General features: G+C 36.5%; 40 protein-coding genes and 1 other RNA gene (2 of these 41 running past the window's edge). 27 read left to right on the top strand and 14 right to left on the bottom strand.

Annotated features, from left to right (window positions below):
• Both ACN5J7_RS11290 and ACN5J7_RS11285 read left to right on the top strand, forming a co-directional pair.
• Positions 1–9523 carry the 3' portion of a T9SS type B sorting domain-containing protein gene (locus ACN5J7_RS11290; protein WP_418603973.1) on the top strand. 173 nt of this gene lie to the left of the window's left edge, so only the last 9523 of its 9696 coding nucleotides appear in the window; its start codon lies beyond the left edge, outside the window; it ends in the stop codon at positions 9521–9523.
• Between the two features lie 20 nt (positions 9524–9543).
• Positions 9544–10542 (top strand): type IX secretion system membrane protein PorP/SprF, encoded by a 999-nt coding sequence (locus ACN5J7_RS11285; protein WP_418603972.1) that lies wholly within the window; start codon positions 9544–9546, stop codon positions 10540–10542.
• Here ACN5J7_RS11285 and ACN5J7_RS11280 read toward each other — a convergent pair.
• Genes ACN5J7_RS11280 through ACN5J7_RS11260 form a run of 5 tightly spaced genes read right to left on the bottom strand, consistent with a single transcriptional unit; the run spans position 10539 to position 17573 of the window.
• Positions 10539–11267, bottom strand: a complete 729-nt coding sequence (locus tag ACN5J7_RS11280; RefSeq protein WP_418603971.1) for a 4'-phosphopantetheinyl transferase family protein — start codon at positions 11265–11267, stop codon at positions 10539–10541. The genes ACN5J7_RS11285 and ACN5J7_RS11280 overlap by 4 nt on opposite strands.
• A gap of 17 nt (positions 11268–11284) precedes the next feature.
• On the bottom strand, positions 11285–12634 hold the full coding sequence (locus ACN5J7_RS11275) for a phosphopantetheine-binding protein (RefSeq protein ID WP_418603970.1): 1350 nt from the start codon (positions 12632–12634) through the stop codon (positions 11285–11287).
• On the bottom strand, positions 12631–13422 hold the full coding sequence (locus tag ACN5J7_RS11270) for a hypothetical protein (protein ID WP_418603969.1): 792 nt from the start codon (positions 13420–13422) through the stop codon (positions 12631–12633). Before ACN5J7_RS11270 ends, ACN5J7_RS11275 begins: the two co-directional genes overlap by 4 nt.
• Before the next feature lie 6 nt (positions 13423–13428).
• Positions 13429–16350, bottom strand: a complete 2922-nt coding sequence (locus ACN5J7_RS11265) for a non-ribosomal peptide synthetase (protein ID WP_418603968.1) — start codon at positions 16348–16350, stop codon at positions 13429–13431.
• Positions 16351–16373: 23 nt separating this feature from the next.
• Entirely contained in the window at positions 16374–17573 is a 1200-nt protein-coding gene (locus tag ACN5J7_RS11260) for a HupE/UreJ family protein (RefSeq protein WP_418603967.1), read from the bottom strand.
• Positions 17574–17851: 278 nt separating this feature from the next.
• Here ACN5J7_RS11260 and ACN5J7_RS11255 point away from each other — a divergent pair, with 278 nt between their 5' ends.
• From ACN5J7_RS11255 to ACN5J7_RS11225, 7 genes are all read left to right on the top strand, one after another.
• The gene (locus ACN5J7_RS11255) at positions 17852–18916 is read left to right on the top strand and encodes an ornithine cyclodeaminase family protein (protein ID WP_418603966.1); all 1065 of its coding nucleotides are present in this window, start codon (positions 17852–17854) and stop codon (positions 18914–18916) included.
• 208 nt (positions 18917–19124) lie between these two features.
• Entirely contained in the window at positions 19125–20276 is a 1152-nt protein-coding gene (locus ACN5J7_RS11250; RefSeq protein ID WP_418603965.1) for an acyl-CoA dehydrogenase family protein, read from the top strand.
• Positions 20277–20283: 7 nt separating this feature from the next.
• Positions 20284–21852, top strand: coding sequence for an amino acid adenylation domain-containing protein (locus tag ACN5J7_RS11245; protein ID WP_418603964.1), 1569 nt, complete (start codon positions 20284–20286; stop codon positions 21850–21852).
• A gap of 1 nt (position 21853) precedes the next feature.
• Entirely contained in the window at positions 21854–22087 is a 234-nt protein-coding gene (locus ACN5J7_RS11240; RefSeq protein WP_311938069.1) for an acyl carrier protein, read from the top strand.
• A 35-nt stretch (positions 22088–22122) separates the two neighbouring features.
• Entirely contained in the window at positions 22123–26238 is a 4116-nt protein-coding gene (locus ACN5J7_RS11235) for an amino acid adenylation domain-containing protein (RefSeq protein WP_418603963.1), read from the top strand.
• Positions 26239–26307: 69 nt separating this feature from the next.
• Complete coding sequence (locus ACN5J7_RS11230; RefSeq protein WP_418603962.1) at positions 26308–26742, top strand: hypothetical protein; 435 nt, start codon at positions 26308–26310, stop codon at positions 26740–26742.
• Positions 26743–26889: 147 nt separating this feature from the next.
• A complete protein-coding gene (locus ACN5J7_RS11225; RefSeq protein WP_418603961.1) occupies positions 26890–29124 on the top strand; it encodes a TonB-dependent receptor in 2235 nt (744 codons plus the stop codon).
• A 191-nt stretch (positions 29125–29315) separates the two neighbouring features.
• On the opposite strand, the gene ACN5J7_RS11220 is transcribed toward ACN5J7_RS11225, so the two are convergent.
• Entirely contained in the window at positions 29316–29948 is a 633-nt protein-coding gene (locus tag ACN5J7_RS11220) for an acetyltransferase (RefSeq protein WP_418603960.1), read from the bottom strand.
• 154 nt (positions 29949–30102) lie between these two features.
• Positions 30103–31137, bottom strand: a complete 1035-nt coding sequence (locus ACN5J7_RS11215; RefSeq protein ID WP_418603959.1) for a glutaminyl-peptide cyclotransferase — start codon at positions 31135–31137, stop codon at positions 30103–30105.
• 88 nt (positions 31138–31225) lie between these two features.
• Between ACN5J7_RS11215 and ffs the strand changes: the two genes are divergently transcribed.
• Together ffs and ACN5J7_RS11205 are read left to right on the top strand one after the other, a co-directional pair.
• Positions 31226–31324, top strand: an RNA gene (ffs, locus tag ACN5J7_RS11210) — signal recognition particle sRNA small type.
• Between the two features lie 150 nt (positions 31325–31474).
• The gene (locus ACN5J7_RS11205) at positions 31475–32278 is read left to right on the top strand and encodes an SDR family oxidoreductase (protein ID WP_418603958.1); all 804 of its coding nucleotides are present in this window, start codon (positions 31475–31477) and stop codon (positions 32276–32278) included.
• Positions 32279–32963: 685 nt separating this feature from the next.
• Here ACN5J7_RS11205 and ACN5J7_RS11200 read toward each other — a convergent pair.
• Entirely contained in the window at positions 32964–35432 is a 2469-nt protein-coding gene (locus ACN5J7_RS11200; RefSeq protein WP_311938082.1) for an outer membrane beta-barrel family protein, read from the bottom strand.
• A 103-nt stretch (positions 35433–35535) separates the two neighbouring features.
• Here ACN5J7_RS11200 and ACN5J7_RS11195 point away from each other — a divergent pair, with 103 nt between their 5' ends.
• Entirely contained in the window at positions 35536–35898 is a 363-nt protein-coding gene (locus ACN5J7_RS11195; RefSeq protein WP_418603957.1) for a CoA-binding protein, read from the top strand.
• Here ACN5J7_RS11195 and ACN5J7_RS11190 read toward each other — a convergent pair.
• The gene (locus tag ACN5J7_RS11190; protein ID WP_311938086.1) at positions 35869–37329 is read right to left on the bottom strand and encodes a sodium:solute symporter; all 1461 of its coding nucleotides are present in this window, start codon (positions 37327–37329) and stop codon (positions 35869–35871) included. The two genes, ACN5J7_RS11195 and ACN5J7_RS11190, sit on opposite strands and share 30 nt — an antisense overlap.
• Positions 37330–37413: 84 nt before the next feature.
• Here ACN5J7_RS11190 and recR point away from each other — a divergent pair, with 84 nt between their 5' ends.
• From recR to ACN5J7_RS11125, 13 genes are all read left to right on the top strand, one after another.
• Entirely contained in the window at positions 37414–38031 is a 618-nt protein-coding gene (recR, locus tag ACN5J7_RS11185; protein WP_311938088.1) for a recombination mediator RecR, read from the top strand.
• A gap of 6 nt (positions 38032–38037) precedes the next feature.
• Positions 38038–39138, top strand: coding sequence for a glycosyltransferase family 2 protein (locus ACN5J7_RS11180; protein WP_311938090.1), 1101 nt, complete (start codon positions 38038–38040; stop codon positions 39136–39138).
• An 85-nt stretch (positions 39139–39223) separates the two neighbouring features.
• On the top strand, positions 39224–40540 hold the full coding sequence (locus tag ACN5J7_RS11175; protein ID WP_418603956.1) for a dihydrolipoamide acetyltransferase family protein: 1317 nt from the start codon (positions 39224–39226) through the stop codon (positions 40538–40540).
• 126 nt (positions 40541–40666) lie between these two features.
• Positions 40667–41443, top strand: coding sequence for an exonuclease domain-containing protein (locus ACN5J7_RS11170; RefSeq protein WP_418603955.1), 777 nt, complete (start codon positions 40667–40669; stop codon positions 41441–41443).
• Positions 41444–41673: 230 nt separating this feature from the next.
• The gene (locus ACN5J7_RS11165) at positions 41674–42285 is read left to right on the top strand and encodes a fumarylacetoacetate hydrolase family protein (protein ID WP_418603954.1); all 612 of its coding nucleotides are present in this window, start codon (positions 41674–41676) and stop codon (positions 42283–42285) included.
• A gap of 1 nt (position 42286) precedes the next feature.
• Positions 42287–42628, top strand: a complete 342-nt coding sequence (locus ACN5J7_RS11160; RefSeq protein ID WP_311938100.1) for an Hpt domain-containing protein — start codon at positions 42287–42289, stop codon at positions 42626–42628.
• Complete coding sequence (locus ACN5J7_RS11155; RefSeq protein WP_418603953.1) at positions 42628–43881, top strand: competence/damage-inducible protein A; 1254 nt, start codon at positions 42628–42630, stop codon at positions 43879–43881. The genes ACN5J7_RS11160 and ACN5J7_RS11155 overlap by 1 nt, the downstream gene beginning before the upstream one ends.
• 79 nt (positions 43882–43960) lie before the next feature.
• The gene (rpmB, locus tag ACN5J7_RS11150) at positions 43961–44197 is read left to right on the top strand and encodes a 50S ribosomal protein L28 (RefSeq protein ID WP_311938104.1); all 237 of its coding nucleotides are present in this window, start codon (positions 43961–43963) and stop codon (positions 44195–44197) included.
• 26 nt (positions 44198–44223) lie between these two features.
• Positions 44224–44406: a 50S ribosomal protein L33 gene (gene rpmG, locus ACN5J7_RS11145; RefSeq protein WP_099574372.1), complete on the top strand. Its 183-nt coding sequence runs from the start codon at positions 44224–44226 to the stop codon at positions 44404–44406.
• Positions 44407–44518: 112 nt separating this feature from the next.
• Positions 44519–44671, top strand: a complete 153-nt coding sequence (locus tag ACN5J7_RS11140; RefSeq protein ID WP_311938106.1) for a DUF4295 domain-containing protein — start codon at positions 44519–44521, stop codon at positions 44669–44671.
• A gap of 274 nt (positions 44672–44945) precedes the next feature.
• On the top strand, positions 44946–45899 hold the full coding sequence (gene ftsY / locus ACN5J7_RS11135) for a signal recognition particle-docking protein FtsY (protein ID WP_418603952.1): 954 nt from the start codon (positions 44946–44948) through the stop codon (positions 45897–45899).
• Between the two features lie 66 nt (positions 45900–45965).
• Positions 45966–46394 carry an SRPBCC family protein gene (locus ACN5J7_RS11130; protein ID WP_418603951.1) on the top strand — a complete coding sequence of 143 codons (429 nt, stop codon included), beginning with the start codon at positions 45966–45968 and terminating at the stop codon, positions 46392–46394.
• Positions 46395–46486: 92 nt separating this feature from the next.
• A complete protein-coding gene (locus ACN5J7_RS11125; protein ID WP_418603950.1) occupies positions 46487–48133 on the top strand; it encodes an amidase family protein in 1647 nt (548 codons plus the stop codon).
• Here the strand turns inward: ACN5J7_RS11125 and ACN5J7_RS11120 are convergent.
• Complete coding sequence (locus ACN5J7_RS11120) at positions 48130–49215, bottom strand: serine hydrolase domain-containing protein (RefSeq protein ID WP_418603949.1); 1086 nt, start codon at positions 49213–49215, stop codon at positions 48130–48132. The genes ACN5J7_RS11125 and ACN5J7_RS11120 overlap by 4 nt on opposite strands.
• Positions 49216–49355: 140 nt before the next feature.
• Between ACN5J7_RS11120 and rimO the strand changes: the two genes are divergently transcribed.
• Complete coding sequence (gene rimO / locus ACN5J7_RS11115; protein ID WP_418603948.1) at positions 49356–50657, top strand: 30S ribosomal protein S12 methylthiotransferase RimO; 1302 nt, start codon at positions 49356–49358, stop codon at positions 50655–50657.
• A gap of 163 nt (positions 50658–50820) precedes the next feature.
• Here rimO and ACN5J7_RS11110 read toward each other — a convergent pair whose 3' ends face one another.
• The 4 genes from ACN5J7_RS11110 to thrA form a co-directional block, all read right to left on the bottom strand.
• Positions 50821–51111, bottom strand: a complete 291-nt coding sequence (locus ACN5J7_RS11110; RefSeq protein WP_418603947.1) for a hypothetical protein — start codon at positions 51109–51111, stop codon at positions 50821–50823.
• Between the two features lie 62 nt (positions 51112–51173).
• Positions 51174–52466 carry a threonine synthase gene (gene thrC, locus ACN5J7_RS11105; RefSeq protein ID WP_311938116.1) on the bottom strand — a complete coding sequence of 431 codons (1293 nt, stop codon included), beginning with the start codon at positions 52464–52466 and terminating at the stop codon, positions 51174–51176.
• A gap of 182 nt (positions 52467–52648) precedes the next feature.
• Positions 52649–53572 carry a homoserine kinase gene (locus ACN5J7_RS11100; RefSeq protein ID WP_418603946.1) on the bottom strand — a complete coding sequence of 308 codons (924 nt, stop codon included), beginning with the start codon at positions 53570–53572 and terminating at the stop codon, positions 52649–52651.
• Positions 53573–53642: 70 nt separating this feature from the next.
• Positions 53643–56087, bottom strand: coding sequence for a bifunctional aspartate kinase/homoserine dehydrogenase I (thrA, locus tag ACN5J7_RS11095; protein WP_418603945.1), 2445 nt, complete (start codon positions 56085–56087; stop codon positions 53643–53645).
• A 424-nt stretch (positions 56088–56511) separates the two neighbouring features.
• Between thrA and ACN5J7_RS11090 the strand changes: the two genes are divergently transcribed.
• Positions 56512–57671: the 5' portion of an NAD(P)H-hydrate dehydratase gene (locus tag ACN5J7_RS11090; RefSeq protein WP_418603944.1), read on the top strand. 406 nt of this gene lie beyond the right edge of the window; the window shows 1160 of its 1566 coding nt (coding positions 1–1160); it begins with the start codon at positions 56512–56514; its stop codon lies beyond the right edge, outside the window.

The following is a 57671-nucleotide window of genomic DNA, read 5'->3' as shown; positions in this document are numbered from 1 at the left end:
CGACAACTCTACATACAACCATAGGGTTAATATGCAATATATTGATATTGATGGCGATGCCTCAACATTTAGTTCCTCTAGTGCAGATTTAGAAATCCCAGATCCTAGTTGTTATAACATTATTCATGCTGGGCTATATTGGAGTGCTGTTAACAGTGGTTCAGAACCGATTACGGATATAAAATTTAAAGGACCATCGGGTAGCTATAACGACGTTGTTGGAACTGTTATCTTTAATGCCAACGGGACTTCTGTTGACGGTGGTAATAGTTTTCCATATGCTTGTTATGCAGATGTTACTGGTATTGTTACTGGTTTGGCTACAAATATAGGTACGTATACCGTTGCCAATGTGTCGAGTGCCGAAGGGCGTACGGCTTCTGACAGACCTTATAATGGTACAGGACATTCAGCAGGATGGTCATTATTTATTGTTTATGAAAACCCTACATTACCCGGCAAATCAATTACCAGTTTTGATGGTTTTAGTGCTATAAGTGTTGCCGGGGGAAATCCAACTTTGGATGTTCCTGTTTCTGGATTTAGAACCGTTCCTGCTCCAACACCGGTTAGAGCGAATTTTGCATTTGCAGCTTTAGAAGGCGATAGCCCAATCCTGGGTGATCAGTTGTTGCTTAACGGTGTAAACCTTTCAACTGCAGATAGGCCTGCTACCAATTTTTTTAATAGCTCGGTTACACAATTAAGTGCATTGCCCGTAAATAATAGAAACCCCAATAGTACAAATACTTTAGGTTTTGATACGGGTGTCATGGTTGTTCCTAACCCAGGAAACACAGTAATAGCTAATAATGCCACTTCGGCAACGGTTCGTTTAGAAACTAGTGGCGATACTTATTTTCCTTATTTCTATGCTTTAGCAGTCGATATAATTGAACCAAACATAGTTCTCACTAAAATAGTTGAGGACGCTTTAGGGAATGATATTGGTGGCCAGTTAGTTAGTCTTGGCGATGAACTAAATTACGTCATTGGTTTTCAGAATACAGGAAATGATAATGCTACAAGCCTTATAATTAGAGATATACTTCCTATAAATGTTGTTTTTAATTATCCTGCAGATTTAGGGATGTTGCCCCCAGGAGTGAGTGTGCAAAATTATGATTCTACTACCAGAGAAATAATTTTTGAAGTTGATAACTCAGTTGTCGAAGTAAATGACCCTGTACAGGAAATTCGTTTTAAAGTAACCGTTGTTCAAACCTGTAGCTTATTAAATGATGCTTGCGATAATATTATTAGTAATCAAGCATTTGCAACATACAACGGAACGTTAAACCCATCTTTCACCATATCAGATGACCCCAGTTTTAACACCAACGCAGGTTGTTTGTTAAACACTTCGGCTACTAATTTTTTAGCTGATATTGACTGTGCGTTTACTGAAGAAGTTATACTTTGTGGAGCAAGTACCGTACTAACGGCCGGTGATGGTTACGATTCGTATTCGTGGTCTACAAGCCCAACGGGAACACCGGTAATTGGGAATACCCAATCAATAACCGTTACCACCACAGGAACTTACTATGTTCAAAATACGGCAGCGGCACCGTGCCAATCCATCGATCAAGAATTTGAAGTGATTACTTTTGGAGCAGGGGTAACCAACCCATTGATTCCGTTTGCAGATCAAGTGGTAGTTTGTCCGAATGATGGTAAAGAATTGCCCAATTTCTTTTTATGTGGGGCAGGTGATACGCGAGATATTCAAACCAATATTACCGATACCTCTTCAATTATTTGGGAGCGATTGGACGAAACAAGTTGTGCGGCTGTTGCCAATCAAGATTGCGCCAACGAAGACCCAGGCTGTACTTGGAATCAAGTTGCAACGGGACCAAATTATCTCATAGATACGGCTGGTCAATACCGATTAACCTTAAATTATACTGGTGGTTGTTTCAATCAGTTTTATTTTAATGTATATACCAATTTACTGGTTCCAACGGTATCGTCGCGAGATATTTTTTGTACCACGCCAGGTGAGATTGTTGTAGGCGGTGTACCTAGTGGTTACGAGTATAGTATTGATGGCACTAATTACCAAGCCAGTAATACTTTTTCTGTAACAACTCCAAATATCTATTCGGTTTATATAAGACAGATTGGTGTATCTCCAAATCCGTGTATTTTTACGGTACCAGATGTTCAAATCCGCGAACGCAATTTTACGGTTTCAACCATAATTGAGCAACCTTATTGTAATGGCGAATTGGGCAGCGTGGTATTGGCGGCCAATGATGTTCGTCCACAATATTTCTATTCAATTTATGATGGTGCTACTTTGGTGAATAGTGTGGGCCCAATCAATGATGATAACTATACATTTTCAAACCTAAACCCAGGGATTTATACCGTAAATGTTTCTACTGAAGATGGCTGTACTTTTACTGATGATATTGAAATTATAAATCCACCCTTATTGGAAGCAACGGCGGCATTAACGCAACCATTAACCTGTACTGACGGTGAGATAACGGTTTATCCAGTAGGAGGAACACCACCATATTTTTATTTTGTAAATAGCACGACGGTCTTTCAAACAACTCCGATAATTCCGGTAACAAGCGCAGGCGTTTATAACATTACGGTTGTAGATTCCAACAACTGTTCAGCAGATACTTCAATAACTGTTGACGCCACTCCGGCACCAGATTTTAACGTGACTAAAACGGATATTTTATGTGCGGATGAATTGAATTCTGGTTCAATTGATATCAACGTAACCAATCCTAACGGAAATAGTTTACGATACAGTATAGATAATGGCACAACGTTTTTTAACTCGCCAATTTTCACAGGACTTACCGCTGGAAATTACGATGTTGTTGTAGAATATACTTTCGGAACAGACGTATGTTTATCAGCTCCACAACCTATTGCCATTATATCTGCAACAGCTATTTCAGGAACGGCAACCTTAACTACACCCTATACTTGTACAACCAATGGTGTGATTACCGTTTCTGGAGTTTCTGGAGGAAACCCACCGTACACCTATAGTCTTGATGGTTTTACCTTTCAAGCAGGAACCACTTTTTCTGGACTGACCGATGGGACTTACACAGTAACTATTCAAGATGCCAATAACTGTACATTTGTTACAGCTCCAATTACTATCGACCCGTTAAATCCGCCAACCGATTTAACATTTAGCAATACACCATTAAGTTGCCCTGCAATTACAACAGATGTGACCATTACTGGAACCACGGGTGGAACTTTACCATTAGAATATCAAATAATAGCACCAGCAGTTTCGGCTACAGCATATCAATCTTCTAATGTGTTTTCTGGATTAGTACCAGGCACATATACATTTCAAGTAAGGGATGCTAATGATTGTGTTTATTCCGAAAACTATACAATCAACGATTTACCACCCTTAAGTATCGTTGCCCAAACCACTAGTGATGTTAGTTGTTTTGGAGGAGCCGATGGCGCTATACAATATAACGTATCCGGCACAACAAATTTTAATTATACCATTAACGGTGGTGCGTCGCAGGCAGGAACGTCTCCAATTAACCTAACAGGCCTTAGTTCGGGTACTTACAACATCGTTATTACCGATAATGATACTAATTGTACGGCTACAGCATCGGCAACCGTGGGAAGCCCAACTGCTGCATTAACATTATCGACAGCAACATCTCCCATTACATGTAATGAGGATGGTAGTGTGCGATTAACCTCTACAGGAGGTTGGGGCGGAAATACCTTTACAGTGACCCAACCCGACGCCACTTCTGCACCAACATCTGGAGGAGGAGTGTTCTCTGGTTTAACGCAAACGGGAACTTATACCGCTACCGTAACCGATGCAAATGGTTGTGTAGCTACAACAACATTTGTTTTAAATCCTTATATAGCGCCAACCGCAAGTATTGCCACATCCTCGAATCTTTGCTACAACAGCACTTCTGGTGCCAGTCTTGAGGTTACTGCTTCGGGAGGACAAACACCTTACCAATACAGTATTAACGGTGGTGCTTTTGTAAGCACGAATATCTTTACTGATTTAACACCTGATTCCTATGTGATTACGGTTAGGGATGCTTATGGTTGTGATGTTGTTTTACCGGCACAAATCATAGCTCCTCAGTTAAACTTAAATACGGTTTTAAACAAGGGCTTGGACTGTACGGCCACACCAGATGCTCAGATTACGGGTACTTTCTCTGGGGGTTATGCACCCTATACTTATGCCGTCTCATTTAATGGTGGTGCTTATGCGTCTTTAGGTGCAACAGGTTCGCCATTTAATTATAATACAAATACAGATGGAACCTATCAATTCAGAGTGACCGATGCTCAAGGCTGTACCGCATTTTCGGCGGTAGAAACCGTGAACGCTATTTCGTTACCTGAAATTACTTCGTTAACTCCGACAGAGCCTTTATGTTATGGCGATTCCAGCGGATCTATTAATGTGGTAATTAATAATTCTGTGGGCACCCCACCTTTTACCATTAATGTGTTCAATAATACCACAGGAACAGATTACGGTACACAAACAAGCAGTTTGCCTTCGGGCGATTACACGGTTACCTTAACCGATGCCAATTCTTGTACGGACATTGAAACTGTTACAATTTCAGAGCCAAATCCAATTGCTTTCGATTTAACTAAAGTGGATATTACATGTAACAACCCAGGTGGGTCAAGTTTGGGGTCTATTACGGTTGAAAACGTTACGGGCGGAACGGCACCTTTTACCTATTTTATAACAAATAATTTTGGTGATGTTATTCCGGGTAACCCGTATTCAGCGGTTTCCAATGAGAACCACACCTTTAATATCATCAATTTTGGTACATATACCATAAACGTTGTTGATGCCAATGGCTGTAGTTTATCGCAGCAAATCGTTATTGCATCTCCACCTTCGGATTTATTAATTGATGTGGCCACCGTTGTACCAGATTGTACTTCTGGCGGTACTGCTGTTGTGCAGGCTATTTCTGTAGTAGGGAGTGGTAGTTACGAATTTGCCATTTTGGAATTTAATACGTCGCCATACGCCTTACCTGCTTCTTATTTACCACCAGATGTACCTGGAGGTGATACAAGAACTTTTACCAACTTAACACCGGGTGTTGTTTACACCTTTGTGGTGCACGATCTTGTAACGGATTGTTACTATGTGAAATCTGCCGATGCGGCCATTGACCCAGCCTCACCTTTAACATCATCCGTTATTCCAAATAATGTGGTTTGTTTAGGGGAAGATAATGGAAGCGTAACTTTTACAATTGATAATTTTGACAGCACAACCACTTCAGTTGATTATGCAATTTATAGGGCTTTTACCAATGTGCTTATTGATGGGCCAACCAATGTACCGGTTACTTTCGGCGTTCCGGAAACCGTTACAACACCAGCTTCCGGAACATTATCTATAGGGCAATATTATATTGTTTTTACCGAAAACGGTACGGGTGCATTTAACGGCTGTGAAACTGCTTCAGCCATATTTGAAATTAATGAATCTTCTGTCGATTTAGATATTACAGCATCTGTAGATACCAATGCAAACTGTAATCCAAGTTCAGGCGTAATTAGTGCAATAGCTACTCATGGTACGGCACCGTATCTCTATCAAATTACAACATCGGTAGTACCGCCATTGGCAACGGATCCTTCGTGGGCATCGGCTAGTACTTTTAATGTAAATGCCGGTACCTATTACGTACATGTTATAGATGCTTATGGCTGTATCAGATCGACTAGTGCTTTAGTTATGCCTACGGATCCTGAACCTGTAATTACTGCAGTAAACAGCAACGCTTGTACGGCAACTGAGGGTAATTTTGAAATTGATGTTGCATTAACAACATCGGGCGTAGCTCCGTATAGCTTTAGTATTGATGGCGGTGCATTTCAAGTACGTACTGCACCATTTACCCTATCTGGATTATCGTCTGGTTCGCATACTGTTGAAGTTAGAGATGCCAATGGTTGTGGTAATCTGGTAACTTTAGATATTGAAGCACCCCTTGGTATATCAACAGCTATAACGGCCTTACCTACCTGTGCTATCGACGATGGCGAGATTACTGTAACTGGTGCCGGTGGTAGTGGCAGTTACACCAACAGTATTAGCCCAAGCCCTGCTACCATTGTGCTTGTTGGCAATACGTTTACTGGGGTGCCAGCGGGAACCTATACCATTACCATTACAGATACCGTTACAGGTTGTACCAATACAACAACTGTAAGCTTAGATGCTGCAACACCTGTAACATTCGATGCTCCTACTATAACCGATGTTACCTGTAATGGCGGAAGTGATGGTCTTTTTCAGGTGAATTTATCACCTTCGAACGACAATCCTGTTTACACTTATCAAATAATTGCTGGCCCAACGACAACGGCGGTACAAAATTCTAATGTTTTTACAGGCTTGACAGCGGGAACTTACACGGTTGAAGTCAACTCAGGTAGAGGTTGTACAAATACACAGGATATTACAATAGCAGAACCTCCAGTATTGACTGCCTCGGGAAGCGCAATAGCTTTTGCTTGTGCAGCAGATAATTCGGTTAATCCATCCACCCTTACCATTACAGCAACGGGTGGTACCGCACCATATACCTACAGTATTGATGGAACCAATTACTTAAGTTCTAACACCTTTGAGATAATAGATACAAATGCCGTACAAAACATTACATTTTATGTAAAAGACAATAACGGTTGCGATACTACGGGATCGGTAGTTATAAACCCGCTAATACCCATAACCAGTACATTTACAGGCACACCAGTGGATTGTAATGCAACTGGTACGGTTACCATTAACGCCACGGGAGGCTCAGGTAATTTTGAATACCGATTATTGCCTAGTGGAGTTGCTCAAGTATCCAATGTATTCTCTATTACATCTCCGGGTGATTATTATTTTGAGATTACCGATACAACCACCGGATGCTATATTACAACAGCAGCTTACAGCGTGGCACCTTACGATACGGCGACAATAGCCTTAACGCCAACAGCTCCGGTAACCTGTTTTGGTGATAACTCAGGCGCCTTTGAATTGCTTGTAAATGGATACTCAGGGAACTATACATATACTGTATTGGATAGCTTTGGTACTCCAGTTCCTGCTTTTACTAACATACCTGCCAATACCTCAACAAACCCGATAAGTGTTACCGGTATGGCAGCAGGAAGTTATTCAGTGGAAATTACAGAAACCGATAGTCCATTCTGTACTGCTTCAGGAAGTGTAATAATAAACTCTCCAGCGGCAGCTTTAAGCTTATCTGCTTCGGAAACATCCAACGTAACCTGTGGTGATAATAGTGGCACAATCACAGCAACTGCAAGCGGTGGTTGGGGCACATACGAATATGAATTAACAGGCGCTGCAACGGTGGCATATTCTTCAAACGGAACGTTTAACAATTTATCAGCCGGTAATTATACGGTCAATGTAAGAGATGCCGGAGGCTGTATAGTTTCCAACAGTGTATCATTAGTTGTTCCACCTCCAATCACGGCAACGGCAACAGCAAATACACCGTTATTATCTTGTTTCGGAGATTCAAACGGAACGATAACCGTAAGCGCTGTGAGTGGCGGACAAGGAGGTAATTATTCATATACATTGAATATGATTGCGCCAACGGTAAGTACTTCTGGACCGCAATCGTCAAACGTATTCAACGGATTGGTTGCCGGTACTTATAATGTTGAAGTTACCGATGCTTATAATTGTACATTCACGTCCGCTGATATTGTTATCACCGAACCCACATTAGTACAATCCAGTTTAGTGGCAGCAACCACCACCACATGTACAACCGATGCCTCATTGACCTTAAGCGCAACGGGAGGCACAGGAACCTATGAGTATAGTAACGATGCTACTTTTGCAACGGTTTTAGGCACCTTTGCCTCATCGATAACCATTAATGGTGTAACGCCGGGAACCTATCAATATTACGTAAGAGATGCTAATGGCTGTGTGTCTAGTGTATCGAACGAAATAACCATCGATCCATTACCAGCATTATTGGTGAATTTAGATACTACCAATGCCACTATCAATTGTGCTGCCGACAGTACCGGCGTTATTATTGCAACTGCCGAAGGTGGTTTGGGCAGTTATGTATATACCTTGCAAGATGGTACGGGAACGGATATTACTCCAGCGCCCGTGCAAACCAGCCCTGGTGTATTTACCGATTTACCGGTTGGAACCTATCAGGTACAGGTTGATAGTGGCGATTGCTTAACTGTAAGCGCGCAAACTACCATTACTGAGCCAATAGCACCCTTAGTTGCTAACTTTACGGTAACCGATGTAACTTGTACGGGAAGTAACAATGGTGTGATGGAAATTACGGCATCGGGTGGAACAGGTATTATAAAATATGCGATTTCTCCGCAATTGAACCAGTTTTTTGAAACACCACGATTTGAAGATTTAGCACCGGGAACTTATCAGGCGATTGCTCAAGATGAATTAGGCTGTTATGTTATTTTGGATTTTACAGTTAGCGAACCTCTACCGGTGATGCTAACCATAGTACCAAACTCCATTATTCCCGAGGTTTGTAATGGTGATTTAGATGGTGAATTCAGTATTGATATTTCTGGAGGAACTCTGCCATACAGCGTGAGTTTAGATGATATTAATGGCACGTATACACCAGGAACCTTAACCCAAACCCAGTTCGATTTTACAGGATTGGCCGGTGGCGATCACGTAGTTTACGTTCGTGATGCACAAGGTTGCGAATCTGAATGGAACATCACATTCCCACCATCGGTTTTAATAGACCCCATGGTTGCGGTGGATTTTGGTTGTACCAATAATTTATCGACCAATACCGTTACGGTAACCGTTGATGCGAGTGTTAACCCATCAGAGTTAGATTATTCACTTAACGGCGGCGCCTATCAAACCAGCAATGTGTTTAATGATGTGCCTCCGGGATTAAACCATTTTATAGACGTTAGGCACACCAATGGCTGTATCCAAAGAACCGATACTTTTGATATTGCAGCTTACGATCCTTTAACATTGACTTTAGAAGATGGCGCACTAAACGAAATTGTAGCAATAGCTTCCGGCGGTACGGGCGATTACGAATTTACCTTGAATGGTGAATCTTACGGAAGCACCAATACGTTCCTGATTTACGCATCTGGAGATTACACCGTTACGGTAACCGATAGCAATGGTTGTTTTGCCTCTGTTACGCGATTTTTTGAATATGTTGATGTGTGCATACCTAATTATTTCACGCCTAATAATGATGGAAATCAAGACGAATGGGGACCAGGCTGTACAGACCAGTACAGAGACATGACCTTTGATATTTTTGATAGATACGGTCGTAAAGTAGCCACTTTGCGTGCAGGAGAAAAATGGGACGGAAAATACAATAGCAAAGAGCTTCCTACGGGAGATTACTGGTATGTTGTAAGGCTTAATGATACTAAAGACAATCGAGAATTTGTTGGCCACTTTACACTGTACAGATAAAACCCTCAAAAAATAATAAAATGAAAAAATCAATCATATATCTTCTTTTTATTGCTGTAACAGTTAGTTACGGTCAAGAATTGAATTTACCAGTTTTTACTCAATATTTGGCAGATAATGAGTTTGTAATATCGCCTGCGTATGCTGGTATTGGCGATAATTTAAAAATCAGGGCCAACGGATTAACACAATGGGTTGGTATAAAAGGCGCGCCCGATAACCAATCGGTTTATGCCGACTTTAGAATTGCCGATCGCTCGGGTATTGGTGTGTCTTTGTATAATGACAGAAACGGAAACACGATTCAAACCGGGGCCAAATTCTCGTTTGCCCATCACTTGGTTTTAGATTATTATTCGAAACAATATTTATCGTTCGGTATTTCGTATAACTTAAATAATTTTAGAATTGACATTAATAATTTTACAAATTATGACTCAAGCGGAAACCCAATTCCACCTTCAAATATAACAGACGATAGGCGCACATCAAACCACAATTTCGATGTGAGTGCTCTCTACAGGTATAAAGGCTTCTTTTTAAGTTTTAATGCCAATAATATTTTAGACAAAAACATTGATAAAGACATTAGAAAATTGGAGCCAAATCTCATTTCAAACTATCAGCTTTATTCAGGATTTACCTTTCGAGGGCCTAAAAAAAGTGGATTGGAATACGAACCTTCTGTATTTTATCAACTGTTTAGTAGCGATAAGCGTTCTGCAACCGATTTGAATTTTAAGTTTAGAAAATACAATAAAAACGATGATTATTATTGGGCAGGACTATCTTATCGATTTCTTAACGACCAATTTTTAAAACCATTAAATGTTGGGCCAATGGCCGGGTTTAAAAAGCAACAGTTTTATTTCGCTTATGCCTACCAAGTAACCATTAACGATTTGGCACGATTTAATTCGGGTACACACGTGGTTACCATTGGGATAGACTTTTTACAGGGTATTAGCAATTGCCCGTGTACACAAAGTGCCGTACGTAAATCACTTAGTTATGATTAGTCATTGTTAAAACTAAAATATTCAACTGTTTTTATATCGCCTTTAATTGAAATGGCGCCCAAATAATCTGGTTGATGTGAAAATGTAAAAAGCTTCCATTGGTGTTTTTCTGCGGCATCCCATTTGGTTTCTAACAATTCGGTTTTTTTATCTGAATTTATGCAAACTGAAAAGGAATCCAACGGAAACGAAAGACCCTTGGCTTTCGCTTTTATAAAAGATTCTTTTCGTGTCCAGCATCGGTAAAAGTATTCAACCTGTTTTTCTTTAGGAACTTTTTTTAAAGTTTCAATTTCTAGGGTTGAAAAGAAATTTGAAGCGATTTCAAAAACATCAAAATTATCTTTAATCTTTTCAATATCAACGCCAATATCAAATTCTTTTACAAAACTGAGCGCGAGTATATCCCCGGAATGTGATATATTGAATTTTAAGTTTGTATTGAAACTAAAATCTGGTTTTCCATATTTCCCATAATCAAACGTAATAGCTCTGGCATCTATATTTAAATACCTTTCAGAAAGCAAACGCAAAGCGCCTTTGGTAATGATATAGCATCTTTTGTCTTTATGAAATTTATATTTGCTTGCGCGCTTTTTTTCATCTTCAGATAACAAATAATAATATTTGTTAATAGCATCTTCATCTTTATCATCAAAGTTAACCAACCATGTATGAATAATATTTGGTTTTAGATTAACGAAGTGTTTTGTTGGCGATGACATATTTTAAAAAAGTACTTTTATTCTACCAAAGCATCTTCAATTTTTTTAGATACAAAGGCAATATCTGGTTCTTTAAAAAGAGTTCTGTGATTTCCTTTAGTATAAGAAAGTTTAAGATTACCATTGGTAATTTTTTCCCAAGAATCGATAATAACTTTTTGTAAAGATTGATGGGGTTTTTCGGTTAATATCAAAGAAATATCTCCTTGATTAGGTTTAAATTCATAAGCTAAACATATTTGCCTTAAATTTTTTTGTAGATTTTCTAAATCTCGGGTGTTTTCATTTCCAAAATATTTTGCTATAATAGGTTTAATACGCCATAACCTGTCTTCAAAATAATGCTTTATACTTACAATAGGGCTTTTTAAGAAACGAATTATAAACGATTTTATACGGGCTTTTAGTCGAAGGGGAGTATTTAAAGTCCAAGGTGATGCCATGGTATCCATTACAATAATATTAGCCTTATGCCCAAGTTTGGTAAACTGAATAGCCATTTCATTACCAACGGTTACACTAAAACAATACACTAATATATTATATGGGCCTTCTGTTTGTACTGAACGAATTTCGTTCATGTAATCCATAGCCATATCTTCAATGTTTTTATGCATGGTATCTCCGCCACCGTAAAGTCCAGAAGGTTCTAAGGCATAAATAGGTCTATTCGGTTTCATATATTTAGCCAAAAGATTGTAAAAGACAACGTGTCCTCCTCCAGAATGTATACAAAAAAGAGGTTTTTTTGCCCCTTCTTCTCTTAATGGCACTAAATATTTTAATTTCTTCTTTTCTACCTTAGTTTGAGATTTTGAGAAGTGTTTACCCAACTCAGAAATTGTTTGATGCTCAAATAATTGATTAGCGGTTAATTGTATTCCTAATTTACGTGCTTTTGCTATAATTTGAATACTTAATATAGAATCCCCACCAATTTCAAAAAAATTATCTTGTGTGCTAATAGGAGAAAAAGCTAAAACGTGCTCCCATATTTTAACCAGTTTTTCTTCAATTTCGGTTACTGGCTCTTCAACACTTACTGTGTTTTTTTCTTTCGCGCCGTTAATTTTAGTTTTTAACAATTCTCTTTTATCAACTTTTCCATTTGGAAGTAAAGGAGTTTTTTCTATTGCGAGAAAAGAAGCAGGCATCATGTAATCTGGAAGCTTGTTTTTTAAATGTGTTTTTAAACCAGCTGTATCAAGAGCGCCATCAACTTCTAAATATGCTACTATTTTTTTTTGCTTGTCCGGGTTAAATCCATTGGTTTCTTTCTCAATAAAGTTTTTGATTTTTATTGTGAGGAGTTTGCGTTCGCTATCAGAAAGTTGCTCTAATTTATATTTTAATTTTTCTTCTGTCATTTTATAGCTTTAATTACAACTATGGTATTTGCCCACCAAGTATCATGTACATCTTCTGGTATTTCTAAAGGAATTACTTTAATTGTAAACGATGAAAAATGATTAAGAAGTAATTTTTGATGTTCCCTACTTAAAGAATCAATCTCATTTGAAAAATAAGTAAATGCCCCACCCGGTTTTAAATGTTTTGCAGCGAGCGAGAAGAAATGTTCTGCAAAGGTGACACTTCCATTTACATATTGCATATACTCATCATCATTTAACGGATAGGTGTGGAACAGTATGCCATCAAACACATCCAAAGCATCAATTGTATCTTGCCATAAACCTGGAACTAGGTTAATTTTTTTTGCAGCATGTTTTTCTTTAAATTGTTTAAAATAGGTGTTTATAACATCGTTATTGCACTCTATGGCCGTGTACGTATTGATAGGGAAGTTAAGAATCATTTCTGCCGAAATACCTCTGCCAAAACCAATCTCTAAAATATCACCGCCACCCTCTGCAATTGCTTTAGCCATTTCTTGCATTAATGGAATTTGCCAATCTTCCATTATTTCTTGGGCCTCCATTATTTTTTGTTCCCTATCAGCGCTTAAAGGCTGCGACAATGATCCAGGTACAAAATGCTTAGTTTGGGTGTCAAGTATTTTTAAATCACCAACAAATTCTTTTAATGCTCTATTAAGTACTGCGTTTCTTTGAATATTATTTGGTGGGCGTATAAAATTATCATCATTTATAGTGAGAATAATTTCAAATTCTTTTGAGCGTTTAATTTTTTTCATAACGTTTTAATGTTCTATTTGATTTAGCAAGTATTCTTTTTCTTCAGTGCTCAGTGAGTTTATTGAAGAAAAAATGGCACTTAAATCATCATCGTTCATTTTTTTTAAAACATCAACCAAATTATTTACAGACATGATTTCGTTTGAATTTTTAAAATCTGAATTATCATCAACAAGCACAATGGCATTTTTAATGGAGGTATTATAAGATTTAATAACGTTTTCAATTTCATTTAATTCCACTCTAAATCCTCTAATTTTTATTTGTTGATCGGCTCTTCCCAAAAACTCGATATTTCCATCATTGGTGTATTTTCCCAGATCGCCTGTTTTATAGAGTTTTTCCGAAGGATTAAAAGGATTTTTAATAAAAACCTTATTGCAGAGTTCAGGTCTGTTCAAATAGCCGTTGGCAAGTCCGCTGCCTCCAACATATATTTCACCAACACTTCCAAATGGAACGAGTTTAAGATGCTCATCCATCAAATAAATTTTAGCGCCGGCAACAGGTTTCCCAATTGGAATGGTTTGATTGTTTGCGTTTTTTATTTGATGTGCCATGCACCAAACAGTTGCTTCGGTTGGTCCGTACTCGTTATATAATTTTACATTGGTAAACTTGTTAAAATGTATAGCAGCAAGTTTAGGGTGGCAAGTTTCTCCGGCAACTATTATGGTTTTTAAAGATAGTAGTTTTTCATCATCCGCATATTCAAGAATTAGCTTATAAAGCGATGGTAACATAAGGGTGTGGCTAATGGCTTGTTCTTTAATGATGTTTCCAATTTTATCAATATCCTGTTCTATTCGTTTTTCTGCAATCACTAAATTTCCGGCAGTACAAAGAGTCCAAAAAATACCGGCTTTTGAGCTATCAAAGGAAATAGAGGACATCAATAAAAAAGCAGTTGGGTTTTCATTATAATAATCCAATCTGCCAGCCGTAGAATTTATAATGTTTTTGTGGGTAATGGGTACGCCTTTTGGCTGTCCTGTGCTACCTGAAGTATAAATTATATAAGCTAAATCTGTATCTTTTGTGTCCGATGGTTTCTTGTTATCGGTACTTGTTGGTTCATTTAATTTTTCAATGTGAAGCTGCTTGATTTTATGTGCATCAAATAAATGAGAGAAACTTTGTTGCGTTATTACGGTGCTGACTTTAGCATCGTTAAGCATAAAATTAATACGCTGTTCTGGGTATTCTGGATCAATGGGTAAATATGCACAGCCCGATTTTAAAATAGCAAGCATACCAACTATCATATCAACGGATTTATCAATACATAGCCCAACAATTTCGTTTGTTGTTTTTATTTCGTTCAACAAATAACCGGCAACTAAATTGGCTCTGTTGTTTAATGTTTTATAAGAAATAGAATGACCATTGTAAGTTACCGCCGTGTTATTGGCGTGCAAAGAGCTAATGTTTTCAATAATGTTATGAACTCCTTTGAATTTTGAAAAACGATTTGAAACACTTTTTTCTTGATTTAAGAAAAACTCTTTTTCCACAACGGGAAGCATAGGTAGCTCTAAAATACTTTGATCGGGTTTTGAAACTATACCAGTTATAAGTGATTTAAAATAATTTTGAAAACGTTTAATGGTTTTTTCTTGGAATAAATCGGTTGAGTATTCGAATGTGGAACTTAAATATCCGTTTTCTTCGGCAATAAAGAGGGTTAAATCGAATTTAGAAACTTTAGTGTCCAATATTTTATGTGTTACCTTTAAGTCATTACTAAAAACAGGTAGTTTTAATTCTGTAGAAAATACAAACATGACTTGAAAAAATGGGTTTATGGCTAAAGTCCTCTCCATTTTCAATTCTTTAACTAATACATTAAAAGGCATGTTTTTGTTTGCAAATGCTTCCAAGGTATTTTCACGTACTTTAATAACCAAGTCTTTAAAAGACATTGAGGGGTCTACCCTCGTTCTTAAAACAATTGTATCAATAAAAAAACCAATGATGTTTTCTAATTCTTTTAGATCTCTATTTGTAATTGGCGAACCAATTAAAATATCCTTTTGCCCACTATACCTGTATAAGAAAACGTAATATATAGAAAGCATAAGCACATAAGGCGTGGTTTCCAATTGTTTTGCAAGAGCCAAAAGATTGCTAGATTCTGTTTTACTGTATTTTTGTGTAAAAGATGCGGCCCCATTAAATGTTGGGTGTATAGGTCTGGTAAAATCTGTTGGCAAATTTAAAACAGGTAGGTCTCCTGAAAGTTTGTTTTTCCAATAGTTAAGGTTGTTCTTATTAATTTTGGCTTTACTTTGCCAATATGCATAATCGGTGTATTGAAGCTCCCGTTTTTTATTAAAATGGTTGCTATCTAAACTTAATGCTCTGTAATAACTTGCAAGATCTTCTATAAAAACCCTCATGGACCATTCGTCGGTAGCAATATGGTGAAGTGTTATTTGAAGGATATAATTTGTGGCATTTGTTTTAACAAGTGCAACGCGAACTAAAGGGATTTTGGTTAGATCGAAATATTTTTTAGCACCAGCTTCTATGATTTTTTCAGACTCACTTTTTTTATCTTCTTTTGTAAGTTTGCTTAAATCATGGATTGCAATATCTAATTCGGGATTAAAATCGATGTTTTGAAAAACAACCCCATCTTCTATATGGTACGTAGATCTCAATATGTCATGGTCGTTGTAAACTCTTTTTAAACTTTCAATAAGAACGCCCTCAAGAAGCTCACCATCAAAACTATAAGTTTCAGAATAATTGTAAAATGCATTTTTAGGATACATTTGTTGTAAAAACCAAAGCCTTTGCTGTCCGTGTGACAAAGGGATTTTTAAACCGACGGGCGCTTTTTCAATGGGGTTTATGGAAAGATTGTATTTATCCCTATTTTTCCATCTGTCAAGCAATGATATTTTTTGAGATTCTTTTTTCATCTATAATATTATTTGAGCAGAGGTTATCTCAATCCTAGAGAAACAGCGATTTCATAGGTCCAAGATGTTATTAGTTCGTCTAACATTAAATTAATATCAAACACGCGTTCTATAAACCAATATAGAGAAATAACTATTAATACGATTGATATATATACCAAAAGCTTTGGGTAAAGTTGTAATTTTCTCAAAAGGAATAGCACAGGAAATATTACTGCAATAATAGCAATTTGACCTATTTCAACACCAACATTAAACCCTAGTAAAGATAGGGTTAAAAACTCGTTTGTTAAACCAAGATCACTCAAAACACTAGCGAAACCAAAACCGTGAAACAATCCAAAAATAAATGCGATAACCCAGTCTTTCATTTTAAAAATAGGCCTTATGTTATGATACGCCGCTAATCCAATTGAAAAAGCAATGATTGATTCTACCAACCGAGAAGGAAGGTTAACTATTTCTAAAGACGCTAGGGTTAAAGTGATGGTGTGTGCTACTGTAAAGAACGTCACTACTTTAATAATATAGATAAATGCCGATTTAAAGGTCTTAACAGGTTCCCAATTAAAAGCACGATGCGTTTCAAGGTTGTTTTTTCGCCTTCTTACCACAGACGGAAGTATAAGCGCCAATAAAAATAATATATGGTCTAAACCAATCCAAATATGCCAAACACCTTGTTTAACCATGGCATAAAAACCATTCCAAATAGACGATTTGGTCAGGTCCATGGTATCTTGTGTTTTGTTGGGCGAAAAGTCCAAAGTAATATTGGCTTCCTCATTTATAACGCCATCACGCCAATTATATTCTGTAATTAAATACCCCCGGTGGGTATTGTCTTTATCGAAAATTGCGCTATATTTTACGTTTAAATTTTTAGGTAAATTTTTGGTGTTTTCCAAGTGAAAGTAAACTTGAACAAAATAGCCCAAATTAAATTCGAAAATTCCCGTATCTTCTAAAATAATGTTATGATTCCCCAAATCTGATGAAAAAGATGTATTGCTTAAAAGGTACGCTTTTATATCATCTATAAAGGGTTCGACGTCCCCTAGTGTAACTCCATCTTTAAAATCGGTACCAAATACTTTGTTAACTTCCCGTATGTTTATTTCAAATCTTCCATGAATATCATCCGTTTCATAAATGCGTAAAAAAATATAACTTTGATTGGGTATGTGTGCCAAGGCAAATAAAGGCAGGAAAAAAAGTATCAAGAGAAAATGAGTCTTTTTCCTTAAAAAAGAGTATTTCATAGAATTTTTTTAGAGAGCACGACAGCGCGCTTTTTTTATAAATAAAGCAAAAAAAAATTTTCTTTCTAAAAATATACGTTGAATTACAGTTTTAGACAGTGAAAAGTGCTTAATGTCTTGAAAAAACAACTTCTTGTCGAAACCAATTGGTTACTTAAGTAAAATTGGTTAAAATATTATACATTACAATAAAAAAGCGAATACATTTATTTTGTGTTTGTTAAAAGAGCTATTTGTTTATGGGTAAAATTACAACCTTGTTATTGTCTGCATCAGATGTAAATTTGCTCATGCAAAATTATGGCATTGACCGTTTAATGGACGACTTAATTTTTAGGTTAATCAAAGAATTTGAGAATTTCAATACAACCGATACAGTCATTCCAATTCGGTCTGGATTTAATTATAGTACAGAACATGTGGGCCTTATTGAATGGATGCCTGTCTATAAAAAAGGAGAAGAAGTCGTTATTAAAGTTGTTGGTTATCACCCTAATAATCCAGATAAATTTAATTTACCAACTATTTTATCTACCATTTCATGTTACGATACCAAAACGGGCCACTTAAAAGGTTTGGCCGACGGTGTACTTTTAACGGCACTTCGCACAGGAGCGGCATCGGCGGTAGCAAGTAAATATCTGGCACATCCACAAAGCTCCACTTTAGGGCTCATTGGTTGTGGGGCGCAATCTATTACCCAATTACACGCTATTTCCAGGTTGTTTCCTATTAAAAAAGTGCTCATTTATGATATTGATATTGAAGCTGTAAAATCCTTTGAGAATAGAATTTCTCTGCTAGGATTGGATATAGAGATATTGCCTACGGAAATTGCTGATATTTTAAGCGAGAGTGATATTGTTTGCACAGAAACCTCTGTCAATGTTGGAGAGGGCCCATTGTTTACGGAGTATAAAAACAAGCCGCATCTTCATATTAATGCAATTGGATCAGATTTTCCGGGTAAGATTGAATTGCCTTTAGCTTTGCTTAAAGATGGCTTTGTTTGTCCCGATTTTATCGAACAGGCCAAAAAAGAAGGGGAGTGCCAACAATTAACGGACGACGAAATAGATTCTGATTTATATACCGTTATCCAAAACTACCATAAGTTTAACCATTTAAAAGATGAGTTAACCGTTTTTGATTCTACTGGTTGGGCGTTGGAAGATCAAGTTGTTATGGACTTATTTCTAGATTTAGCCAATGAATTTAAAATTGGCAAGGAAGTATCTCTCGAAAACATAAGCAGCGATGTAAAAAATCCATACCATTTTTTATATCATTCAGTTATCGTTTAAATACACTTTTGGAAACTGTATTAATTGTTAGTGACATGTCTTTATAAAACCGTGGCTTTTTACACTGAACTCTAAAAATTATTTAGATAATTTACTTATATAATTCTTGTTGGTAATACTGAATAAATGTAAATTTAAAAGTTCTGAATTAACAGTTGTCAATTATGTAAGCAATAAAGCATTATTATTTTAACTAAACTTTTTTACGTTGGATTTATCTTGGACAAAAGAACAGCTTGATTATAAAAAGAAGGTGATTGATTTTGCCGAAAAAAACTTAAACAATGCTTTAAGTGACCGTGATAAAGATTGCATTTTTTCTCGTGAAGACTGGGAGAAATGTGCAGGTTTTGGTATACAAGGGCTTGCAAGTCCGCTTGAATATGGTGGCAAAAACAACGAAGTAGATATATTAACGGCAACATTGGCAATGGAAGGTCTGGGTTATGGCTGTAGAGATAATGGATTGCCCTTTAGTTTGAATGCACAAATGTGGACCGTACAATTACCAATAGTGCAATTTGGTTCAGAATTTCAAAAAAACAAATACCTAAAACCAATGGCATTGGCCAAGCTAATTGGATGTCATGGGTTAACCGAAGCCAATGCGGGCTCAGATGTTTTTAATATGGAAACCACAGCCAATAAAGTGGAAGGGGGCTATATTTTAAATGGCAGCAAAAGACTCATAACCTTAGGACCCATTGCAGACATTGCTTTGGTATTTGCAAAAACAAATCCGAAGTTGGGAAAGTGGGGTATAAGTGGTTTCATTGTTGAAAAAGGCACCAGAGGTTTTAGTGTTAGCGAAAACCAACCAAAAATGGGACTGCGTACGGTACCTATTGGTGATTTGGTGTTTGAAGATTGTTTTGTGCCCGAGGAAAACCGACTTGGAAAAGAAGGAGCAGGTTGGAGCATTACCATTACATCTTTAGAATACGACAGATGTAGTATTTTGGCTAGCCAGCTCGGGGCAATGGAATACCAATTAGAGTCCACCATAGCATTTGTTAAAGAAAGAAAACAATTCGGAAAATCTATAGGGGAATTCCAATCGGTTTCAAACCGTATTGCCAACATGAAACTACGTGTTGAAACTTCTAGACTTTTATTATATCAAGTCGCTTGGTTGAAAAGCCAAGGAAAGCCTGCCATGATGGAGACAGCCTTATTAAAATTGCATTTAAGCGAAAGTTTTGTGGCCTCAAGTATGGACGCCATTCGTTGCCATGGCGGTAGCGGATACCTTACCGAGTACGAAATTGAACGGAATTTAAGAGATGCTGTTGGCGGTGTTATTTATGCAGGCACTTCCGATATTCAAAGAAACATCATTTCAAAAACCTTAGGACTTTAATCGCATAATGGAACTATTCACATTAACTGATATTATAAAGAATTCAGCTGATTTTTACCCAAATAATGAGGCTTTTAAATGTGAAGATACATCAGTTTCTTACAAAGAATTAGATGTTAAAACAAGCCAGCTCGCAAAATGTTTAATTGATTCTGGAGTAAAAAAAGGAGATAGGATAGGCATTTATTTAAACAGATGTATTGAAACGGCAATAGCTATTTACGGTATATTAAAAGCAGGTGCTGCGTACGTACCGCTAGATTTTAGCGCACCACACCAAAGGACCCGTTTTTTAATTCATAATTGTAGTATAGCATTTTTAGTAACTTCAAATAAGCAAAAACGAAAAATAGCATCCCTGCTCGATGGTAGTTTATCATTAAAAGGAATAATTGGGCTAACGCATGATATGCCAGTAAAAACCATATCATGGGATATAGTTTTTAATATAAACCTTAAAAATTACCAAGCCACAAAAATTATTGAAGACGATTTGGCTTACGTGATGTTCACCTCCGGCTCGACAGGAACGCCAAAAGGCATCATGCACACACATCGCAGCGGGCTTAATTATGCGAAGTTATCAGCTGATTTGTATCGAATTAATTCAAATGATAGGATAGCTAATCATGCACCAATCAATTTTGATATTTCAACTTTTGGGTATTTTTCAGCACCTTTAGCTGGGGCTTCAACGGTAATAATTACAGATGCTCACACAAAATTCCCGGTAAGTCTTGCCAAATTAATGGAAAAGGAAAAATTAACCATTTGGTATTCCGTTCCTTTAGCATTGGTTCAAATTCTATTAAGTGGCGCCTTGGATAAAATTAATTTGAATAGTCTGCGATGGGTATTGTTTGGAGGTGAGGTTTTTGGGTTAAAATACCTAGAGGAACTCATTAAAAAATGGCCCAATGCAATGTTTTCCAATGTGTACGGCCCTGCCGAAGTTAATCAATGCACATATTTTAATTTTAATTCAATATCAAATGTAAATTCTCATTTACCAATTGGGAAAGTATGGGGTAATACCGAGTTTAAAATACTTGATAATGATGATAAAGAAGTCGTTAAAGGAGAAAAAGGAATATTAGTTATTAGGTCGGGCACCATGATGCAAGGATATTTTAATAACGAATCCCTTACATATCAGTCATTTTACAAAGAACAAAACACGGCAAATTTAGTATTGAAATATTATAGGACTGGAGATGTTGTTTATGAAAATGAAGATAATGATTTGGTTTTTGCAGGCAGAAACGATCGGCAAGTTAAAATTAGAGGATTCAGAATCGAACTTGATGAGATTGAATCCATATTACTTAAACACCCTTCTGTGAAGGAAGGATCGGTTATGGTTGTAGAACGAGAAGATAACAACAGCATGGTTTATGCGGCCATCTTATTATTTCCAGAAACGATTACCTCTAGTACAGAACTCAAGGCGTTTTGTAAGTTGCATTTACCAGTTTACGCTGTACCGGACCAAATACAAATATTCGAAAGTTTACCAAGAACGAGTTCTGAAAAAATAGATAGAAACGCTCTTATAAAACTAATAACAAAGCAATAAAATGGACAAAACAATATTAATTTATATAAAAGAACAATTATTAAATAATGATATTGAAGACGATTTTGATGCCGATGACGACCTTTTAGGTTCCGGTATCTTAGACTCTCTAGGAATGGTACAGCTTATAGCTTTTGTTGAAAAAGAATTTAAAATTGCGGTTTTGCCAGAAGAAATGATTATTGAAAATTTTATGACCGTTAACCACATTGTAAACTATGCTAAATCTAAATAGTATGATATTGCAAAAGGCTTTTAAAATATAGATATATGCACTTAACCAAAAGTCAATTTTCAATATGGATGGGGCAAAAGCTAAACCCCATGTCGCCATTGTATAATATGGCGCATACTTTTGATATTTATGGCGCCATAAATCCTATCGATTTTAAAAGAGCTTTCAAAGCATTAATAGAACAGTCTGATGCGTTGCGCAGTGTTTTTTACGAAATTGATGGAATGCCCCAACAACAAAGTCTACCGGAGTTTCAGTATGAGATGGCAGTTTTGGACTTTTCAAATTTGAATACATCCGAAATTAATAATTGGATAAAAACAAACAGTAAAAAACAATTCGATTTAAGTAAACGCACTTTTGAAACTAAATTGATTAGGGTAAACAGCAATCATTTTATCTGGTTTTTAAATATCCACCACATCGTTACAGATGCTACATCATCAACTATTCTATTTGGTTTAATGAGTGATTTGTATAAGCGCCTCAGTGAAAATGAACATGAGAATTTAAAGCCCATACCGCAATTTGAATCCTATATCAACTTCGAAGCAAAGCATCGTTCTTCACAAAAAAGCAAAGAGGTTAGTGCGTATTGGGAAGAAAAAATCTCTACATTGGAAACTGCTCCAATATTATACGGTAACAAAAACAACTATTCAACTACCAATGCAAAAAGAGTTTTAATTGAACTTGGTTCTAAGCGGTCTAAAAAATTAAAAAGCATTGCACAAATGGCGCAAGTGCGTTGTTGGACACAAGATTTAACCTTATTTAATATATTTCTTAGCATTCTTTTTGTTTACATTTATAGGATTAGCAGACAAAATAAGCTGGCAATTGGCGCACCCACACATAACAGACCCAGTAAGAATTTTAAAAATACTTCGGGACTTTTTATTGAGTTTTTTCCTTTAATAACAGGCGTTCAACCGAACGATACCTTTATGGAGGTTTTGCAGCGCGTTAAGTTGGAAACCAACTCCTATTTACGCAATGCACAACCTGGAATGTCTAATGCTGCTTTAAACAAAAGCTATAGTGTTGTTCTTAATTTTATTAATGCAAATTTCTCGGATTTTAATGGTATACCTACGCAATCACAATGGATTCATCCCGATCACATTGATGCCACACACGATTTAAGGTGTCATGTTTATAACACGCATGCAGAAAGTGAGTTGTCTTTGTTTATGGATTTTAATGAGGCGGTTTTTAGTGCTGAATTATGCGAGAAAGCCCCAACGCATTTTCTAAATGTTTTGGATGCATTTATAGATGAAATCAATCAGCCTATTCAACAAAAGTGTTTGGTTACAACTGATGAAAAAGGGGTATATGTGACTAAAGAATTGCAGGCTACAAACCCATACATTTCAATTTTAGAAACTTTTGAAAAACAGGTAAAAAACACTCCAAATGCTATTGCGCTTCAATATAAAAACGAAACGTTAACTTATAACGGTTTAAATAAAAAAGCAAATCGGTTAGCACATTATTTAAATAAACAAGGTGTGGTTCAAGGCAATAAAATTGCTATTTATAATTATAGAAATTCAGACTATATTATTAGTGTTTTGGCAGTAAATAAATTAGGAGCGGCTTTTGTACCTATTGCTTCAAATCAGCCTTCAGAACGCATTGATTTTATAATTTCAAATTCAAATTGCACTTGTGTTTTAACGAATAATGAGTTGAAAAGCAATTTAGGTGCAGTTGAAGTTCCAATAGTAGATACATCATCAATTAAAGAAAATTTAGCAGATCAATCATCTGAAAATTTAGGTGTTAATCAAGTTGAAAACGGACTCGCTTACGCGCTTTATACATCGGGTTCTACAGGAAACCCAAAAGGTGTTTTAATTTCAAATAAAGCCTTGTCAAATTATATATTTTGGGCTAAAGATTATTATAATTTTTCCAATACATCTGCTTTTGCGCTTTGTACTTCAATAGGATTCGATTTAACCATAACATCAACCTTTTTGCCTTTAATAAGTGGTGGAAGAATTGTGGTTTATAAAGAAAACACTACTGGTCCAGATACGGCAATTTTAGATGTAATTAAAGATAACCTTGTTGATATCATTAAACTAACGCCTTCCCATTTAAACCTTTTTAAAGATAAAGATTTAACAGATTCAGCTATCGAGAAAATAATAGTTGGAGGTGAAGACTTTAAAGTGAATCTAGGAATATCCATAAAAAAAGCATTCGGAAATCGCATTAAAATTTTTAATGAATACGGTCCAACTGAAGCCACTGTAGGATGTATTGTTGCTGAATTCAATTCAGAAAATCATAATGAAAGTTCAGTACCCATTGGGGTGCCCATTTCAAATATGCATGCCTATATTTTAGATGATTACCAAAATTTAGTACCAAAAGGTGTAATTGGAAATTTGTATTTAAGTGGCAATAGTTTAGCGGATGGGTATTTGGGATTGGAAGGATTAACAAAAGAAAAATTTATTGATAATCCTTTTGTAAAAGGACTAAAAATGTATGATACTGGCGATTTAGCACGATTAAATGATGCTGGAGAATATGAATATTTGGGTCGGGTAGATGAGCAGGTTAAACTACGTGGTTACAGAATTGAGTTAACCGATATTGAATCTAATTTAAATGCTATTGATGGCATAGAAAATTGCGCTGTTGTTTTATCCGAAAGCAATAAAATAAAGATTGCCGAAGCAGATGTTATAAACTGCACAGATTGCGGATTACCTTCAAACTATCCGAATAGCGATTTTGATGAAAACGGTGTTTGCCATTTATGCAACGCGTTTAAAGGGTATAAAGAAAAGACTGAAAAATATTTTAAAACTGAAGCCGAATTAAAAGCAATTTTAACTACAAACAAGGGCAATAATTCAACTTACGATTGTTTATCGCTGTTAAGCGGTGGAAAAGATAGTACTTATATTTTGGCGCAATTGGTAGGTATGGGCCTAAAGGTTTTGGCGTTTACCTTAGATAATGGTTACATCTCAGAGCAAGCTATTGGCAATGTAAAACGCATTGTTGAAAAACTTGGAGTTGACCATGTTTTTGGAACTACAGAACACATGAACGCCATTTTTATAGATAGCTTGAACCGTCATAAAAACGTGTGTAATGGTTGCTTTAAAACTATTTATACACTTAGTACCAAAATAGCCTTGGAAAAGCAAATTCCGTTTATCGTTACAGGTTTGTCACGCGGGCAATTTTTCGAGACACGACTAACCGAAGAGCTCTTTTGGGATGAAGATTTAGATGTTAAAAAAATTGATGATACCATTTTAGAAGTTAGAAAATTATATCACAGAGAAGAAGATGCGGTAAAAGATTTATTAGATGTATCCATGTTTGAAGACGACGAAGTTTTTGATAAAGTTCAGTTCGTGGATTTTTACAGATATTCCGATGTAAGTTTGGAAGATATGCTTACGTATTTAGATGAAAAAGTAGGTTGGATAAGACCAACTGATACGGGCCGATCCACAAATTGCCTCATCAATCAAGTGGGTATTCATGTGCATAAAAAAGAAAAAGGCTATAGTAATTATTCGTTTCCGTATAGTTGGGATGTGCGCTTAGGGCACAAAACCCGAGACGAAAGTCTTGAAGAAATCAATGAATATATTGATGAAGTTGAAGTAAAACGTATTATGGAAGAAATTGGTTATGAAGAATCTGATGCTTTTAAAAATGATGAAAAACTGGTGGCCTATTACACCGGTGATGCATCCGTTTCGGTAAAAGAGCTAAAAGAGCGATTGTCAAAAAGATTGCCAAATTATATGGTCCCTTCTAACTTTAAGCATTTAGATAACATGCCGCTTACCAAAAACGGAAAAGTAGATAAAAAAACACTGCGAAGTTTTAATACCGAGCAATTGGAACTTGCAACCACCTATGTGGCCCCTAGAAATGAAATAGACGAGCTTATTGAAGATATTTGGAAAGATGTACTGCGTTTAAATAAAATTGGTATTCACGATAATTTTATTGCTTTAGGTGGCCATTCATTGGCAGCAATACGTGTTACTTCGAGGTTAAATGAAGAGTTGGGTATGGAAATTCCGCTCAATAAAGTGTTCAATCTGCCAACCATTAAAGCATATTCGGACTATTTAGAGCAAACCATGTTAGAATTATTATAAAAAAATTAAAACCACTAGTGGTAAAATTCCGTAGGTATTGAAAACAAATAATGCTATTGTATTATAAAAGTGAAAACAGTTAAAGCACATATTATTAAATTTACAGCCATCGCCATTAGCGTTATGTATATTTTTATGCCTTTGCATAAAGAGGTTAAATACGTTTTGCACAGTATTTCCCATGCCTTGGAAATGCCCGATAATTTAATATCGCACCATCATAACGAGAACCTAAACTATAAATTTAAAGCATCTACAAACAGGTATCACGAGCATAACATACTGGATTTATTGGATGGTTTATCAGACGCAAATAGCAACACCAAAAACCAAAACTTACCAAATGTAGTCGATATTAAAATCGATAAACATTTTCATAATTCCAAATTCAATATTCAAGAATTAGCCGTAACCAAATCATCACCAGTTATAGATTCTTATAAAGAAAAAGTAAAAGCGCTTTTTTACGTAAAACTTAAAATACCTCCTCAAAAATATTCTTAACGGCATTGTTTAAAAAATCATTACAACTTTTTGTAACGGAATTACATGCTGTCCTTCAAAACATTTCAATCTATTATAATATAAACAGTTACGCATGTTTTGCCCTTACTTTTGTTTGGGAACGTGCTATGACAAAAAAATTAGATAATGAAAAAACATATATTTCTCTATATGCTTTTAGCTGTTTTTAGCAGTGTAAAAGCTCACGAATTAAGCGGTATTATTACATCAGAAGATAATAATAAACCATTACAAGGCGTTGGGGTTTACAATAAAACCACAGGCGCATATACATATACCAATGTTTCTGGCTATTTTGAGTTAGATGATATTTCGGAAAACGATATCATCTACTTTTATCAATTGGGTTACGAAAACCAACAACTCGTTATTGTTAAAAAGCATTTAGATAGCGAAATCAATATCTCATTAAAAATATCTTCAGCGTCTTTAGATCAGGTTTTAATCGTTTCAAAAGTAAACGTATTAAGTAATTTTGTTAATGTTGATTTAAAAACAAGTCCTGTAAAATCATCGCAAGAAATACTGAGAAAAATTCCGGGATTAATTATTGGTCAGCATGCTGGCGGCGGAAAAGCAGAACAAATATTTTTACGGGGTTTTGATATAGACCACGGCACCGACATAGCTATTGATGTTGATGGTATGCCAGTAAACATGGTGTCGCACGCCCACGGTCAGGGCTATGCCGATATGCACTTTATTATCCCCGAAACCATTGAAAATATCGATTTTGCAAAAGGTGCTTATTATGCCGATAAAGGTAATTTTAACACGGCTGGATATGTTGATATTAATACAAAAAGAACCATAAAGGATAACATCGTTTCGGTTGAAGCTGGCCAGTACAATACGTTACGTGCGTTAAGTATGTTAAAAATTGTTGATGAAGAAAATAGTAAGGCTTATTTAGCTTCAGAACTAATGCTATCCGACGGCGTTTTCGAGTCGCCACAAAACTTCAACCGTATCAATGTCATGGGGCGTTATAATTTCAATAATTATACCGACCAAGAATTTAACATGGCCATTTCACATTTTCAAAGTAAATGGGATGCCTCGGGGCAAATTCCCGTGCGCGCTGTTGAAAGCGGAATAATAGGTAGGTTTGGCGCTATAGATGACACCGAAGGCGGAAACACCAGCCGAAGCAATTTTTGGATAAACCACAACAAACAGTTGGATGAGCATTCATTAATAAAATCATCGGCTTATCTTTCAAAATACGATTTCGAATTGTTTTCAAACTTCACCTTCTTTTTAGAAGACCCTGCAAATGGCGATCAAATCCATCAAAAGGAAGACCGAACCATTATAGGTGCGAAAACAGCTTACGAGCATTCGTTTCATCTTGACGACCACGATGCCCAATTAAAATATGAGTTAGGAGTTGGTTTTAGGTATGATGATGTAAACGATGTGCAATTATCGAGAACTTTAAATAGGCAAACTATTTTGGAACGATTGGCGTATGGAAATATTGATGAGCTAAACGGATTTGCATTTGGGCATATAACCTACAAAATAAATAAATGGACATTCAACCCGGGTTTGCGCTTAGACTATTTTAATTTCGATTACGAAAATTTACTGACCACAACCTACGACAATAAAAGTGAAAATAAATTTTTGGTTAGTCCAAAACTGAATGTTATTTATGCCGCATCCCCAAAATTGCAAGTTTTTGCAAAAACTGGTTTGGGCTACCACTCAAACGATACCAGAGTGGTTACGGCAAATAACGGCAAGAAAATTTTACCAACCGCTTTTGGTACCGATATTGGGGTAATAATGAAACCCGTTGACCGATTGGTAATTAATGCGGCGTTATGGAGTTTGTTTTTGCAACAGGAATTTGTGTACGTGGGCGATGCGGGAATCGTGGAACCCAGTGGAAAAACCGAGCGTTATGGTGTAGATTTTGGTTTGCGCTACCAACTTACCGATGGCCTGTTTTTTAATACCGATATTAACTACACTTATGCCAGAAGTAGCGATGACCCAAGTGGCGAGAACTATATTCCGTTGGCACCGGATTTAACTTCTTCGGGTGGTTTAAGCTTTAGGGATTTAGGTAACTTTTCTGGTGGATTGAGTTATAGGTATATAAAAGACCGTCCGGCAAACGAGGACAATTCTATCGTGGCCGATGGCTATTTTATAACCGATTTTAATTTGAATTACAACCATAAAAACTGGACTTTTGGTGTAATAGTCGAAAATTTATTTGATAGTGAATGGAACGAAACCCAGTTTGCAACCGAAAGCCGATTGTTTAACGAACCAGATGCTGTTGAGGAAATTCATTTTACACCCGGAAGCCCTTTCTTTTTAAGAGGAAAAATATCGGTTAGATTTTAGATTTAAAGCACAACTATTTAAAATTAAAGAGGTTGTATGAAAAGTTAATTTCTACTCTAAATGTCACATTGAGCGTAGTCGAAATGTTTTGGTTTTCGGAACATTGAAACTTCGACTGCGCTCAGTTTGACATAGGATAATCACTTTTTAGGTAACCTCTTTGCTTTCAGTTTTTGGCCCAACCGTTTAGATTAAAAACCGGTGTTCATTTTTATCACTCTTCCTGGATTACCCACCACAATAGAATAATCTGGAACATCTCTAATTATCACAGCACCAGCCCCAATTACGCACCATTTCCCTACTTTAATTTCTGGTATAATTACTGCGCCTGCGCCAACATGGGTGCCTTCTCCAATTTCAACCAAACCACACAGTGTGGCGTTAGGTGATATATGTACGAAGTCTTCAATAATATTATCATGATCCACACTTGCAAGGGTATTAATTATAACATGATTGCCAATTGTTGTATTTGGTTGTATGGCAGCTCCTGCGTAAACTACTGTGCCTTGACCAATTTTTACACTGGAATCTATAATTGCCGAGCCATGTATGGCTTTTGAATACTCACTTTTTAAAAATTTTGAAACCTCATATCTTTGCTTGTTGTCACCAATGGCAATGATAAATGGGTCGCCTTTATGCGGAAAACCATTGGCCCTTTTCCTTGAGCTTATAATTATGTTATCAAAATTCGGATGACTTAAAGCTGGATCATCATCAAAAACATCTGTAACAGAAATTCCATTATGAATCAGTATTGATTTAATAATTTGAGAATGCCCACCAGCACCGTATAATCTAATTTTGCTATAGCTCACTATTTATATCGAATTGCGATTGTTTAAAAATATCTATTATATAATCTTTAAAACATGATAATTGTTAGTTGTAAACATTAAGCTTAAATTATAAAAAGTGTTAATTCTTTAATGAGTCTTCATCCTAATTAGATTATAGTTGTTGAAATAAAAATTATTTCTCAACAACCTCAACCTCAAACAATTTATCCCAACGTTTGCCTGTAACAAATATAGTTTTAGTTTTTGGATTGTAGGCAATGCCGTTTAAAACATCTAATTTATCGTGTTGGGCTACCTTTTTCTTAAGTGATGAAAAATCTATCACACCAACCACAGCACCGTTTTTAGGGTTTATAATGGCCACACCATTTTTTTGGTAAATGTTAGCGTAGATCTGACCATTAATCCATTCCAATTCATTAATACGCCCTATTTTACCTTTGTTTGTATACACTTGAATATAATCCTGCTCTACCAAAGTATCAGGATCTAGCAGCCATATTTTTTCGGTGCCATCGCTTTTATAAATCATGTTATCGTCATTGCACAACCCCCAACCTTCTTTACTGTTACCGTATTTAAAACTACTTAATTTATCGAACGTGTTAACATCGTAAACAAAACCGATATCCTCTTGCCATGTGAGTTGGTAAATTTTGTTATTTAAAATGGTTAACCCTTCACCAAAATACGCGTCGGCCAGATTTATATTTTTAATTACATTACCGGTTTTATAATCTACTTTTCTAAGTTTCGATTCTCTGTATTGTCCGGTGCTTTCGTAAATGGTGTCGTTAAAAAACTCAATGCCCTGGGTGTACGACGTAATATCGTGCGGAAATTCATTTATAATACGAAACGTGTAAATTTTTGGAGTTTCGTTATTTAAAATAGTAACATTTGTATTGGTTGTTTGCTTTTGGTTATTGAAATACACCGTAGCTTCAACCGTGTATTTTCCCAATTTATGATTGCTTAAATCAAAAGCTTCACCAATGGCTTTTCCGTTTAAAGTATATGAAACCGAATCGATAACATGATTTTTTTTGTTTTCTAAAGAAAGGTTTAAAGTTTCGGATATTGAAATATTGCCTTTTTCTGCATTCGTTGTAATAGAAAATTCACTTTTTTTCTGACCGGAATTAGACCCGCAAGATGCCATGATTAAGCTTAAAAACATGAATGTGAGTGCTTTGGATGTATTCATTTTACGCTATAAATTTAGACCAAGATATTTATTTAAAAACAGTATAAAAAATTATTGTGAAAATTTTAAAAGGTTGTATCTTTGCAGTCGGCAAGTCCTACACAACCAGCTCCTGTTGAATCCTCCAGGGCGGGAACGCAGCAAAGGTAAATGGTCGTAGCGGTGTGATGTAGGTAGCTTGCCTTTTTTTGATTATTCTGAATCCTTTCCAAAAGAAAGGACTTTTAATATACCGATTAAGATTTGTTAGTGGAAATACTAGCAAATCTTTTTTCATTTATGCTCTTTATATCGATTTCATTATTAATTTTACCTTTTTAATTATTCATTCGTTTTTATGTCTAAAGTTGTTTTAATAACAGGGGGTTCCTCGGGAATAGGAAAATCAGTTGGCGAGTATTTAACCCAAAAAGGATTTGTTGTTTATGGCACCAGCAGAAACCCAGAAAACTACAAAAACAGTGCGTTCTCAATATTGAAACTAGATGTTAAAAATAATGATACCATAAGGGAAACCGTAAACACCATTATTAAAAACGAAGGTAAATTAGACATCCTTATCAACAACGCCGGCGCGGGCATAACGGGGCCTATTGAAGAAATCCCCGAAGCTGAAATTAAAGCCAATTTCGATACCAATTTTTTTGGACCCATAAATGTAATTAAAGCTATATTGCCACAAATGCGCAAACAGCAATCGGGTTTAATAATAAATATTACCTCTATTGCTGGTTATATGGGCTTGCCGTATCGCGGGGTATACAGTGCCAGTAAAGGTGCTTTGGAAATTTTAACCGAAGCGTTTAGAATGGAGTTGAAAGATTTTAATATTAACATGACCAATGTGGCCCCCGGAGATTTTGCTACCAATATAGCGGCAGGCAGATATCACGCGCCACTTTTAGATGGTTCGCCCTATAAAAAACCATACGGTAATACTTTGAAATTAATGAATGAACATGTCGATTCCGGCAGTAATCCAAACATGATGGCAGAAGCCATTTATAAAATTATAAATACAAAACATCCGAAGGGCCATTATAAAGTAGGGGAGTTTATGCAAAAATTTTCTATAGTGCTTAAAAAAATCCTTCCCGATAAAGTTTACGAAAAACTATTGATGAACCATTATAAACTTTAAAAGCTTTTGAATGGTCTTTAAGGCCTCCATTTCTACAAAAAACAAAAGGATGGCAACTGCAATTCCGAATGTAAAATAAAGAACCCAAAACAATACGTTTTGGGTTCTTCAGCTATTAACCACCATTAATTTGTAATGAATACAAACTTATATATATGACGTGAAAAACTAATTTTTATTATATTTTTTAACATCTTTAACACAAGAAACTCGAAATTTAATTTCGAGTTTCTATTTTTTACACACTAAGCAATTTACATGTTTTTTAATGACGACTAATTCAAATAAAAAAAACTTTATGGTTAGCGCTTACTATTTTGACGTATTATTTTTTAATTCATTACACAGAGAATCAATGTTTTAACTGTTTTGCATAAAAAAAACTCGAAATTAAATTTCGAGTTTTCTAATCATACGAATCTTTGATTGACGAAAATTTTATTAAATGAAGGTGACTAACTCTTAAAATAATTATTTTTCGTGTGATTGTATGGGCATATAACGAATGGTTTTTGTGTTTATTGTATTGATTGTCTGTTTTTTAACATTTTTAACATTTTTTTTTAAATGTATTAACAGTTTAGTAGACAAAAACCCAAAAGAGATATCCTTTGGGTTTTCTTATTTAATAACCGTGCAATAACACTAACCATCAACTATCCTGCAAGTCATTAAATGTTATGTTTTAAAGGAAACCTCCGCCACCGGATTTTGTATTATCATCACGGTTTTTACGCGATTTGGCACGGTATTTACCGCCACCAAAGCGGTACGATAAACTTGCTTGTACGGTGTGGCTCTCCCAGTTGAACTGACCGTTCTGTACAAAAGGCTTTGTGCCTTCAAAAGCAAATTTCATGGTGTTTAAAACATCATTGAAGTTTAAACTAAATGAGCCTTTGCCTTTGGCAAAACTTACACGAGACCCCAGATTTATAAAATACATGGGTTTCATATCAAACTGTAGCGTTTTGTTTTTTCCTCTGTAAAAACCAAAGGCCGTAAAACTTAGGGTATTGCTCACTTTAAAATTATTGAACATTCTAAAGTTCCAAGCTACATTGTCAACTTCATCAATATTGGTTTCAATATCATCAATAGTGGCTGTTTCAATAGGCGCTGTTAAGGTTTCGGCTATACCTTTTTGTGTTTGCGAGTACAAATCGAAACTTCCGTTTATGCTCCACCATTTAGTTGGTCGGTAATTTGAAGATAATTCAATCCCGTAAGCCGAGGTATCATCAAAATTATCATGGGTTAAAATAATACGTCCGGAATTTACATCGGTTCTATCAATAAACAGGGCTCTGTTAATTTCATCTGAAATAATTCTGTAAAAAACACCTCCGGTTACGCTTCCTTTTCTGTTATTTAAAGTTCTGGTGTAATTGGCTTCAACCGAATTTGTAAACTGTGGACGCAAATCGATATTTCCAAAAGAAGAAATTAAAGGTGTGCTCCACTCTTTAATTGGGTTTACTTGCCCAATGCCTGGGCGGTCTACACGACGGCTATAACTAAATTGATACGAATTCTTTTCTGATGGCGAATAGGTGATAAAAGCCGATGGATAAAACTCAAAATAATCATTTTTAAACGCCTCGGTACTTGCAGCTTCAGACGATAGTGCCAAGGCGTCCTCCTTTACATTTTCAGTGCGCAGACCTATTTGATAGGTCCATTTATCAAGTTTTTTGCTAAAGGTGGCGTAAGCGGAATAAATATCCCGGGTATAATCAAAATCGTTGTTTGGTGTCGGTCTTAAAACACCTTGGGCGTTTAAAGTTTGACCCGTTGATGAATAGGCGATATCCGAATTAAACAAACGTGCCTGTAAGCCCAATTCCAGTTTTGTGGTTTCAGATAACGGGTTAACATAATCTAAATTTACCGTGGTGCTTTTTCTGTCGGTATTATTAAAATCCTTATAATCTTCATTTGAGCCTAGTAGAAATTTAAAATCTGCTGGGGTGTCATCCTCAAACGTATTGTAATCCACTTCTAACTCAATATTATGGCCATCTTCTAAAAAATCATGCACATAGTTAAAATTGTACTGCGATGACATGTTATCGCTTTCGGCAAGGAAAATTTGATTTTGGTCAAACGACGGATTGCTGTAAAACAACGCTTCAGTTTCGCCTTCGGTACTGCTATTGGATGTGTTTTGCGTGGTGAAAAACGACATGGTGTTCTTGTCATCCAAATAAAAATCCAAGCCTAATTTATACAAATGCGATTGCCTTTTATCTAAAAACTTAAAGAATTGCTCCGAGTTATTCTCAGGTCTTTCAACATTTCCGCGGTTTCTGTTTTTTGAGATATTATTGCTGTAACTCCCATATAAATTTAACTTTCCGTTGCGGTAATTCATGTTTAAGGCACTATTGAATTTAGCTTCTTTTTCATGGCTTAACCCCAAGCTTAAGTTACCGTTAAAACCTATCATGGTATTTTTATGAAGCACGATATTTATAATGCCGCTCATACCTTCGGGATTGTATTTGGCTGAAGGATTGGTGATTAACTCAATAGATTTTATGGCTGTTGAAGGAATTTGTTTAAGCAACTGCGCCGTTGGAATGTTTGATAGTTTACCATCAACCATAACACGTACATTTTGGTTACCGCGTAAACTAATATCGCCCGTTTGGGCATCGACGCTAACCGATGGAATACCAACCATAAGCTCTGATGCGCTACCTGTTGCCGCTAAATCCTTACCAATGGTAATTACTTTTCGGTCTACTTTTTGTTGAATTGTAGAGGTTTCGGCCAAAACCGTAACGGCATCTAAACCTTCGGCTTCTTCTTCTAAATGAATGTCACCAATATTGACTTTGTAGTTGCCTTTGCCAATGGTAATGTCTTTGGTAATGGTTTTGTATCCTATATATTGAATACTCAATTTGATATTGCCTTCGGCCACTTTATCAATCTCGAAAGTGCCATCTTCTAAGGTAATACCGCCAGTTAAAATTTCGCCTGCCGTGTTTTTTATAATAACATTTACATACGGTATGGGTTGTTTTAACTTTGCGTCTAAGACTTTACCTGAGATTGTACCCGTTTTGTCGGCATCATTTCCAGGATCTGTGTGTGCTTGTGTAGTAATCGCGAATAGTAATAAACACGCTAAGAATAAGTTTTTCATTTTGATTGGTTATTTTTTTGATTGATTAAAAGTAATACTGTGTAGACGTGTAGATTTAAATACTGTTACTATATTTAACAAAACTTAACATCTTTTTAACATTATGAGTAAGAAAACACTAGTGATCGGCGCTTCGGTAAAACCAGATAGGTATTCAAATTATGCCATTCGAAAGCTTGTAAATAAAGGGCATAACGTTGTATCTTTTGGGCTTGAAGCGGGTACGGTTGCGGGAGTACAGATTGATACACAACTACAACCATACGATAATATACATACCATTACACTGTATTTAAACCCCAAACGGCAAGAAGCGTATTATGATTATATAGTGTCCTTAAAACCCGAGCGCGTGATTTTTAATCCGGGGACGGAAAATTATGAGTTTTATGAAATTTTAAAAGAAAACCATATTGGTTATGAGACAGCTTGCACTTTAGTCCTTCTTTCTACTAATCAATATTAAGCCCAAATATGTGATGATGCCGTTGAGTGGTAAAATTTCCCAATGAAATTTATAAGCTCCTAAAACACTTTCCGGTAACGATGTAATGGCAAGGCTTAATGTTATGGATAACAACGCAACAATCCACGCATATTTGTCTTTAATTTCACGTTTGGTTAAAATACCAAAAGCGAATAGACCTAAAAGCGGCCCATAAGTGTAGGTAGCAAATTTGAATAAGTTGCTTACCACGTTGCCCTCCAAATTGTTAAATACAATAACCACGATTATTAATAACAACGAAACGCCAACATGAACTTTTTTACGCAGCGGTTTTTGCTCTGCTTCGGGTCTTTTTTCAATGTTTAAAAAATCTACCGAAAACGAGGTGGTCAATGAGGTTAACGCACTATCTGCGCTACTATAAGCAGCCGCAATTAACCCGATAAGAAAGGTAATGGATAGCGCATTACCCAAACCTTGATTCATGGCAATTTCCGGGAACAGCAAATCGGTACGTGTAATTTCGTTTACAACCGGTATTTGCAAGTTGAATTTATCGGCATAAATAAACAGCAAAGCACCAAGTGATAAAAAGGCGAAATTTACAACAATAACTAAGGTAGCCATGGTAAACATGTTTTTCTGGGCGTCCTTTTGGTTTTTACACGTTAGGTTTTTTTGCATCATATCTTGGTCCAAACCCGTCATGGCAATCGCTATGAATATACCTCCAATAAAGTATTTCCAGAAATAAGTGGTCGCATAGGGATCATCAAAAAAGAAGATTTGACTTTTAGCAGAAAACGATTCAGATTTCAGCATACTGATTAAGGTAAAATCCAATTTTTGGTTTATCAAATAAATACCAACACCCACCGAAACGAGCATCGCCAAGGTTTGCAAAGTATCGGTCCAGATAATCGTTTTTATACCGCCTCTATTGGTGTACAGCCATATTAATAAAATGGAAACCACAACGGTTAACCAAAACGGCACACCGAGCTTTTCAAAAACAATATACTGCATCGATAAAGCCACTAAATACAGCCGGAATGAAGCACCGGTTACCCTAGAAAGCAAGAAGAAAAAAGCCCCGGTTTTATAACTTACTTTACCAAATCGCTGCTCTAAATATTGATAAATTGACGTTACATTTAGTTTGTAATACAACGGAAGCAATATTAATATGATAAATAAATATCCTACAAAAAACCCGAAAACACCTTGCATATAGGCAAATTGCTGGCCGCCAATCATCCCCGGAACCGAAATAAACGTTACACCGGAAAGCGATGCCCCAATCATTCCAAAAGCCACCAAATACCACGGCGATTGCTTTTTGGCCTTAAAAAAAACGTCGTTACTATCGTCTTTTCCAGTTAGATATGAAATTAAAATAAGTAAGCCAAAATAGGCAGCAATAAGTAGAAGGATTTGTGTTGCGGTCATAAAAACAATTTTTCAAGTGCCAAATTACGTAAAAGTTGATAAGATTATAAAACAAGTTCAGAATAAATAGTAAATTCGCAACCTATGGAGTTTTCTTCAAAATTGTTAGAACGGGCCGTAAACGAAATGTCGCAATTACCAGGAATTGGTAAACGTACCGCATTGCGTTTGGTTTTGCATTTATTAAGGCAGCCTAAAGAGCAAACCACTGCACTGTCGCAAGCATTACAGAATATGCGCAGCACCATAAAGTTTTGTGAATTCTGCCACAATATTAGTGATTTCAATCTATGCGAAATATGTGCCAATCCCAACAGAAATGAAACTATTATTTGTGTGGTTGAAGATGTTAAAGATGTAATGGCCATTGAAAACACCAGTTCATTTAAAGGGTTATACCATGTTTTGGGCGGAAAAATTTCGCCAATGGATGGCATTGGACCACATGATTTGAATATTGAAACCTTAGTAAAAAAAGTAAAACAAGGCGTGGTTAAAGAACTTATTTTTGCGTTAAGTTCAACGATGGAAGGCGATACCACCAATTTTTATATTTACAAACAAATTCAGGATTATAACGTTATCACATCAACTATAGCGCGAGGTATTTCGGTTGGTGATGAGTTGGAATATGCCGATGAGATTACCCTAGGAAGAAGTATCGTAAATAGGATTCCGTTTGAAACCTCTTTAAAATTATAATTTCATTTGAAGCTCTCAGTTGTAATTTTAAACTATAATGTGCGCTACTTTTTAGAACTCTGTCTAAAAAGTGTGCAAGCCGCTATTGCCGAAATTGAAGCAGAAATTATTGTAGTTGATAATAATTCTGAAGACGATAGTTGCAACATGGTAAGTGCATTGTTTCCTGAGGTGAAACTCATAAAAAATAAAGAGAATTTTGGTTTTTCAAAAGGAAATAACATTGGCGTTTCTCAGGCTACAGGCGAGTATATTTGCATATTAAACCCTGATACAGTCGTTGCAGAAGATACATTTAACAAGATTCTTGATTATGTACAAACAAAAGAAAAATTTGGCATCGTAGGGTGTAAATTAATAAACGGTGCAGGAGATTTTTTACCGGAAAGCAAGCGAAATGTTCCGTATGTAAATGCCGCTTTCAAAAAATTGCTGGGTAATTCAAAAGACTATTATGCGAATCGTTTAAATGAAAATGAAACGGGCAAAGTCGATGTGTTGGTCGGGGCGTTTATGCTTGTAAAACGCGATGTGTACAATGCGGTAAATGGTTTTGACGAAGATTATTTTATGTACGGCGAAGACATCGATTTATCATATAAAATGCTAAAGACTGGTTACCAAAATTACTATTTTGGAGACACTACGGTTATCCATTTTAAAGGCGAAAGCACTTTAAGGGATAAATATTATGCACGTCGTTTTTATGGCGCCATGCAAATATTCTACAAAAAGCATTTTAAGAAAAACATACTGTTCGATATGCTCGTCTGGCTTGGTGTAAGGTTGGTTTATATTCTCAGAAAAACACCGGTAAAAAAGGTGGTGCCTATTGAAAAATATGTGTTAGTTTCTAATCAAATCAATGAAAAGCTTAAATTTGTATTGCAAAAAGAGATAACTTTAAAATCAGATTTAAGAAATATTCAAAAATTTACAGAAGTTATTTTTGATGCCAAAGCATTAGGTTATAAAAAGATTATTGAAATGATTGAAGAAGGTGTAAACAACGAACCTGTCACCTATAAAATTTTATCGGAAAACTCCAATTTTATATTGGGGAGTGACGATGTTATCAGTAGAGGAGAAGTTATTATTTTAGAATAATGATTTTGTAAATAATTTAAAAAAATCAATCATTTTTTATTAATTTTGCAAACTCAAATTAAAAAACAAGGATTATATTATTGATATGGCAAAGTTTGAACTTAAATTACCGAAAATGGGCGAAAGTGTTGCAGAGGCAACAATAACTGCTTGGTTAAAAGAAGTTGGCGATTCTATCGAATTGGATGAAGCGGTTTTAGAAATTGCGACCGATAAGGTAGATAGCGAAGTGCCAAGTGAGGTTGATGGTGTTTTAGTTGAAAAACGTTTTAATGTTGATGATGTCGTTCAAGTTGGTCAGGTTATAGCGGTAATTGAAACCGACAGTGAAGATGGTGGTTCCGTAGCTGAAACTGCACATGCTGAAACCGAAAATCAAGCGGCGGCTGTTGAACAAGTTGAGCAGACTGTAACTGTTGCAAAAGAAACAGTGGCTACGGTGAGCTCTAGCGCGGGTCGTTTTTATTCACCATTGGTAAAAAACATTGCAAAACAAGAAGGTATTACACAAGAAGAATTAGATGCCATTTCAGGTTCGGGTAAAGACGGACGTGTAACTAAAAACGATATTCTAAACTATATAGAAAATAGAGGCGCTGCTAAAAAAGTAGAAACTCCGGTTGAAACCCCAAAACCGGTTGGAAAAGCTGAACCACAACAAAAAACAGCACCAAAACCTATTGTTGCAAGTGGCGGAGATGAAATTATTGAACTTACCAGAATGGGCAAACTCATTGCGCATCACATGGTGGAATCCACGCAAACATCGGCACACGTTCAAAGTTTTATTGAAGCCGATGTTACCAAAATTTGGAATTGGAGAAAGAAAGTTAAAGATGGCTTTATGAAACGTGAGGGTGAAAATTTAACCTTTACGCCAATTTTTATGGAAGCCATTGCCAAAGCATTGCGCGATTTTCCGATGATGAATATTTCCTTGCAAGGCGATACCATTATCAAAAAGAAAAATATTAATCTGGGTATGGCCGCGGCTTTACCAGACGGCAATTTAATTGTGCCGGTTATAAAAAATGCCGATCAGCTCAATTTGGTTGGTATGACTAAACAAGTTAACGATTTAGCAAACAGAGCACGTTTAAACCAACTAAAACCAGACGATATCCAAGGTGGAACGTACACTGTTACCAATGTGGGCACCTTTGGAAGTATTATGGGCACACCCATTATCAATCAGCCACAAGTAGGGATTTTAGCATTGGGGGCCATACGTAAAGTGCCAGCGGTTATCGAAACGTCTGAAGGCGATTTTATTGGTATTCGCTATAAAATGTTTTTATCGCATTCTTACGACCACCGTGTTGTAAATGGCGCATTAGGCGGGCAATTTGTAAAAGCGGTTAAAGACTATTTAGAAGCTTGGGATAGTCAAAGGGAGATTTAATTTCATTTTGAGCAAAGCGAAGAATCTGATTATGGAAATAATAAAAAAACCAACCCATAAAACGGTTGGTTTTTTGTTTTTTACACTTTGGTAAGTTTAGTACCTTTACGCAATAAAAAATAGCTAATGCAACTCAACCTCACAAAACCCATCTGTTTCTTCGATTTGGAAACAACAGGAGTTAATATTTCAAAAGATCGTATCGTAGAAATAGCCATACTTAAAGTGTATCCTAATGGCAAGGAAGAAAGCAAAACCTGGTTGGTAAACCCGGAGATGCCTATCCCCAAGGAAGTAACGGAAATCCATGGCATTTCTGACGTCGATGTGGCCGATAAGCCCACGTTTAAGGAACTGGCAAAAGAAATTTACAACCTTATTAAAGACTCCGATTTGGGAGGCTTTAATTCCAATAGATTCGATATTCCGCTTTTAGCCGAAGAAATGCTTCGTGCCGAGATTGATTTCGATATGAAAAGCCGTTTGTCTGTCGATGTGCAAACCATCTTCCATAAAATGGAACAGCGTACTTTGAGTGCTGCCTACAAATTTTATTGCGATAAAAATTTAGATGGTGCGCACAGTGCCGAAGCCGATACCAATGCGACTTTTGAAGTGTTAAAAGCGCAAATCGCCAAATACGATGCCCTTGAAAATGACACCAAATTTTTAGCCGAATTTAGCTCGCGAAAAAAGTTTGCCGATTTTGCAGGTTTTATAACCTATAACAAAAAAGGCGAAGAGTGTTTTTCTTTCGGAAAACACAAAGGCAAAAAAGTCACCGAAGTGCTGGAAAAAGAACCCGGGTATTTTGGTTGGTTGTTAAATGCCGATTTTCCGTTGTACACCAAAAAAGTGTTAACGGCTATTAAGTTAAAGAGCTTTAATAATAAACTGGACTAAAGTGAAGTTGCAGTTTTCAGTCTTGGTCTCTTACCTTGGCAGATAGCTGCGTTAGGGATTGAACGGTTTGACTGCGCTCAGCGCAGGCTAAATGTTTGAACTCCCCGACGCAGGAGGGAGCGAGTAGTGAAAGCCCGACCACTTGCCCTGAGCGCAGTCGAAGGGTTGTGGTAACGCCCAAATTAAATCTTCGCATCTTAGCGCCTTTGTGCGAGAAAAATGAATATATTATGAAACTTATTTGCATCGGCAGAAATTACACCGAACATATTAAAGAACTGGAAAACGAAAAACCATTGGACCCGGTAGTTTTTTTGAAACCAGACACGGCCATTCTCCTTAAAAAACAACCCTTTTTTATTCCGGATTTTTCGGATGATGTGCACCACGAAGTCGAAATTTTGGTAAAAATAAATAGAGTAGGGAAGCATATTGATAAAAAATTTGCACATAAATATTATAAAGAAATCGGACTTGGGATTGATTTTACCGCACGCGATTTACAAAGCCAGTTAAAGGCAAAAGGCTTACCCTGGGAAAAAGCGAAAGCCTTTGATGGTGCTGCCGTTGTTGGAAATTGGTTACCTGTTGACAGTATAAAAAACGTGAACGATATAAATTTCTCGTTGCAAAAAAACGGTACTGTAGTACAGCAGGGAAATACAAGCCACATGCTCTGGAAAATTGATGACTTGATAGAATATGTGTCAAAATATTTCACTTTAAAGATTGGAGATATTATCTTTACGGGCACACCGGCGGGAGTTGGCAAAGTTATTGCTAACGATAAGTTGGAAGGATTTATAGAAAACAAAGCTATGTTTTCAATTACAGCTAAATAAAATGGAACAACATTATAAACTATATAGGGTACGCGAATTGGCCGATAACGACGAGGATTTTGTTAAAACCTTGGCCGAAACATTTTTAGAAGAAGTGTCTGAAGATGCAGAACGGCTAAAAAATGCGGTGGCCGAAAAAGATTATCAAGAAGCTTATCAAGCAGCTCATAAAATGAAACCTACGGTAGATTTGTTTGAGCTTGGTATTCTTGACGATTTAATCGAGGTTCAAGATTGGGGAAAATTCACCAAAACAGATATGGATATTACCGAAAAGCTAAATATAGTTATTACGGCGGTAGACAAGGCTTTGGTGGAAATAAAATCCGATTTTAAGCTGTAATGCAAGCCGAAATAATTACCATTGGCGATGAGTTGCTCATAGGGCAGGTTATCGATACCAATTCTGCATATATTTCAAAACAGCTTAATAAAATTGGCGTTTCGGTTTATCAAATGACTTCCATTCAAGATGATAAAACGCACATTCTGCAAGCTTTAAAAGAAGCCGAGGGGAAAGCCGATATTATTATACTTACCGGTGGATTGGGCCCAACAAAAGACGATATTACCAAAAACACCCTTGCTGAATTTTTTAACGACACCTTAGTTCGTGACGCTTCCGTATTAAAAAATATTGAGCTTCTCTGGGAAAAAAAAATAAATCAACCGCTTAAACAGGTTAATTTAGACCAAGCTTTGATACCTTCAAAAGCATCGGTTTTAATGAATAAATACGGTAGTGCCCCAGGAATGTGGATTGCATCAAAAGGCAAAGTATTTATATCGCTTCCCGGTGTACCTTTTGAGATGAAAGCTTTAATGGAACACGAGGTGCTTCCTAAATTAAAGGATACTTTTAGATGTCCGTTTATATTGCATAAAACACTATTGGTTTATGGTGTTGGCGAAAGTTCGCTTGCCGAAAGAATAGAGGATTGGGAAGACGCCTTGCCAAAACACATCAAGCTTGCTTATTTGCCAAACTTAGGCAAAGTGAGGCTGCGATTAACCGCAAAAGGGTTTGATGAACAACAAATAAAAAACGAGGTACAGCAACAAATAGACCGCTTGTTACCTTTAATTAAAGATGATTTTTTTGGTTTTGAAGAAGACGAATCCTCCATTGAAACCATTATAGGAAAGCAATTGGTAAAATTAGGAAAAACACTTGCTTTGGCCGAAAGTTGCACTGGCGGTAAAATAGCCGAACACATCACTGCCAATGCAGGAGCCTCCGCTTTTTTTAAAGGCGGTTTGGTAACCTATGCCACACAATCTAAAATAGATGTTTTGGGCGTTTCAAAAGCCATTATCAATGTCCATTCCGTGGTAAGCGCGCAGGTTGCCGAGGCCATGGCAAAAAACGCTTTGCAAATGTTTAATACCGATTACGCCATTGCAACCACAGGAAATGCGGGGCCGGAAAAAGGCGATTCCAATGCCGAGGTTGGCACCGTTTTTATATCCATAGCGACAAAAACACATGTTTTTTCCGAAGTATTCAACATGGGAAACCATCGTGTAAAAGTGATAAATAAAGCCGTAAATAAAGCCTTCGAAATGCTTCAAAAAGAAATTTTAAAAAATAGATAAAAAATAGGTTGTCATAATATAAAGTATTTGTATATTTGCACCTCGAATTTAAGCAACAAAAAAATTAAAGTTATAAATAATGTCAAGAGTTTGTGAACTTACAGGAAAGAAGGCAATGGTTGGAAACAACGTGTCTCATGCATTAAATAGAACTAAACGCAAATTTAATGCGAATTTAGTGAAAAAACGTTTTTACATTCCAGAAGAAGATAACTGGGTAACTTTAAAAGTTTCTACTTCTGCTTTAAAAACAATTAATAAAATTGGTATTTCTGCAGCAATTAAGGAAGCAAGATCTAAAGGGTTTTATAAATAATAGCTGTATTTAACAAGTAAAAAGACATGGCAAAAAAAGGCAACAGAATACAAGTAATATTAGAATGTACAGAGCATAAAGAGTCTGGGCAACCAGGAACTTCACGTTACATTACTACAAAAAACAAAAAAAATACGCCAGAAAGAATGGAGATTAAAAAATTCAATCCAATTCTTAAACGTATGACAGTTCATAAAGAAATTAAATAATTAGAAATTTTTCCAAGAAAATTTCAAATAACCCAAATTAGAAATTTTTCCAAGAAAATTTCAAATAATATAAATTAGAAATTTTAAAAAATTTCAAAACGCATAAGTAGTCATGGCAAAAAAATCAGTAGCATCATTACAAACAGGATCAAAAAGATTAACAAAAGCTATAAAAATGGTTAAGTCTCCAAAAACAGGAGCTTACATGTTTGTTGAGTCTATCATGGCTCCAGAATTTGTAAACGACTTTTTAAACAAAAAGTAAAAACCGAATTACATTATATTTTAAAAACTGCTTTCATTTCCTGGAAGCAGTTTTTTTATGCTTATATTTCAGTAAATTTACTGCCATAATTGCAGTAAAAAAATGTGGTGCGAAAATTGACAATAATCATTTGGGCGTTACCACAAGGGTCGGGCTTTCGGTAGTCGCTTCCCGATAAAAAAAATCGGGAGAGCTTCAACAATACCTCAATCCCTAACGCAAAAGCAAAATTATATGGAGCCTAACAACTCAACAACAAACAACCAGCAACACTATGAGCTTTTTTAAAAAAATATTTTCATCGGAAAAAAAAGAAACATTAGATAAAGGATTGGAAAAATCCAAATCCAGTTTTCTCGGTAAACTAAGTAAAGCCGTAGCGGGAAAATCTAAAGTAGACGATGAAGTTTTGGATAATCTGGAAGAAGTTTTGGTATCTTCCGATGTTGGCGTAAACACCACCTTAAAAGTTATCGAGCGCATAGAAGAGCGTGTTGCAAAAGACAAATACCTGGGCACCGACGAGCTCAATAAAATTCTCCGCGAAGAAATCGCAGGCTTATTAAGCGAAACCAATTCCGGCGAGGACACCGAGTTTACCGTTCCGAAAGATAAAAAACCCTATGTAATTATGGTGGTTGGCGTAAACGGTGTGGGCAAAACTACAACCATTGGTAAGTTGGCGTATCAATTTAAAAAACAAGGTTTAAATGTGGTGCTTGGTGCAGCCGATACCTTTAGGGCCGCAGCGATAGACCAATTACAAGTTTGGGCAGACCGCGTAGATGTACCAATTGTAAAACAATCTATGGGTAGCGATCCGGCATCGGTGGCTTTCGATACTTTACAGAGCGCCGTAAACCAAAATGCCGATGTGGTTATTATTGATACCGCTGGACGTTTGCACAATAAAGTAAACTTAATGAACGAGCTTACCAAAGTAAAACGTGTGATGCAAAAAGTGGTTGAGAACACGCCAAACGATGTGTTGTTGGTGCTTGACGGCTCTACCGGTCAAAATGCTTTTGAGCAAGCCAAACAGTTTACCGCAGCTACCGAAGTAACAAGTTTAGCGGTTACAAAATTAGATGGCACTGCAAAAGGTGGGGTTGTAATTGGGATTTCAGACCAGTTTAAAATACCCGTAAAATACATTGGGGTTGGCGAAGGTATTGACGATTTGCAAGTCTTTAACAAGTTTGAGTTTGTCGATTCGTTTTTTAAGTAATCTGTTTTTGTCATTCCCGCGGTGACGGGAATCTTATAATCGATAATTTTTCATAATTTTATAATTATGAGTTATTCTATTTTTCATAACTTTCAAATAAAAGCATCTCCAAAAAAGGTGTTTGATGCGGTGTCCCAACCCGAGCACCTCGATAACTGGTGGACTTTAAAATCTTCAGGAAAACCAGAGTTAGGTGCAGAATATAATTTGAATTTTACCGATGATTACAATTGGTTCTGTAAGGTTTCAAAAGTAAAAAACAATGCGGCATTTCATTTAAAAATGACGGATGCCGATAAAGATTGGAAGCCAACCACCTTTGGTTTCGATTTGGAAGAAACCGAAAATGGTACCATGGTGAAGTTTTGTCACGTAAATTGGCCGGAAAACAATCATCATTTTAAACATTCTTCATTTTGTTGGGCTTTGCTGTTAAACGGACTAAAGAATTATTTGGAAAAAGGCCTTATCATTCCTTTTGAAGATAGAAATTAAGACGGTAATTTATCGTTCCTGCACAGGCAGGAATCTGTTTTTTTAGAATATTTCATTCAAATTTTTCACTATTTTAGTGCAAAATACTGACCATGAGACTTTCTATATTTTTCTTATTCTCCTTTTTAATCTTTTCCTGTAAAAACCCAAAAGCAGACCATAGTGTTTCTGATAATATTGCTTTAGAAGACGCCATGGTTTCTTCAAACGATTCCATTAAAGATTTTAGAGCATTTAAAGTTTTGGATTCAGAATATATCAATGTTTCTGAGCTATGGGAACCTTTTGAAAACGACTTAAAAGATTTTACGGACGAAACTTATAATCGTTTAAAACCATTAATTTTAGAAGCAAACATTCCAACCCTTCACGAACACATATCATCTGGTAAACTATCTTACGAATTGCTCACTAAATTCTATTTGTATCGTATTAGAAAGTTCGATAGAGAAAATTCTTTATCATTAAATTCAGTAATCTCATTAAATCCGAATGTCATTAAAGAAGCCATAAAAGCAGATAACACAGATTTTGAGGTTGAGCCACATGCCATTTATGGCATGCCAATTTTATTAAAAGATAATATAAATACAGAAGGAATGCCTACGACTGCTGGAGCTGTGGCGTTACAGAATAATAACACCGAGGATGCTTTTGTGGTTAAACAATTAAAAAGCAAAGGGGCTTTAATTTTAGGGAAAACCAACCTAAGCGAATGGGCCTATTTTTTCTGTGGCGATTGCCCAAGCGGCTATAGTGCTGTTGGCGGACAAACCTTAAATCCTTACGGACGAAGAATTATGGATACAGGTGGTTCGAGTTCGGGTAGTGGTGTGGCCGTTGCTGCTAATTTTTGTGTTGGGGCAGTGGGTAGCGAAACGTCTGGTTCAATATTGTCACCTTCAAGTCAGAATTCAGTTGTTGGCTTAAAACCAACCATTGGCTTGTTGAGCAGAAGCGGTATTGTGCCTATTTCGTCAACTTTGGATACACCGGGACCGATGACCAAAAACGTAACGGATAACGCCATTTTATTAGACGCGATGTTTGGTTTTGATGAAAACGATTCAAAATCAATTATGACAAAAAGAGATTCAGATTATCATAGTAATATATCTGATATCAGTTTAAAAGGAAAACGTTTTGGGGCATTTAAAAGATTGTTGGAAGATTCACTTTACGTACAATCTATTGCAGATTTAAAATCCAAAGGCGCGAAAATTATTGAGATTGAGGAAGAAAAAATTGATTTGCCAGATTTTTTAAGGCTTTTAAATTTAGATATGAAAACCGATTTGCCTGAATATCTTTCAGATTACGCGAGTAACGAGGTTGCGGTGGCGTCTGTACAAGATGTTATTGATTTCAATAAAAAAGATTCCTTAAATCGGATGCCTTATGGCCAAAAACTATTTGAAGGTATTGTAGCAGATAGTGCAAGCCACGAAGCGTTTCAAGAGATAAAAAACACATTAAAGGCTAATGGAAGAAGTTTTTACGACAAACCTATGAAAGAACACAATCTTGATGGGTTTTTATCAATAAATAATTACCATGCAGGTTTTGCAGCAGTGGCTGAATACCCTGCTATAACGGTTCCCATGGGTTATACAGAAAAAGGCGCTCCAAAAGGCTTAACGTTTATTGGTAAACCTCTATCTGAAAATGATTTATTGGGTTGGGCATATATTTATGAGCAGGTTTCCAAAAGGCGAAAAGCGCCAAAAAATTATAATTAATCAATCAGGTTATTGATTTCGCCCCAAAGGTCGTTATCAAAACTCGAAGGCCCCAATAAAGCTTCGCCGGCATCATCGCCCATTCTAACTATTACAAGGTTTTTGCTGGGAACGATGTACAGTTTTTGATCATCTTTTCCTAAGCCCGCAATTAAATCATCTGGGGCATTCGGCATTAATTTCCCTTGGAATTCCATAGTCAACCCTGGGCCTCTAAAACTATCTTTTCCATTCAACCACCACAAATAACCATAAGCTTTATTTAGGTTTTGCGAGGTGTTCGTCATTGCTTCAAAATAGCTGTTATCATTTAATATGACAGCGTCGTTCCACACACCTTTATTTAGATTCAACAGTCCAAACCGCGCCATACTTCGGGCGGTACTATAGTATAATTTAAAATAGCCAATGTGTAACCAAGCCCCTTGCATCCCGATTTTATTCTTTAATTTATCATTAAAGTAATTACTAAAATCGGTATTAACGGCATTGCCCACAATGTCGTGCAAAATGGTATAAGGGCCGTTGTGATAGTACCAAAAACTACCGGGTTCGTTTTTATAAATTAAACAATCGGGATCTGTGCAGTTGTTGTTAGGCACAGTAAAATCCAATCCCGTGGTCATCGTTAAATGATTCCAAATGCTTATATTTTCTTCCTGTTCTGTCGTTAAATTGGTCCATCCGCTACCCAAATAATCGCTCGATGCATCATCAATACTTAAAAAGCCTTCTTGTTGCGCAATACCCGTAGTAAAGGCCACTAAGGTTTTGGCAGCAGAATTCCACGCTAAGTTAGAGGTTTCATCTTCTCCATTTCCGTACCATTCAACCACCATACGGCCATCCTTTAAAATGATAAAAGCTTTGGTGCCTTTGCTTTCAACGTAATTTAAGAGCGGTTGTAAGGCACTTTCATTCCAACCCAAATCACTCACCGATTTTGTTTCCCAAACATTAGAATTTATCGGTGGAAAATAGAGTTCGTTATCGATAGGAGTTTCATCAATAGGTTCATTATTGGAAGCGCAATTAAAACAGGATATTGCAATAATCATAAAGTAGTAGATGATCTTTTTCAAAACAGTAGATTTTATTTTTTGGACATGTAAATATACTAAAGGTTTAATTGGCATATTAAATTTCAAAAAGCGCAATTAATAAATCTTAGCTCTTAAATCGTTTCGTATTGCGTATCTTTGCGCCCATATTTATAAAACCTATGCGCACAAAAACGCTTAAAAAGAATAAAATAAACGTAGTAACTCTGGGCTGTAGTAAAAATGTTTACGACAGCGAGGTGTTAATGGGACAACTTAAAGCCAATAATAAAGAGGTTGTACATGAAGAGGAGGGCAATATTGTAGTGATTAATACCTGCGGTTTTATCAATAATGCCAAAGAGGAAAGTGTTAATACCATTCTGGAATACGTACAGAAAAAACAAGAAGGTGAAGTTGATAAAGTGTTCGTAACGGGCTGTTTAAGCGAACGTTATAAGCCTGATTTGGTTAAGGAAATCCCCAATGTGGATGAGTATTTTGGAACCACCGAACTACCCGGTTTACTTAAAGCTTTGGGTGCCGATTATAAGCACGAGCTTATTGGCGAACGTTTAACCACGACACCTAAAAACTATGCCTATTTAAAAATTGCCGAAGGTTGCGACAGACCCTGTAGTTTTTGCGCCATTCCTTTAATGCGCGGAAAACATAAAAGCACGCCGATTGAAGAGGTTGTTATTGAAGCTGAAAAGCTGGCAGCAAACGGTGTTAAGGAATTGATTTTAATTGCACAGGATTTAACGTATTACGGACTGGATTTATATAAAAAGCGAAACTTAGCCGAATTGCTTGAAGCGTTGGTAAAGGTTGAAGGTGTGGAGTGGATTCGGTTGCATTACGCATTTCCAACGGGTTTCCCCATGGATGTGTTGGAGGTGATGGAGCGCGAGCCGAAAATATGTAACTATTTGGATATTCCGCTGCAGCACATTTCAGACTCGATTTTAAAAAGTATGCGCCGTGGCACCACAAAGGAAAAAACCACAAAACTGCTTCAGGAATTTAGAGCTAAAGTTCCTAAAATGGCCATTAGAACCACGTTAATTGTGGGATATCCCGGAGAAACCGAAGCACATTTCCAAGAGTTAAAACAGTGGGTTACCGATATGCGTTTTGAACGTTTGGGATGTTTTACTTATTCGCACGAAGAAAATACCCATGCCTTTAATTTAGAAGATGATGTGCCGGAAGACGTGAAAATTGACCGTGCCAACCAGATTATGGAAATCCAATCGCAGATTTCTTGGGAATTGAACCAACAAAAAATAGGGCAGGAGTTTAAAGTGGTTATCGATAGAAAGGAAGGTAATTATTTTATTGGGCGCACCGAATTTGATTCGCCCGATGTGGATAACGAAGTGCTTATTGATGCTACAAAAACCTATTTAAAAACAGGTGAATTTGCTACCATTAAAATTATTGAAGCTGAGGATTTTGACCTTTATGGTGAGGTTGTTTAGGTAGTTTCGTTTAATGCAAAAATAAAGCTCCGTTTTAATGAGCTTTATCGGTAATAACTGAAATAATCCCGATACTTATCGGGACAGCACATGTAAACGAAAGTAGTTAATTTTTCTTGTGAAGCCAAACATGATCTTTTGAAGATTGGCAATTCCCGAAGTGCTATTTAAAATCGAGTTTTACACCCTGAAGCAAAAAATCAAACAGATATTCGGGAGCAAAAAGCCCCCATACAATCGGAATACATATTAATGTGGCCATAGCGTATTTTAATATGTTATTTTCATTTTTACTAAGTAAGATCAATACTATGTAAATAACTAAATAATATAGAAACAACCAACCAAAGGCAATTGAAAACAAAGGCATAAAACCACCAAGCAATAAAGTGATAATAGTTGCTAACGCTAATATTATTAAAGTTACCAAGCATGTTTTTTTTAGCAGTTTCATAAATTATTTTTGGTTTCTGTCCGTATGTCTTCGATGTTTCTCTAGTTTGATAAAATCAAAACCTACTTTAATAAAAAGTCTTTTAAATCATTATAAGCCGAAATCTTCGTCGCTACTTTTTCCTTATCCATAACCGCCTCGATTTGGGTTGGAAACGGCTGTTTTTCTTTTATAACTTCTTCAACCACATCCAAAAACTTGGTGGGATGCGCCGTTTCTAAAAATACGCAATGTGCGTTTGGGTTTTCTTTTAAATACGCTTTGCATCCTAAATAGCCCACGGCACCGTGTGGGTCTGCCACGTAATTGAATAGTTCGTAAATTTCCAACATCGCTTCTTTGGTGGTCTCATCTGAAAAACTATACGACGACAGGTTGTCTTTTAACGCTTCAAAGTTGTTTTTATAAATTTCCTGAATACGGATAAAGTTACTCGGGTCGCCTACGTCCATAGCATTGCTTATGGTTTGTACCGATGCCTGAGGTTGGTAATTTTGCGATTGTAAATAGCGGGTCACCACATTGTTTTCATTATTAGAAGCAATAAAATGTTTAATGGGCAATCCCAATTGTTGTGCCATCATGCCCGCACCGACATTGCCAAAATTTCCGCTTGGTACGGAAAACACCATGTTTTTATGTTTTTTATGCAATTGTTTATAGGCAAACATAAAATAAAAGAGTTGAGGTAACCAACGTGCAACGTTAATGGAATTGGCCGAGGTAAGTTGCATTTGGCTTGTTAATGCCTCATCTAAAAAGGCGGTTTTAACCATGGCTTGGCAATCGTCAAAAGTGCCATTAACCTCTAAAGCTTTTATATTTTGACCCAAAGTTGTAAGTTGCTTTTCCTGTATATCGCTCACTTTTCCGCTAGGGTAAAGAATCACGACATTCACACCTTTTACACCTAAAAATCCATTGGCCACAGCACCACCTGTATCGCCCGATGTGGCTACCAAAACGGTTACTTCGTTCGTGTTGTCTTTGTTAAAATAACCTAAACAGCGTGCCATAAAACGCGCACCAACGTCTTTAAACGCCATGGTTGGACCATGGAACAATTCTAAAGTAGAAATGTTTTCATTGAGTTGAACCACAGGGAAATCAAAACTTAAGGTTTCTTCAACGATGGTTTTTAAAACCGCTTCCGGAATTTCGGGCGTAACGAATTGTTTAATGGCTTCGAAAGCTATTTCGGAGTGCGATAAATTATCGATATCATCAAAAAATGATTGTGGTAAAGGCGTTATGCTTTCCGGGAAATACAAGCCTTTATCTGGCGCTAATCCTTTTATAACCGCATCTTTAAACGATGTGTTTGGTGCTTGTTTGTTTAATGAGTAGTAGTTCATTTCTTTTATATTGACCGAAGACCGTTGACGGAAATCTGGTTATTAGTTGTTCGTAATTCTAATCCATTCGTCATTGCGAAGCAAATTTTTATTTGCTGTGGCAATCTGTTGATAATTTACTTAAATTTAAAAGATTGCCACGTCGTAAAAACTCCTCGCAATGACATCTATTTCAATTTAATCTATTCAATAATCTTTATGCCTTGTGTATTAATTTTGCACACATAAGTATCAAACTTTATATTCGTTTTTGAGTACACGTTAATCATAGCTTCCTCTACGTTTTTAGCTTTTTCAATTCCTTCGGACAACGAAAAAATTGAAGGTCCAGAACCAGAAATCCCAGAGCCCAAGGCGCCATGTTTTAAAGCGGCTTGTTTTACGTCATCAAAATAAGGAATCAGTTTACTTCGGTGTGGTTCTATAATAACGTCGTGCAGGGACCTTTTAATTAATGGGTAATCGTTGGTGTGCAGCGCGTGAATTAAACTCCCAAAGTTACTCCATTGCGTTATGGCGTCTTGAAGCGGAACTTGTTTTGGCAGAATGGCTCTGGCCTCGGACGTTTTTATTTCAATCTGCGGATGAATAATGGTCGCATACAAATTATTGGGCACAGGAATTTGTAAAACCTCAAGTGGCGATACGCTTTTTACCAAGGTAAATCCCCCAAAAATAGCTGGTGCCAAATTATCGGCGTGTTCACATTGGCTCGCCAATGCTTCGCCTTTTATGGCAAATGCCGTGAGCTCCGTTTTATTAAAAGGTTTGCCCAAAAGTTCGTTCATTCCAAATACACTGCCCACCGCACTGGCGGCACTACTGCCAATACCACTTCCGGGTTTTATGTTTTTACGGATTTCAATTTCGAAACCACAATCTGGATTTACCGCCTCGTACATGGCCAATGCCGAAACCCCAGCTACGTTTAACTCGGTTTCCGTGGGTAAATTAAAACCTTCAACCTTGGTTATAAAAATGCCTTTTTTGTCAACTTTTCTAATCGTCATTTCATCGCCAATCGTGTCTAAGCAAAAGCCCAACACATCAAAACCACAAGCGACATTGGCAACTGTTGCAGGCGAAAATATTTTTATTTCGTTCATATTTTTATAGAATTAAGAAAAGAGAAATGAGACAAATCTATTTTCTCTTCTCTTTATTCTTTTGTCCTTTTTAATTATTTCCAATTCTAATAATATCAGAGAAAATACCCGAAGCCGTTACATCGGCTCCAGCACCTGCACCTTTAATAATCATGGGCTGCTCTGGATAACGCTGGGTGTAAAACATCACAATATTATCGCTGCCCTCTAAATTGTAAAAGGGGTGCCCTTCAGGAATTTCCTGTAAGCCAACGCTTGCTTTTCCGTTGTTAAACTGTGCCACGTATTTTAATTGGCATTGGTTCGCTTTCGCGGAAGCATATAAGTTTTGATAATGCGCTTCGTCATCAATTAACGTTTGATAAAAATCATCAACCGTAACGCTTTTTAACCCTGATTCCGATAAGAATGGAGTATTTTCAATGTCTTCCAAATTCATTTCTACACCACTTTCCCTGGCCAAAATTAAAATTTTTCGGGCCACATCCACACCGCTTAAATCAATTCTTGGATCCGGTTCGGTATAGCCTTCAGCCTGTGCTTGCTTAACCACGTCATGAAACTTGGTATTATCATTAAAGTTGTTAAGAACGAAGTTTAAACTGCCCGATAAAACCGCTTGAATGGATGTGATTTTATCACCTGAAGCTATTAAATTGTTCAACGTATCAATAATAGGTAAACCGGCACCAACATTGGTTTCAAACAAATAAGGGGCGTTGTATTTAAGCGATAAACGTTTTAACAAACGGTAATTTTCGTAATCGCTGGAACAAGCAATTTTATTACAAGCCACCACACCAATACTTTCGCGCAAATATTTGGCGTACAAATTGGCCACGTTTTTATTTGCAGTAACATCTACAAAAATGCTATTGCGTAAATTCAATGCTTTTGTATTTTCAAAAAAGCCTTCTAAAGTCGCTTTTTCTCCAGTTGTTAATAGCGCTTTCCAATTTTTTAAATCAATGCCATCTTCATCAAAAATCATGGTTCTGGAATTGGATAACCCAATAATGCGCAAGTTGATTTTTAAGTTTTCCTTTAAGTACTTTTTTTGTTGTTTAATCTGTTCCACCAAGCGCTCGCCAACATTACCAACGCCCGTTATAAATACATTTAACTGTTTGGTTTGGGTTTCGAAAAACTGCTCGTGCAATGTGTTTAACGCTTTTTTCACGTCTTTTTTATCAATAACCGCAGAGATGTTTTTTTCTGATGCACCTTGTGCAATCGCACGAATGTTGATATTGTTTTTTCCTAAAGTGCTAAACATTTTACCACTAATACCTTGGTGGTTTTTCATGTTATCGCCAACCAATGCAATAATTGATAATCCGGTTTCTACAATAATCGGGTCAATTTTATGGAGCGCAATTTCATTTTCAAACACCAAATCGATGGCGGTTTTTGCTGCTTCGCTATCGTTTTCATCGAGTCCTAAACAAATAGAATGTTCCGACGATGCCTGTGTAATTAAAACTATATTTATTTTTTCCTGTGCAAGAGTTTCAAACAAACGTTTTGAAAACCCGGGAATACCAATCATGCCGCTGCCTTGAAGTGTTAACAAGGCAATATTGCTGATGTTGCTAATACCTTTAACGGGCAATGCCGCATGGGATTCGTCATTGGAAATAACCGTACCCGCCGCTTCTGGTTTTAGTGTGTTTTTTATGTGGATGGGAATGTTTAAATCCAAAACCGGTTGTACCGTTGGTGGATATAAAACCTTGGCGCCAAAATGCGATAATTCCATAGCTTCTTGATACGAGATTTTCTCAATCGGGTAGGCTTGTTTTACTAATTTAGGATTGGAGGTAAACATGCCGCTAACATCGGTCCAAATTTCCAATTGTTCTACCTTTAAAGCTGCTGCAACAATGGCCGCTGTGTAATCGGAGCCACCACGACCGAGTGTGGTTTGTTCGCCTAAAGTTGATTGTGCCACAAAACCCGGAAGTACGGTAATTTGCTGGCTTGCCGATTTAAAATAATCTTTAATGTTTTTATTGGTTATTCCAAAGTTCACTTCGGCTTTCGTGAAATTTGAATTGGTAATTATCAAGTCTTTTGAATTTTTTCGTTCTGCTGATAACCCCCTGTTTTTCATGGTTTCAGCAATGATGAAAGACGATAAAGCCTCACCAAAGCCAACAAGCTTATCGGATGTTTTTGGCGACAATTCATTAATCAAATAAATGCCGTCCAATAAACTTTTAAGTTCGTTTAGCCTGCTTTCAACAGCGGTTAAAATAGAGTGATTGTTATCTGGATTGAGTTCGTTTATAATTTCAAAATGAATATCCTTGATGTTGCCGAACGTATTTATGAAACCGCTGTCTTTATTTTTTGCTTGGTTACCGGCTTGTAAAAGCTTATCGGTAATACCGCCAACTGCTGAAACCACAACTATTACAGCACCGTTTTTCGAATAATTATCTAGAATTTGTATAACGCTATTTATGTTTTTTGAAGAACCTACAGATGTTCCTCCAAATTTTAAAACCTTCATTTTTAATGAATTAGTATTTTTAGTAAAATGATTAAGAAAATGTAATTGTAAAAATTACAAAGATAGCCTAAAGAGAATATAGTTAACAACCCCAAGGGGTAATGGTAGTACCAAAAATAGAAGCTGTGCCTTTTGTAGAAAAAGGAAGTGCTTGGATCATATTTTGGTTTAAAAGAATCATTATAATCATATATAATACAATTCAAAATTATTATTTTTAACTTAATAAAAAAACAAATCGAACTTTTTTATAGTATTCTTATGAAGTCTCTATTTTTATGAAAGAATAATGCTAAAATTTATTATGAATTGAAGAATTGATAATTGATAAAAGGAACATTCGCAATTAGCGATTTATATTCAAATAGGAATATTTTATTGGTGTGCTTCAAGCGGACGATACAAAACATATAGATAAAAACACATGAAAGTATTTTCAAAAGAACAAATTTATGAAGGTGACAAGCTAACTGCCGAACGCCAAAACATCACATCTACCGAATTGATGGAACGTGCAGGCACCCAAATTTTTAATTGGATGCACATGCGTATGCAAGGTGCCCAAGTGCCTATTCACGTATTTTGTGGCATTGGTAATAATGGGGGCGATGGTTTGGTGATTTCCCGCCATTTGGTTACACACGGTTACAATGTTAAAACCTATGTGGTTAATTGTAGCGATAAGCGTTCAAAGGATTTTTTGGTTAATTACGACCGCATAAAAAATGTAACTAAAAAATGGCCAACCCTATTGAGTTGCACCGAAGATTTTCCTGAAATTCACCATGACGATATCATTGTTGATGCCGTATTTGGAATTGGGCTTAACCGACCCGTAGATAGTTGGGTAAAAGCGTTATTTATGCATTTTAGGAGCACAAAAGCGTTTACGCTGTCTATTGACGTACCTTCAGGATTAAGCACCGATAAAGTGCCAACAGACCCCGATGCAGTGGTTTGGGCGGGTTACACCTTGAGTTTTGCATCGCCAAAATTAGTGTTCTTTTTGCCTGAAACCGCAAAATATACCGTGCAATGGGAAGTGTTGGATATAGACCTGGACCAAGAATTTTTATACACCACCGAAACGGAAGTCGATTTAATTGGAAAACATGAGGTTTTGCCCATGTACATTCCTAGGGAAAAGTTTTCGCATAAAGGGCAGTTTGGGCATGCGCTTATTATTGGTGGAAGTTACGGGAAAATTGGTGCGGTAACCTTGGCAAGTAAAGCCGCACTATCGGCCGGAGCGGGTTTGATAAGTGCTTACATCCCAAAATGTGGGTATGGGGTTTTACAAACATCGTTTCCTGAAGCTATGGTAATTACCGATGAAAACGAAGAACTTATTACTAACATCGATTTTAAAAAAGTAGAACCCACTGTTATTGGTTTTGGCGTGGGCGTTGGTACCAACCCTAAAACCGTAAGTACTCTTGAGGCATTTTTAAAAACCAATAAAATACCATTGGTTATTGATGCCGATGGGATAAACATATTATCAAAAAAGAAAGCCTTATTACAATTATTGCCCGAAGCCACGGTTTTAACGCCACATCCTAAAGAATTGGAGCGCTTGATTGG

This window comes from Hwangdonia sp. (genome assembly GCF_048381975.1).
Lineage (GTDB): Bacteria > Bacteroidota > Bacteroidia > Flavobacteriales > Flavobacteriaceae > Hwangdonia > Hwangdonia seohaensis.
This window is presented reverse-complemented; position numbering and strand designations above follow the sequence as displayed.

What these genes read in the sequence shown, in the direction of transcription:
- ACN5J7_RS11175 (WP_418603956.1), top strand. Translation starts at nt 39,224, where the DNA reads ATGGCAAAGTTTGAACTTAAATTACCGAAAATGGGCGAAAGTGTTGCA.
- ACN5J7_RS11110 (WP_418603947.1), bottom strand. Translation starts at nt 51,111, where the DNA reads ATGAAACTGCTAAAAAAAACATGCTTGGTAACTTTAATAATATTAGCG.
- ACN5J7_RS11245 (WP_418603964.1), top strand. Translation starts at nt 20,284, where the DNA reads ATGGAACTATTCACATTAACTGATATTATAAAGAATTCAGCTGATTTT.
- ACN5J7_RS11285 (WP_418603972.1), top strand. Translation starts at nt 9,544, where the DNA reads ATGAAAAAATCAATCATATATCTTCTTTTTATTGCTGTAACAGTTAGT.
- ACN5J7_RS11235 (WP_418603963.1), top strand. Translation starts at nt 22,123, where the DNA reads ATGCACTTAACCAAAAGTCAATTTTCAATATGGATGGGGCAAAAGCTA.
- ACN5J7_RS11130 (WP_418603951.1), top strand. Translation starts at nt 45,966, where the DNA reads ATGAGTTATTCTATTTTTCATAACTTTCAAATAAAAGCATCTCCAAAA.
- ACN5J7_RS11215 (WP_418603959.1), bottom strand. Translation starts at nt 31,137, where the DNA reads ATGAATACATCCAAAGCACTCACATTCATGTTTTTAAGCTTAATCATG.
- ACN5J7_RS11280 (WP_418603971.1), bottom strand. Translation starts at nt 11,267, where the DNA reads ATGTCATCGCCAACAAAACACTTCGTTAATCTAAAACCAAATATTATT.
- ACN5J7_RS11205 (WP_418603958.1), top strand. Translation starts at nt 31,475, where the DNA reads ATGTCTAAAGTTGTTTTAATAACAGGGGGTTCCTCGGGAATAGGAAAA.
- thrC (WP_311938116.1), bottom strand. Translation starts at nt 52,466, where the DNA reads ATGAACTACTACTCATTAAACAAACAAGCACCAAACACATCGTTTAAA.
- ACN5J7_RS11155 (WP_418603953.1), top strand. Translation starts at nt 42,628, where the DNA reads ATGCAAGCCGAAATAATTACCATTGGCGATGAGTTGCTCATAGGGCAG.
- ACN5J7_RS11100 (WP_418603946.1), bottom strand. Translation starts at nt 53,572, where the DNA reads ATGAACGAAATAAAAATATTTTCGCCTGCAACAGTTGCCAATGTCGCT.
- ACN5J7_RS11265 (WP_418603968.1), bottom strand. Translation starts at nt 16,350, where the DNA reads ATGAAAAAAGAATCTCAAAAAATATCATTGCTTGACAGATGGAAAAAT.
- ACN5J7_RS11240 (WP_311938069.1), top strand. Translation starts at nt 21,854, where the DNA reads ATGGACAAAACAATATTAATTTATATAAAAGAACAATTATTAAATAAT.
- ACN5J7_RS11165 (WP_418603954.1), top strand. Translation starts at nt 41,674, where the DNA reads ATGAAACTTATTTGCATCGGCAGAAATTACACCGAACATATTAAAGAA.
- ACN5J7_RS11190 (WP_311938086.1), bottom strand. Translation starts at nt 37,329, where the DNA reads ATGACCGCAACACAAATCCTTCTACTTATTGCTGCCTATTTTGGCTTA.
- ACN5J7_RS11270 (WP_418603969.1), bottom strand. Translation starts at nt 13,422, where the DNA reads ATGAAAAAAATTAAACGCTCAAAAGAATTTGAAATTATTCTCACTATA.
- rpmG (WP_099574372.1), top strand. Translation starts at nt 44,224, where the DNA reads ATGGCAAAAAAAGGCAACAGAATACAAGTAATATTAGAATGTACAGAG.
- ACN5J7_RS11225 (WP_418603961.1), top strand. Translation starts at nt 26,890, where the DNA reads ATGAAAAAACATATATTTCTCTATATGCTTTTAGCTGTTTTTAGCAGT.
- ACN5J7_RS11125 (WP_418603950.1), top strand. Translation starts at nt 46,487, where the DNA reads ATGAGACTTTCTATATTTTTCTTATTCTCCTTTTTAATCTTTTCCTGT.
- rpmB (WP_311938104.1), top strand. Translation starts at nt 43,961, where the DNA reads ATGTCAAGAGTTTGTGAACTTACAGGAAAGAAGGCAATGGTTGGAAAC.
- recR (WP_311938088.1), top strand. Translation starts at nt 37,414, where the DNA reads ATGGAGTTTTCTTCAAAATTGTTAGAACGGGCCGTAAACGAAATGTCG.
- ACN5J7_RS11140 (WP_311938106.1), top strand. Translation starts at nt 44,519, where the DNA reads ATGGCAAAAAAATCAGTAGCATCATTACAAACAGGATCAAAAAGATTA.
- ACN5J7_RS11170 (WP_418603955.1), top strand. Translation starts at nt 40,667, where the DNA reads ATGCAACTCAACCTCACAAAACCCATCTGTTTCTTCGATTTGGAAACA.
- thrA (WP_418603945.1), bottom strand. Translation starts at nt 56,087, where the DNA reads ATGAAGGTTTTAAAATTTGGAGGAACATCTGTAGGTTCTTCAAAAAAC.
- ACN5J7_RS11200 (WP_311938082.1), bottom strand. Translation starts at nt 35,432, where the DNA reads ATGAAAAACTTATTCTTAGCGTGTTTATTACTATTCGCGATTACTACA.
- ACN5J7_RS11160 (WP_311938100.1), top strand. Translation starts at nt 42,287, where the DNA reads ATGGAACAACATTATAAACTATATAGGGTACGCGAATTGGCCGATAAC.
- rimO (WP_418603948.1), top strand. Translation starts at nt 49,356, where the DNA reads ATGCGCACAAAAACGCTTAAAAAGAATAAAATAAACGTAGTAACTCTG.
- ACN5J7_RS11195 (WP_418603957.1), top strand. Translation starts at nt 35,536, where the DNA reads ATGAGTAAGAAAACACTAGTGATCGGCGCTTCGGTAAAACCAGATAGG.
- ftsY (WP_418603952.1), top strand. Translation starts at nt 44,946, where the DNA reads ATGAGCTTTTTTAAAAAAATATTTTCATCGGAAAAAAAAGAAACATTA.
- ACN5J7_RS11255 (WP_418603966.1), top strand. Translation starts at nt 17,852, where the DNA reads ATGGGTAAAATTACAACCTTGTTATTGTCTGCATCAGATGTAAATTTG.
- ACN5J7_RS11275 (WP_418603970.1), bottom strand. Translation starts at nt 12,634, where the DNA reads ATGACAGAAGAAAAATTAAAATATAAATTAGAGCAACTTTCTGATAGC.